Source organism: Terrabacter sp. R4-6, assembly GCF_057529065.1.
In genome coordinates this window covers 1474591-1532261 of sequence record NZ_CP197224.1, presented here as the reverse complement: position 1 = coordinate 1532261, position 57671 = coordinate 1474591, and the positions used below count along the sequence as shown (strand labels likewise).

48 protein-coding genes and 3 tRNA genes (2 of these 51 only partly in view) are annotated in these 57671 nt (G+C 72.4%); 24 read left to right on the top strand and 27 right to left on the bottom strand.

The genetic code is table 11. The features are described 5' to 3' along the window. From ACSSS0_RS07235 to ACSSS0_RS07215, 5 genes are all read left to right on the top strand, one after another. On the top strand, positions 1-455 hold the end of the coding sequence (locus ACSSS0_RS07235) for an acyl-CoA dehydrogenase family protein (RefSeq protein WP_435984675.1). It extends 766 nt beyond the left edge of the window; 455 of the gene's 1221 nt are visible here — the last part of the coding sequence; the start codon falls outside the window, past its left edge; it ends in the stop codon at positions 453-455. After that, the gene (locus tag ACSSS0_RS07230) at positions 442-1701 is read left to right on the top strand and encodes an acyl-CoA dehydrogenase family protein (RefSeq protein WP_487230580.1); all 1260 of its coding nucleotides are present in this window, start codon (positions 442-444) and stop codon (positions 1699-1701) included. Before ACSSS0_RS07235 ends, ACSSS0_RS07230 begins: the two co-directional genes overlap by 14 nt. A gap of 81 nt (positions 1702-1782) precedes the next feature. Then, positions 1783-2196 carry a nitroreductase family deazaflavin-dependent oxidoreductase gene (locus tag ACSSS0_RS07225; RefSeq protein WP_435984677.1) on the top strand — a complete coding sequence of 138 codons (414 nt, stop codon included), beginning with the start codon at positions 1783-1785 and terminating at the stop codon, positions 2194-2196. 166 nt (positions 2197-2362) lie between these two features. Continuing rightward, positions 2363-4837, top strand: coding sequence for a sensor histidine kinase (locus ACSSS0_RS07220; protein ID WP_487230579.1), 2475 nt, complete (start codon positions 2363-2365; stop codon positions 4835-4837). 46 nt (positions 4838-4883) lie between these two features. After that, a complete protein-coding gene (locus tag ACSSS0_RS07215) occupies positions 4884-6692 on the top strand; it encodes an ATP-binding protein (protein ID WP_487230578.1) in 1809 nt (602 codons plus the stop codon). On the opposite strand, the gene ACSSS0_RS07210 is transcribed toward ACSSS0_RS07215, so the two are convergent. From ACSSS0_RS07210 to ACSSS0_RS07195, 4 genes are all read right to left on the bottom strand, one after another. Further along, entirely contained in the window at positions 6667-7899 is a 1233-nt protein-coding gene (locus ACSSS0_RS07210; RefSeq protein WP_487230577.1) for a hypothetical protein, read from the bottom strand. The two genes, ACSSS0_RS07215 and ACSSS0_RS07210, sit on opposite strands and share 26 nt — an antisense overlap. Before the next feature lie 106 nt (positions 7900-8005). Then, entirely contained in the window at positions 8006-8395 is a 390-nt protein-coding gene (locus tag ACSSS0_RS07205) for a hypothetical protein (protein WP_487230576.1), read from the bottom strand. A 95-nt stretch (positions 8396-8490) separates the two neighbouring features. Next, entirely contained in the window at positions 8491-10191 is a 1701-nt protein-coding gene (locus ACSSS0_RS07200) for an alkaline phosphatase family protein (protein WP_487230575.1), read from the bottom strand. After that, positions 10188-10973 carry a CDP-alcohol phosphatidyltransferase family protein gene (locus tag ACSSS0_RS07195; protein WP_487230574.1) on the bottom strand — a complete coding sequence of 262 codons (786 nt, stop codon included), beginning with the start codon at positions 10971-10973 and terminating at the stop codon, positions 10188-10190. Before ACSSS0_RS07195 ends, ACSSS0_RS07200 begins: the two co-directional genes overlap by 4 nt. A gap of 92 nt (positions 10974-11065) precedes the next feature. Here ACSSS0_RS07195 and ACSSS0_RS07190 point away from each other — a divergent pair, with 92 nt between their 5' ends. From ACSSS0_RS07190 to ACSSS0_RS07145, 10 genes are all read left to right on the top strand, one after another. Continuing rightward, a complete protein-coding gene (locus ACSSS0_RS07190; RefSeq protein ID WP_487230573.1) occupies positions 11066-12106 on the top strand; it encodes a zinc-dependent alcohol dehydrogenase in 1041 nt (346 codons plus the stop codon). A 12-nt stretch (positions 12107-12118) separates the two neighbouring features. Continuing rightward, entirely contained in the window at positions 12119-12517 is a 399-nt protein-coding gene (locus ACSSS0_RS07185; protein ID WP_487230572.1) for a 6-pyruvoyl trahydropterin synthase family protein, read from the top strand. Between the two features lie 110 nt (positions 12518-12627). Beyond that, positions 12628-13566 (top strand): glycosyltransferase family 4 protein, encoded by a 939-nt coding sequence (locus ACSSS0_RS07180; RefSeq protein ID WP_487230571.1) that lies wholly within the window; start codon positions 12628-12630, stop codon positions 13564-13566. A gap of 59 nt (positions 13567-13625) precedes the next feature. Further along, positions 13626-14633, top strand: a complete 1008-nt coding sequence (locus tag ACSSS0_RS07175) for a lysylphosphatidylglycerol synthase transmembrane domain-containing protein (RefSeq protein WP_487230570.1) — start codon at positions 13626-13628, stop codon at positions 14631-14633. Further along, positions 14626-15321 carry a RibD family protein gene (locus tag ACSSS0_RS07170; RefSeq protein WP_487230569.1) on the top strand — a complete coding sequence of 232 codons (696 nt, stop codon included), beginning with the start codon at positions 14626-14628 and terminating at the stop codon, positions 15319-15321. The genes ACSSS0_RS07175 and ACSSS0_RS07170 overlap by 8 nt, the downstream gene beginning before the upstream one ends. 68 nt (positions 15322-15389) lie before the next feature. Next, positions 15390-16004, top strand: a complete 615-nt coding sequence (locus ACSSS0_RS07165) for a GTP cyclohydrolase II (RefSeq protein ID WP_435987810.1) — start codon at positions 15390-15392, stop codon at positions 16002-16004. A gap of 55 nt (positions 16005-16059) precedes the next feature. Beyond that, complete coding sequence (locus ACSSS0_RS07160) at positions 16060-17526, top strand: xanthine dehydrogenase small subunit (RefSeq protein ID WP_487231196.1); 1467 nt, start codon at positions 16060-16062, stop codon at positions 17524-17526. Then, positions 17523-19982 (top strand): xanthine dehydrogenase molybdopterin binding subunit, encoded by a 2460-nt coding sequence (gene xdhB / locus ACSSS0_RS07155; RefSeq protein WP_487230568.1) that lies wholly within the window; start codon positions 17523-17525, stop codon positions 19980-19982. Before ACSSS0_RS07160 ends, xdhB begins: the two co-directional genes overlap by 4 nt. Before the next feature lies 1 nt (position 19983). Beyond that, on the top strand, positions 19984-20817 hold the full coding sequence (gene xdhC, locus ACSSS0_RS07150; RefSeq protein ID WP_487230567.1) for a xanthine dehydrogenase accessory protein XdhC: 834 nt from the start codon (positions 19984-19986) through the stop codon (positions 20815-20817). Beyond that, positions 20814-22124 (top strand): guanine deaminase, encoded by a 1311-nt coding sequence (locus ACSSS0_RS07145; protein ID WP_487230566.1) that lies wholly within the window; start codon positions 20814-20816, stop codon positions 22122-22124. The genes xdhC and ACSSS0_RS07145 overlap by 4 nt, the downstream gene beginning before the upstream one ends. 74 nt (positions 22125-22198) lie before the next feature. Here the strand turns inward: ACSSS0_RS07145 and ACSSS0_RS07140 are convergent, their stop codons facing one another. The 3 genes from ACSSS0_RS07140 to ACSSS0_RS07130 all read right to left on the bottom strand — a co-directional run bounded on the left by ACSSS0_RS07140 (position 22199) and on the right by ACSSS0_RS07130 (position 26851). After that, entirely contained in the window at positions 22199-23539 is a 1341-nt protein-coding gene (locus ACSSS0_RS07140) for a nucleotide disphospho-sugar-binding domain-containing protein (protein ID WP_487230565.1), read from the bottom strand. Next, entirely contained in the window at positions 23536-25728 is a 2193-nt protein-coding gene (locus ACSSS0_RS07135) for a glycosyltransferase (RefSeq protein ID WP_487230564.1), read from the bottom strand. The genes ACSSS0_RS07140 and ACSSS0_RS07135 overlap by 4 nt, the downstream gene beginning before the upstream one ends. 136 nt (positions 25729-25864) lie before the next feature. Further along, a complete protein-coding gene (locus ACSSS0_RS07130; protein WP_487230563.1) occupies positions 25865-26851 on the bottom strand; it encodes a helix-turn-helix transcriptional regulator in 987 nt (328 codons plus the stop codon). Positions 26852-27085: 234 nt separating this feature from the next. On the opposite strand from ACSSS0_RS07130, the gene ACSSS0_RS07125 reads away from it, so the two are divergent. The 3 genes from ACSSS0_RS07125 (at position 27086) to ACSSS0_RS07115 (ending at position 33791) form a co-directional block, all read left to right on the top strand. Beyond that, positions 27086-30832: a S8 family peptidase gene (locus tag ACSSS0_RS07125; RefSeq protein ID WP_487230562.1), complete on the top strand. Its 3747-nt coding sequence runs from the start codon at positions 27086-27088 to the stop codon at positions 30830-30832. A gap of 176 nt (positions 30833-31008) precedes the next feature. Continuing rightward, positions 31009-31659 carry a DUF1269 domain-containing protein gene (locus tag ACSSS0_RS07120; protein ID WP_487230561.1) on the top strand — a complete coding sequence of 217 codons (651 nt, stop codon included), beginning with the start codon at positions 31009-31011 and terminating at the stop codon, positions 31657-31659. 545 nt (positions 31660-32204) lie between these two features. Continuing rightward, a complete protein-coding gene (locus ACSSS0_RS07115; protein ID WP_435984696.1) occupies positions 32205-33791 on the top strand; it encodes a ribonuclease J in 1587 nt (528 codons plus the stop codon). 199 nt (positions 33792-33990) lie between these two features. Here the strand turns inward: ACSSS0_RS07115 and ACSSS0_RS07110 are convergent. Next, positions 33991-34067, bottom strand: a tRNA-Phe gene (locus tag ACSSS0_RS07110). Between the two features lie 237 nt (positions 34068-34304). Here ACSSS0_RS07110 and ACSSS0_RS07105 point away from each other — a divergent pair. Beyond that, on the top strand, positions 34305-34871 hold the full coding sequence (locus ACSSS0_RS07105; protein ID WP_435984697.1) for a YceI family protein: 567 nt from the start codon (positions 34305-34307) through the stop codon (positions 34869-34871). Here the strand turns inward: ACSSS0_RS07105 and ACSSS0_RS07100 are convergent, their stop codons facing one another. Together ACSSS0_RS07100 and ACSSS0_RS07095 are read right to left on the bottom strand one after the other, a co-directional pair. Next, complete coding sequence (locus ACSSS0_RS07100; protein WP_435984698.1) at positions 34872-35393, bottom strand: hypothetical protein; 522 nt, start codon at positions 35391-35393, stop codon at positions 34872-34874. Between the two features lie 150 nt (positions 35394-35543). Then, positions 35544-36566, bottom strand: a complete 1023-nt coding sequence (locus ACSSS0_RS07095; protein ID WP_487230560.1) for a M12 family metallopeptidase — start codon at positions 36564-36566, stop codon at positions 35544-35546. 176 nt (positions 36567-36742) lie between these two features. On the opposite strand from ACSSS0_RS07095, the gene ACSSS0_RS07090 reads away from it, so the two are divergent. Next, positions 36743-38179: a GuaB1 family IMP dehydrogenase-related protein gene (locus ACSSS0_RS07090; RefSeq protein WP_487230559.1), complete on the top strand. Its 1437-nt coding sequence runs from the start codon at positions 36743-36745 to the stop codon at positions 38177-38179. Positions 38180-38198: 19 nt separating this feature from the next. On the opposite strand, the gene ACSSS0_RS07085 is transcribed toward ACSSS0_RS07090, so the two are convergent. Further along, positions 38199-38975, bottom strand: a complete 777-nt coding sequence (locus ACSSS0_RS07085) for a DUF4240 domain-containing protein (protein WP_487230558.1) — start codon at positions 38973-38975, stop codon at positions 38199-38201. A gap of 145 nt (positions 38976-39120) precedes the next feature. Here ACSSS0_RS07085 and ACSSS0_RS07080 point away from each other — a divergent pair, with 145 nt between their 5' ends. Continuing rightward, complete coding sequence (locus ACSSS0_RS07080; protein ID WP_487230557.1) at positions 39121-40971, top strand: hypothetical protein; 1851 nt, start codon at positions 39121-39123, stop codon at positions 40969-40971. A gap of 31 nt (positions 40972-41002) precedes the next feature. On the opposite strand, the gene ACSSS0_RS07075 is transcribed toward ACSSS0_RS07080, so the two are convergent. From ACSSS0_RS07075 to ACSSS0_RS07065, 3 genes are read right to left on the bottom strand one after another with little or no spacing between them, the layout of a single operon-like run. After that, complete coding sequence (locus ACSSS0_RS07075) at positions 41003-41695, bottom strand: HAD family hydrolase (RefSeq protein ID WP_487230556.1); 693 nt, start codon at positions 41693-41695, stop codon at positions 41003-41005. Positions 41696-41702: 7 nt separating this feature from the next. Further along, the gene (locus ACSSS0_RS07070; RefSeq protein ID WP_487230555.1) at positions 41703-42989 is read right to left on the bottom strand and encodes a fatty acid desaturase family protein; all 1287 of its coding nucleotides are present in this window, start codon (positions 42987-42989) and stop codon (positions 41703-41705) included. Between the two features lie 13 nt (positions 42990-43002). Further along, positions 43003-44073 (bottom strand): ferredoxin reductase, encoded by a 1071-nt coding sequence (locus ACSSS0_RS07065; RefSeq protein WP_435984705.1) that lies wholly within the window; start codon positions 44071-44073, stop codon positions 43003-43005. 99 nt (positions 44074-44172) lie between these two features. Between ACSSS0_RS07065 and ACSSS0_RS07060 the strand changes: the two genes are divergently transcribed. Further along, the gene (locus ACSSS0_RS07060; RefSeq protein WP_487230554.1) at positions 44173-45363 is read left to right on the top strand and encodes a PucR family transcriptional regulator; all 1191 of its coding nucleotides are present in this window, start codon (positions 44173-44175) and stop codon (positions 45361-45363) included. 119 nt (positions 45364-45482) lie between these two features. Here the strand turns inward: ACSSS0_RS07060 and ACSSS0_RS07055 are convergent, their stop codons facing one another. From ACSSS0_RS07055 to ACSSS0_RS07005, 11 genes are all read right to left on the bottom strand, one after another. Next, a complete protein-coding gene (locus ACSSS0_RS07055; RefSeq protein ID WP_487230553.1) occupies positions 45483-46439 on the bottom strand; it encodes a D-2-hydroxyacid dehydrogenase family protein in 957 nt (318 codons plus the stop codon). Between the two features lie 85 nt (positions 46440-46524). After that, positions 46525-46598 (bottom strand) — tRNA-Asp (locus tag ACSSS0_RS07050). Between the two features lie 32 nt (positions 46599-46630). Then, a tRNA-Glu gene (locus tag ACSSS0_RS07045) sits at positions 46631-46703 on the bottom strand. A 116-nt stretch (positions 46704-46819) separates the two neighbouring features. After that, positions 46820-47866, bottom strand: coding sequence for a PHP domain-containing protein (locus ACSSS0_RS07040; protein ID WP_487230552.1), 1047 nt, complete (start codon positions 47864-47866; stop codon positions 46820-46822). A gap of 39 nt (positions 47867-47905) precedes the next feature. Then, positions 47906-48790, bottom strand: coding sequence for a hypothetical protein (locus ACSSS0_RS07035; RefSeq protein WP_487230551.1), 885 nt, complete (start codon positions 48788-48790; stop codon positions 47906-47908). Next, on the bottom strand, positions 48787-49290 hold the full coding sequence (locus ACSSS0_RS07030; RefSeq protein WP_028785343.1) for a SigE family RNA polymerase sigma factor: 504 nt from the start codon (positions 49288-49290) through the stop codon (positions 48787-48789). The genes ACSSS0_RS07035 and ACSSS0_RS07030 overlap by 4 nt, the downstream gene beginning before the upstream one ends. 171 nt (positions 49291-49461) lie before the next feature. Beyond that, on the bottom strand, positions 49462-50010 hold the full coding sequence (locus tag ACSSS0_RS07025) for an NUDIX domain-containing protein (RefSeq protein ID WP_487230550.1): 549 nt from the start codon (positions 50008-50010) through the stop codon (positions 49462-49464). 96 nt (positions 50011-50106) lie between these two features. Next, entirely contained in the window at positions 50107-50715 is a 609-nt protein-coding gene (locus ACSSS0_RS07020; protein ID WP_487230549.1) for a methylated-DNA--[protein]-cysteine S-methyltransferase, read from the bottom strand. Beyond that, positions 50708-51208 carry an RNA polymerase sigma factor gene (locus tag ACSSS0_RS07015; RefSeq protein WP_435984712.1) on the bottom strand — a complete coding sequence of 167 codons (501 nt, stop codon included), beginning with the start codon at positions 51206-51208 and terminating at the stop codon, positions 50708-50710. The genes ACSSS0_RS07020 and ACSSS0_RS07015 overlap by 8 nt, the downstream gene beginning before the upstream one ends. Before the next feature lie 158 nt (positions 51209-51366). After that, positions 51367-51879, bottom strand: coding sequence for a methylated-DNA--[protein]-cysteine S-methyltransferase (locus ACSSS0_RS07010; RefSeq protein ID WP_487230548.1), 513 nt, complete (start codon positions 51877-51879; stop codon positions 51367-51369). After that, on the bottom strand, positions 51876-52907 hold the full coding sequence (locus tag ACSSS0_RS07005) for a cation diffusion facilitator family transporter (protein ID WP_487230547.1): 1032 nt from the start codon (positions 52905-52907) through the stop codon (positions 51876-51878). Before ACSSS0_RS07005 ends, ACSSS0_RS07010 begins: the two co-directional genes overlap by 4 nt. A gap of 134 nt (positions 52908-53041) precedes the next feature. On the opposite strand from ACSSS0_RS07005, the gene ACSSS0_RS07000 reads away from it, so the two are divergent. Both ACSSS0_RS07000 and ACSSS0_RS06995 read left to right on the top strand, forming a co-directional pair. Continuing rightward, positions 53042-53236 (top strand): CsbD family protein, encoded by a 195-nt coding sequence (locus tag ACSSS0_RS07000; protein WP_435984715.1) that lies wholly within the window; start codon positions 53042-53044, stop codon positions 53234-53236. A gap of 194 nt (positions 53237-53430) precedes the next feature. Further along, on the top strand, positions 53431-55836 hold the full coding sequence (locus ACSSS0_RS06995; protein WP_487230546.1) for a phosphoketolase family protein: 2406 nt from the start codon (positions 53431-53433) through the stop codon (positions 55834-55836). 63 nt (positions 55837-55899) lie between these two features. Here ACSSS0_RS06995 and ACSSS0_RS06990 read toward each other — a convergent pair whose 3' ends face one another. Both ACSSS0_RS06990 and pdxA read right to left on the bottom strand, forming a co-directional pair. Continuing rightward, the gene (locus tag ACSSS0_RS06990; protein ID WP_487230545.1) at positions 55900-56688 is read right to left on the bottom strand and encodes a DeoR/GlpR family DNA-binding transcription regulator; all 789 of its coding nucleotides are present in this window, start codon (positions 56686-56688) and stop codon (positions 55900-55902) included. 10 nt (positions 56689-56698) lie between these two features. Continuing rightward, positions 56699-57671: the 3' portion of a 4-hydroxythreonine-4-phosphate dehydrogenase PdxA gene (pdxA, locus tag ACSSS0_RS06985; protein WP_487230544.1), read on the bottom strand. The gene runs 35 nt beyond the window's last position; the window shows 973 of its 1008 coding nt (coding positions 36-1008); its start codon lies beyond the right edge, outside the window; the stop codon is at positions 56699-56701.

Genomic DNA, 57671 nt, shown 5'->3' with positions numbered 1-57671 from the left:
AGGCTCGTCTCGGGCCCGGTCGCATCCACCACTGCATGCGCTCGATCGGCCTCGCCGAGGTCGCCATCGAGGCGATGTGTCGCCGCGCCTCCGAGCGGGTCGCCTTCGGCCGGCCCATCGCCGAGCAGGGCGTCGTGCGCGACTGGATCGCCGAGTCCCGCGTGCGCATCGAGCAGCTGCGCCTGCTCGTGCTCAAGACCGCCTGGCTCATGGACACCGTCGGCAACAAGGGCGCCCACACCGAGATCCAGGCCATCAAGATCGCGACACCCAAGACGGTCGAGTGGATCCTCGACAAGGCCATCCAGACCCACGGCGCCGCCGGGCTCAGCCAGGACACCGAGCTCGCGGCCGCCTTCGCCGGCATCCGCACGCTGCGTTTCGCCGACGGCCCCGACGAGGTGCACAAGAACGCGCTCGCCAAGGCCGAGCTGCGGAGGTATGCCGCCCGCTGACCTCCGCCGGACGGCATACGCCCGCCGGGCGCCCGACGGCACGACCCACCCCGACCGCACGACGAAGGGACCGACGATGGACTTCGACCTCAGCGCCGAGGAGCGCGAGATCCGCGACTGGGTGCGCACGTTCGTGCGCAAGGAGATCGTGCCGCTCGAGCCGCAGGTGCTCGAGCGCGAGCGACGCAACGAGCGCGGCCTGACTGCCGAGGAGCTGAAAGCGCTGCAGGACAAGGCCCGCGCGTCCGGCTTCTTCGGCATCCAGACGCCCGAGAGCCACGGCGGCATGGGGCAGGGCGCCGTCGTCGCGGCCCTCATCGAGATCGAGCTCGGCCGGTCGTTCGTGCCGTTCCGCTTCGCCGGCGAGGCCGACAACATCCTCTTCTCGGCCACCGAGGAGCAGCAGGAGACCTACCTGCGCCCGACGATCGAGGGCACCCGGAGGTCGTGCTTCGCCATCACCGAGCCCGGCGCCGGCTCCGACGCCCGTGCCATCCGCACGAGCGCGCGCCGCGAGGGCGACGAGTGGGTCATCAACGGCGAGAAGACCTTCATCACGGGCGGCAACGAGGCCGACTTCGTCATGGTCTTCGCCGTCACGGACAAGGAGAAGGGGGCCGACGGGGGCGTCACGTGCTTCCTCGTCGACCGCGACCGCGGCTGGACGAGCACGCCCATCGACACGATGGGGGAGTGGGGGCCTGCCGCGCTCGTCTTCGACGACGTCCGGGTGCCGCACTCGGCGATCCTCGGCGAGGAGGGCAAGGGCTTCGACCTCGCGATGCGGTGGATCGGCAAGGGCCGCTACATGCTGCCCGCGCGCGCCCTCGGCTCGTGCGAGCGGCTCGTCGAGATGGGCATGGAGTGGGCCCGCAACCGCGTCACCTTCGGCCAGCCGATCGCCGAGCGGCAGGCCATCCAGTGGATGGTCGCCGACTCCGCCGTCGAGATCGAGGCGCTGCGCTGGCTCGTGCTCACTGCCGCCTGGCAGGTCGACCGCGGCCTCGACTCGCGCCAGTCGCAGTCGATGGCCAAGCTCTACGGCGGAGTCAAGGCCAACGAGATCGTCGACCGGGTGCTCCAGATGCACGGCGGCATGGGCTACACCCGCGAGCTGCCCGTCGAGCGGTGGTACCGCGAGCTGCGGCTCCTGCGCATCTACGAGGGCACCGACGAGATCCAGCGCCGCACCATCGCGCGCAACCTGCTCAAGGGGCACGCGTCGGTGCGCGGGCACCTGGGCTGACGCGCGGCGGCACCCGGCCCGGCGGCATACGCCCTCGGTGAAGGGAGTCCTGTCGGGGTCGGTGGGGAGGATGCTGAGGGGATGGCAGGACCTCCCGCACGTGCGAAGCAGTTCAACAAGGTCGCCGTCCGGCTCGCCGGGCACCGTGTCTTCCCCCTCTGGGCGGTGCTGCGTCACAGAGGGCGGACGAGCGGCAAGGACTACGCCACCCCGGTCGCCGTCATCCCCACGCCGACGACCTTCGTCATCGCCCTCCCGTGGGGACGCGGCACCGACTGGGTCCGCAACGTCCGCGCCGCAGACGGCTGCACGATCCGGTGGAAGGGCCGCGAGTTCACGTGCACCGAGCCGACCTTCGTCGACAAGAGCGTCGCCCTGGCCGCGGCGAAGGGGATGACGCGGCGGGCGATCGAGCGTCGCGACATGCCCGGGGGTTTCCTCCAGCTGACCCGCACGCCGGCCCCGGAGCACTCCGCGATGCAGTCCGGCTGGTGAGGCCCGGGACCACCGACCGGCGACACGGGGCGTGAAAAGTCCCTTTTGCCGGATTGTCGTGATCTCTGCGACATCATGAGTCAATGAGGTCCGCGGAGAAGGCTGCTCCTGACGCCCCGCGTCGACCGACGAGCCCCGGGACGCTGGCCCCGAACGGGGCGCCCTCGTGACTCGCCCGACCCTGGGCCGCGCCCGCTGGTGGGTGGCGGCGGCGCTGGCGCTCGTCGGCGTCTTCGTGCTCGGGGCGACCGCGGTGCGCTTCGCCCCTCCCGGGTCGACCGTCGCCGTCTGGTGGCCCGCCGCCGGTCTCGCGGTCTCCTTCCTCCTCGCGACCGCACGGGGTCCGCGCGCCTGGGTCTTCGTCCTCGGCGTCCTCGTCTCGAGCGCGGCCGCCAACGCCTACGGTGGCCGCCCGCCGCTCGTGGCGCTGTGCTTCGGGGTGGCCAACGCCGCCGAGGTGGCGGTCGTCTACGGCCTGCTGACCCGGGGTGGGCGACGCCCCGCGCTCGCCTCGATGGAGGACCTCTGGAACCTCCTCGCCGCGACGCTCGCCGGAGCGCTCGTCTTCGGAGTGCTCGCCGGCCTCACCGTGAGACTCGGCCTCGGTGGGCCCTTCCTCGCGACGGCCTCCGCCGTGACGGCCTCGCACGCCGCCGCCGTGCTCGTCTTCGCACCCCTCGGCATCGCGGTCGGCACGCAGCGCACGCGACGTCCCGGCTTCGAGGACCTCGTCCAGTGGGTCGTCGTCGTCGGGCTCACGGCGTGGGTCTTCAACCCCGACCAGGCGCTGCCGCTCGCGTTCCTGCCGATCCCCGTCCTCGTGTGGGGCGCCCTGCGGCTCGGGCTGCGCACCGTCGCGATTCAGCTCCTCGTCGTCGGCGTCCTGGCGGTGACGCTGACGAGCATCGGCGGTGGACCCTTCGCCGCGGCCGCACAGGTCGGGGGCCTGCGCCCCGAGACGGTCGGCGCCCTGACCCAGGCGTTCCTCGTGACGGCGGCCGTCACGGCGCTCTCGCTCGCGGTCGCCTCGACGCAGCGGCGCGCCGCGCTCGGCGACCTGCGCAGCGAGGTCGAGCTGAGCAGCGTCGTCCTCGACACCGCGGCCAGCGCGATCATCGTCGTCGACCGGGCCGGGTCGATCGCCCGTCTCAACTCGACGGCGGCGCGCCTGCTCGGCGCGCCCGAGACCGAGCTGGTCGGGCACCCCGCCGCAGAGGTCTTCCCCGTCGACGACCGCGAGCGCGTCTCCGCGCAGATGGCGGGCATCGCCGAGGGCGCCGTGCCGCTCCAGGAGGAGCAGGACTGGCGCGTCGACGGGCTCGGCGTGCGTCACATCGTGTGGACCAACGCCTACCTCACCGACGACACCGGGCGGCGGACCCACCTCGTCAAGACCGGCGTCGACGTCACCGACGAGCGCGCGGCCCGCACGTTCGTCGAGGCCGTCCTCGAGGCCGCCACGGCCACCGCCATCATCGGCACCGACCTCGACGGCGTCATCACCCTCTTCAACCGCGGCGCCGAGACCGTGCTCGGCTGGCGGGCGTCGGAGGTCGTGAGCCGCAGGGACTGGTCGCTGCTGCACGAGCCCGCCGAGATCGACCGCCGGGCCGAGGAGGTCGGCGTCGAGCCCGGCTTCGACGTGCTCGTGCACCGCGTCCGGGCCGGCGCGGCGACCGAGACCCGTGACTGGACCTACGTCCGCAAGGACGGCACCCGTCGCACCGTGTCCCTGACGATGAGCGGGATCCGCGACGAGGGCGGCCAGCTCACCGGCTACCTCGGCGTCGCCGAGGACGTCACCCGGCGCCGGCAGGTGGAGGTCACCCTGCAGGTCGCGCTCGACCGCGAGCGCGAGGCGGTCGAGGAGCTGACCCAGCTCGACCGGACCAAGTCCGACTTCGTCTCGGCGGTCAGCCACGAGCTGCGCACCCCGCTCGCCAGCGTTCTCGGCTACACCGAGATGCTCGAGGACGGCGCTGCCGGAGCGCTCACCGACCGCCAGCTCGAGCTCGTGGCCCGCGTCGACCGCAACGGTCGTCGGCTGCTCTCGCTCATCGAGGACCTGCTGCTCAACTCCCGCATCGAGGCCGGCCGCCTCGAGCTCGCACCGCGCCGGTGCGACCTGTCCGACGTCGTCGCGAGCGCGTGGACGTCGGTCGAGACGGTGACGGCGCAGCGCGACCTCGTGCGCGAGGTCGAGGTGTCGCCGCGGCCGCTGTGGATCGAGGGCGACCCCGCAGCGCTCGAGCGGATGGTCACCAACCTGCTCTCCAACGCCGTGAAGTTCACGCCCGACGGCGGCCGGGTGGCCCTCGCCGCGTACCCCGACGACCGCCGGCCGGACACGGTCCGCCTCGTCGTCTCCGACTCGGGGATGGGCATCCCGGAGTCGGACCACGAGCGCGTCTTCGCACGGTTCTTCCGCTCGAGCGCGGCCAACGAGCGAGCCATCCAGGGCTCCGGTCTCGGGCTCTCGATCGTGCGCGCCATCGCCGAGGGGCACGGCGGTTCGGTGTCGGTCGACTCGGCCCCCGACAAGGGGTCGACGTTCACGGTGTGTCTTCCCGTCTCAGGTTCTGCCGGTCTGGCCACGCAGGAGGCCTCGCGGACATATCGTGACCATCGGGACGATTCCTAGTGGCGGCGGCCGCGACCCAGGGGTAGGACGCAGACAAGGGGACAGGGTGCGCGACGGCGTGGTGTGGGAGGTGCTGGCGCTCAGCCGGCTCACCGAGCTGATGAACCGCGTCAGTGCCCAGGACGACCTGTCGATCCTCTTCGACATGGTCGTCGACGGCGCCGCCGACGTGGTCGGCTTCAAGGTGGCGGCGATCAGCGTCGTCGTGCCCTCGGGCGACGTCGAGGTCGTGGCCGTCGCCGGCGACGACGACGCGCGCGCCGAGCTGCTCGGCCGGCGGACACCGCGCCATGTCCTCGAGGCCGAGTTCGCCGTGGCCGAGAGGTGGGGGAGCCTGCGTTTCGTCCCCGCCGGTGAGCTGCCCGACGGGTCGGCGGAGGGCTGGGTGTCGTCCGACTGGACGGCGCCGACCCCCGCCGGTGACCCGGACGCGTGGAACCCCGAGGACACCCTCATCGCACCGTTCTTCGACGCCGTCGGGGAGCTGCTCGGCATCCTGTCGGTCGACCTGCCGCTGAGCGGCCGGCGCCCGGACATGACGCAGCGGGCCGTGCTCGAGCTCTTCGCCAACCAGACCGGCATCGCCATCTCGGCGGCCCGGCAGCGGCACGCCCTGTCGGAGCGGGTCCGTCTCGGCGAGGCCGTGCAGACGGTGGCGCGCATCGCCCAGGAGGACCTCGACCCCGCCCGGGTCGTCGACGTCGCGGCAGTGCCGATCGCGGCCGGCCTGGCGTCGGCGGGCCTGTGGCTGCGTGCGTTCGCGGGTGAGGACGACGACGAGCGCGAGAGCGTCTCGGCGCGCAGCGGGGAGCGCGTGCAGACCCCGGTCTCGCTCGTGGCGATCGCCCGGCGGATGGCGGCGCGCTGTTGGAAGGCCGGTGTCGTGGCCGTCGTCGACGTCGGCCACGTCGAGCCGGCGCTCCTGTGGGACGACGACGACGTCGCGCAGGTGCGCGTCTTCCTCGCCGACGCCGGGGCTCGGTCACTCCTCATCGCGCCGATGGGCTCGGGGTCGAGCTGCTTCGGCTACATCGCCTGCACGCGCGGTCCCGAGGACCCCGACTGGACCCAGGCCGAGGCGCAGGCCGCCCTCGAGATGGGCCGTGACCTCGGGCGGGCCATCCGCAACGCCCGGTTGTATGCCGTCGAGCGGCGGGTCGCGGCCGAGCTGCGTGAGGCGGACCGCAGCAAGACCCAGCTCTTCTCGACCGTGTCGCACGAGCTGAAGAACCCGCTCGCCTCGATCGTCGGGCACGTCGAGCTGATGCGGCAGGAGCCGGAGGCCAACGGCGACTGGTCGCTCGGGGTCATCGAGCGCAACACCGAGCGGCTGCAGAGCCTCGTCGACGACCTGCTGACGCTCTCGCGGGTCAGCGACCCCGACCGGGACGTGCCCGAGGCCGAGGTCGACCTCGGAGAGGTCTCACGCGACGTCGTCGACATGTTCCGCCCGCGGGCCGACACCCAGCAGGTCAGCCTCACCTTCGACCTCGAGGAGCGCCTGCCGCTCGTCCGGGGCAGCGCCGGGGACCTCGAGCGGGTCGTGCAGAACCTCGTGAGCAACGCCGTGAAGTTCACGCCGCCCGGCGGGAAGGTGGCGGTCTCCGTCGCGAGCCGTCGCGACCGGGTCGTGCTCGAGTGCATCGACGACGGCCTCGGCATCTCGCCGGAGGACCAGGAGAGCCTCTTCACGGAGTTCTTCCGTGGCACCAACCCCGAGACCCTCCAGGTGCCGGGGACGGGCCTGGGGCTCAGCATCGCTCAGCGCGTCGTCACGAGGCACGGCGGACGGATCGACGTCGAGTCCGAGCTCGGTCGGGGGACGAGCATCACGCTCCTGCTGCCGGCTCTCTGACGGGGGGTGGCGGCTCGGTGACCTCGGTGACCTCGGTGACCTCGGGGGCGGATGTCCGGCCCGCGATCAGGGCGACGACGAGCGCGAGCGCTGCTACGGCCGCCAGCAGGATCGTCCAGCCGGTACCGAGGTCGCCGGCGAAGACGACGACGAGCACGCAGACGACGGCGACCCCGATGGCGACCGGGATCGCGAGGGGCGTGCCGGCGGCGTGGTCCATCCCGCTCCGGGCACTGTTCCACCCGGCGACGGCCAGGGACCGCACCCGGCGGGCTCCGCGTGACGGGCCGACGACGAGCGCGACGAGCACCACCAGGAGGAAGAACGCGACGACGACGCGCACCATCTGGCGCAGGCCCTCGGTCAGGGTGTCGATGACGGAGACCGCGGCGGCGGAGGCCCCGGACGGCAGGCTGCCCGCCACGTGCGACCGGGCGAACGACAGCCCGAGCACGAGCACGACGCAGGCGACGGCGGCACCGAGCCCCACGCGTACCAACGCTCGTCGGCGGTCGCGGGCCATCGCGACCCCGCCGGCGATGAACGCGAGCGCCAGCAGCGGCAGGGCCACCCCGCCGACACGCAGGGCGTTGTAGGCCGTGCGCGCGGTGTCGAGGTCGCTGCTCGGCAGCAGGGGTACCGAGACGGTGATGGGCGGCAGCTTGTCGACGAGCGGGACCCCGGCGGCGACCAGGCGTTGCTCGATGGGCTCGACGAGGTTGCCGATGTCGATGTTGACGTTCGTCCCGTTGTCGACGAGGGCGCCGTCCGGCGAGCGCGAGAGCACGGCGACGAGCTGGGCGTGAGCGATCCGGTTCGCGGCGACCCAGGCAGTGGCGAACTGGTCGCTCTCGACGACCGCCGTGACGGCCCGGCGGACGACCTGCTCGACCTGCGCGGCGAGCGGCGCTGCGAGCAGTCCGAGCGCCCGGGTGGCCCCCGCAGGCAGTCCGCGGCTCTCCAACGCGTCGAGGGCCCGTTCGACGAGGTGCTGGTCGCTGATCGCGACCATGACGCGTGCGGTGGCACGGTCCTCGACGAAGGACGTGACGGCCGGGTCGGTGGCGAGCGGCGTGATCGTCGCGACGTAGGTGTCGGTGTCGGTGACCGTCGTGCGCAGCCACGTCGCCGTGACGCCGACGGGAACGAGCACGACCCCGACGACGAGGAGGACGGTTGCGAGCACCGAGCGCAACCGTGCGGGCATGTCGACCTCCGGGACTCGTGGGCACTGACGCGGTGCAGGCGTCCGGCCTGCTCGTCGAGCGTCCCGCGGTGCCGGGGCCGCACGCATCCCCCGATGCGGGTGAGCCTCAGGCTGGGTGCCGCTCGGTGGGGCGTGCCGGCTGCGGTGTCACCGACCGCCCGCGCAGCAGCAGCAGACCGCCGACGACGATGCAGACCACCTCGGCGACGGCTGCCGTCCAGACCGACCCGCCCGCCCAGACGGTGTGCACGCCGAGCAGCCCGACGGTCGAGGCGATGACGAACGCCCCCAGCGTCGCGGCCCCGAAGCCGGCCGTCAGGAACGCGGGGACCCAGTGCTCCCAGCGCAGCAGCAGGATCGCGATGACCACGCCGGCCACGACGTTCATGAGGAACATCGGCCCCACGCTCTGGTCCCTCACCCCGTCGAACCACAGGTAGAGGTGCACGCCGGCGGAGACGAGCAACGCCACCGCCCCCACGACTCGGAGTCTCATGATGCGCTCCTCACGTCCGGGTCGCGCCGCGCCGTCCCGTCGGCGTCGCGGTGTCGGGCCCCTCTCCCTGAAGACGCTCCGTCGCTGCAGGCGGTTCAGCCGCCCGCGGTGGGGCCGTAGGCGGTGAGGAAGCGGTCGCGGAAGCGGTCCATCGGCCAGAGCGGCGCCGTGGGCCCGGGCCGCAGCCCGTCGTCCCAGCCCCACGAGGAGATGTGGTCGAGCACGGCCGGGTCTCGGGCGACGATGCTGACGGGGACGTCGTGCCCCGCGTGGTCGCCGGAGACGACGCTGACCGGCTGGTGGTCGCCGAGCACGACGACGACGAGGTCGTCGTCGCGGGTCGCGCGCAGGAACGACACGACGCTGTCGAGGGAGTACGCGACGGACTGGCCGTATGCCGTCCGCACCCTCTCGGGGCTGCTCCACACGACCTCGCGTGGCGTCGCCCGCCCCGCCTGGGCCAGGTAGGCGGAGCCGTCGCCGATCGCGGACCAGTCGAGCAGCCGCGGCAGCGGCGCCCAGGGGACGTGGCTCGTCACGAGGTCGATCTCCGCCATGACCGGCTGTCGCCCACCGGGTGGGCGGCGCTGCAGCTCGAGCCGGTCGAAGGCCGAGAGCGTGTACTGGTCGGGCATCGGCGCGTAGCCGAAGCCGGGTCCGGCGTAGCCCAGGGTGCGCGCGTCGTGGACGAAGTCGTAGCCGTAGAAGGCCCGGCCCTCGGGCCAGTCGTGGCGGTTGGCCGGGATGACGTCGACGGTGCGCCAGCCGGCGCGCGCGAAGGCCCCGGCGAGGGTGAGGCGCGGTGTGCCCGTCGAGGCGGTGTCGAGCAGCTGGTCGTAGCGCTGCTGGCTGCTCACCCAGAGCCCGGACTGGAGGGTCGAGTGGGCGAGCCAGCTGATCCCGCCGAAGGTCGGGGAGGTCAGCCATGCGCTCCGTGTCGCGTAGCCGGCGGCCTGCAGCCCGCTCGTCCCGTCCGTGAGCGCCCTTGCGACGTCAGGACTCTCGTCGACCGCGACCCTGCCGTAGCTCTCGACGAAGACGACGACGACGTCCTTGCCCCGCAGGGCGGTCAGCAGGTCGCCGGGCGCCGTGTCGCGGAAGGGGTCGACGGCGACCTGCGCGGCGAAGACGTCCAGGTCGTGCAGGCCGTCTCGCACGGTCGTGACCTCACGCGTGGCCAGAGCCGCGGTGGTCGACGACGCCGTCGGTAGCTCGGCCCGGACGCCGAGCCCGAGCGAGGCGCAGACGACCCAGACGACCGTTCCCGCGACGAGGGCGCGGGTCGCACCGGTGCGGTGCCGGTCGACGACCCGCCCGACCCGCCGCACGGCCAGAGGGGTCAGCACGATGATGCCGAGCAGGAGCAGCCCCGCCGCGACGACGGCCAGCACCGCCGTCACCGGACCGGTCGAGTCGCCGAGGAGGTCGGTGGCCGACCCTGCGTAGCGCCAGTCCGTGAGCGGGTTGAACGTCCGGTAGAGCGTCGCGAGGAAGGCCGCGTCGAGGACCCGGACGACGAGCAGCACCCCGAGGACGAGCCCCATGGCGACGGTGAACGACCGTGCGGCCACGCCGCACAGGAGCAGGAGCCCCGCGACGAGGACGAGGGCCTCGACGGGGATCCGGAGCAGCGCGAGCGGTGACGGCGTCCAGCCGACCCCCGGGTTCGGGGCGACGAGCGCGACCCAGACGAGCAGGACGGCGAGGGCGGTCAGGACGTGGCCCGTGACGAGTCGGCGCGTCGACCGCCGTGACGTCGACCGCTGTGACGTCGACCGCCGTGGCGCCGACGTCACGGCAGCACTCGCGCGTCGACGGCCGTCGGCGCGACGCCCGGCCATGGGTCGGGGACCTCGAGCTCGAGGCCCCCGGGCTGCGAGAGCCGCCGCAGCGTCACGACCTCGGTGCCGAACGAGACGACGAGCAGGCCGAGCCCGGCGGCGACGGCGACCGCGGCGGCGGGCAGGACGCCGGCAGCGGCCACCGTGAGGACGACGCCCTGGTAGGCCGCGACCGCCTTGCGCCACCAGCGTGCCGGGACCTGCCCGTGCAGCCACGGCGCCCAGCGGGCCGCGAGCGCGACGAGCAGCAGGAGGTAGCGGGCGGCCCCGACGCCGAGCACCCACCACCCGAGGTCGCGGGCGACGTGGACGCTGAGGACGAGGATGAGGAACGCATCGGCCTCCATGTCGAAGCGGGCGCCGAGCGGGTGGACGGTTCCGGTGCGGCGTGCGACCCGGCCGTCGACCGCGTCGAGCACGAGGGCGACCGACGCGAGGGCCACGAGGACGCCGGTGGTGGGCGTGGCGTCGCCGGTGCCGTCGGGGCCCGCGAGGGCGTCGGCGACGAGGGCCGCGACGCCGCAGCCGAGCACCGCTCTCGTCAGGGTGACCCGGTCGGCGGGCAGCAGGAGACGGCGCGAGGCACGGGCGAGGCCGGAGGTGAGGAGCGCGCAGAGAGCCACGCCACACGCCAGACCGACGACCCAGCCGGCGACGCCGAGGCCGGTCGTCCAGCCCAGGACGGCGAGCAGGGTCAGCACGCCGACGAGCCCGACGAACGGGCCGTGAGGGGTCACGTGACGCACGGCGCCTCCACCGGGCTCGAGAGGTTTCACCCAAGGACGCCGTCGTCGCCGCCGGAGTTCACGGGCAGTCCTAGTCTGGTCGCGTGTCCACCGATGCGCGGGCGTTCTGGGTGGTCGAGCCCGGCAGGGGCGAGATCCGCCCGGTCACCGTGCCCGCACCAGGGTCGGACGAGGTGCTCGTCCGGGCGCTGCAATCGGGCGTGAGTCGCGGCACCGAGACGATCGTCTTCCGCGGGGCGGTCCCCGAGGACCAGTACGCCGTCATGCGCGCGCCGCACCAGGAGGGAGACTTCCCCGGCCCGGTGAAGTACGGCTACCTCGGGGTCGGCGTCGTCGAGGAGGGCCCGACGGACCTCGTCGGGCGCACGGTCTTCTCCCTGCACCCGCACCAGACGGCATACGTCGTCCCCGTCGGGTCGGTCGTCGTCGTCCCCGACGGGGTGCCGGCGCGGCGGGCCGTGCTCGCGGGCACGGTCGAGACGGCCGTCAACGGACTGTGGGACGCCGCGCCCCGGGTCGGTGACCGGGTCGCGGTCGTGGGCGCGGGGATGGTCGGGTGCTGCGTCGCGCGCCTCCTCGCCGGGATCCCCGGGTGCCGGGTGACCCTCGTCGACGTGGACCCGTCGCGGGAGGCGGTGGCCGGCTCGCTCGGCGTCGGCTTCGCGCGGCCCGACGACCTGTCCGACGCGCGGGGCGACCACGACCTCGTCGTCCACACGAGCGCGACCGGTGCCGGGCTCCAGCTGTCGCTCGACCTCCTCGCACCGGAGGCGACGGTGCTCGACCTCAGCTGGTACGGCGACGCGCGGGTCGAGCTGGCGCTCGGCGGCTCGTTCCACTCGTCGCGACTGCGCATCCGGGCGAGCCAGGTGGGTTCCGTTGCGGCAGCGAGGCGCTCGCGCTACACGTTCGCGCAGCGGCTGGCGCTCGCACTCGACCTCCTGCGCGACCCGGCCTTCGACGCCCTGCTGACGGGCGACTCGCCGTTCGAGGAGCTGCCCCGGATCATGCCGCGTCTCGCGGACGGCTCCCTGCCCGCCATCTGCCACACCATCACCTACCGACCCACCTACCGACCCACCTATCGACCCACCAACCGACCCACCAACCGACCCACCCACTGAAACGGGGAGCCGATGTTCAGCGTGACCGTCCGGGACCACATGATGATCGCGCACAGCTTCCGGGGGGAGGTGTTCGGACCGGCCCAGCAGCTGCACGGGGCGACGTTCGTCGTCGACGTGACCTTCCGGGGGCCCGAGCTCGACGACGACGACATCCTCGTCGACATCGGTCTCGCGACCCGGCACGTCCACGAGGTCGTCGGGGCGCTCAGCTACCGCAACCTCGACGACGAGCCGGACTTCGCGGGGGTCAACACCTCCACCGAGGTGCTGGCCCGCACCGTCGCCGAGCGGGTCGCGGCCCTCGTGCACGCCGGGGACCTCGGCGCCGCGACCGACCGGGTCACCGGGCTGGCCGTGACGCTCCACGAGTCGCACGTCGCGTGGGCGAGCTACGAGTGCGAGCTCTGAGCGAGGTCCATGCCGTCGTCCCGGCCGGGATCGACGACCCCGCGCTCCCCAGCGGGGGCAACGCCTATGACCGGAGGGTGCTCGACGGGCTGCACGAACTCGGATGGTCCGTGACCGAGCACCCCGTGCCCGGGCCGTGGCCGCGCCCGGACGCGGCTGCGACGGCATGCCTGGCCGACCTCGTCGCGGCGCTCCCGAGGGAGTCGGTGCTGCTCGTCGACGGGATCGTCGCGTCGGCCGCCGACGGGGTGCTCGTGCCGGCGGCGCAGCGGCTGCGTCTCGTCGCCCTCGTCCACCTGCCTCTCGGCGTCACCACCCCGGAGGCGACCGCCGCGGAGGGGAGGGTCCTCGCCGCGGCCACGGCCGTCGTGACGACGAGTGCGTGGACCCGGGACGTGCTGCTCGACGCGTACGCCCTCACCCCCGAGGCCGTGCACGTCGCCCGCCCGGGCGCCGACCGGGCGCCGGTGGCCTCGGGAAGCCCGGACGGCGGACGGCTGCTCTGCGTCGGCGCGGTGACGGCGCACAAGGGGCAGGCGGACCTCGTGGCGGCGCTCGCGCTCGTGCCTGACCTCGCGTGGTCGTGCGCCCTCGCCGGGCCGCTGACGCGTGATCCGGACGTCGTCGACGGGGTGCGCAGGCAGCTCGCGTCGTGCGGGCTCTCCGACCGCGTGCACCTCGTGGGCCCGCGCGTCGGCGCGGGCCTCGAGCGGGCGTATGCCGCCGCCGACCTCCTCGTCCTGCCCTCCCACGTCGAGACGTACGGGATGGTCGTGACCGAGGCCCTGGCCCACGGTGTGCCCGTGCTCGTGACGGACGTCGGGGGCGTCCGCGAGGCGCTCGGGGAGGTGGGTGGCGGGCTGCCCGGCGTGCTCGTCCCGCCGAGCAACCCCGCGGCGCTGGCGGTCGCCCTCCGGTCCTGGCTGACCGACCCGGGACTGCGGGAGCGGCTTCGTCGGAACGCGCTGGCACGACGCGACACCCTGTCATCGTGGTCGGAGACCGCAGGACACGTCTCGGCCGTGCTCGAGCGGGTAGGGGGTCGCTGAACCCGATGGTCGCACCGGACGTCGTCACCATCAGGGGTCGCGCAGAGAGGTCGGAGGAGATGCCAACGGACCGGTCGTGGCTGCGCCCCCTCGCGGGGCTCGCGGTCCTCGCCGTCCTCGTGTGGCGCATCGGTGGTGACGCCTTCGTCGACGGCCTGCGCCACGTCGACCTCCGCTCGGTCGCCGCGGCTGCCGCGATCGCCGTCGTCACGACCGTGTGCGGCGCGTGGCGCTGGGTCCTCGTGGCCCGGGGCCTCGGGTCCGAGCTCCCGCTGCGGTCGGCCGTCGCCGCGTGCTACCGGTCGCAGTTCCTCAACGTGACGCTGCCCGGCGGTGTGCTCGGCGACGTGCACCGAGGCGTCCGTCACGGGCGCGACGACGGCGACGTCGGCCGCGGCCTGCGGTCGGTCGTGTGGGAGCGCTCGGCCGGGCAGGTCGTCCTGCTCGGGCTGACCGTGGGCGCGGTGCTGCTCCTGCCGTCCCCGCTGCCGTCACTCCTGTCCGTGCTGCCGTCGGACGGATCAGTCGTGGCCCCAGTGCATCCCGTCGCCGTCGCCGGCATCGTCGCCATCGCCGTCGCTGCGACCTGCGTGGCGTGGAGGCGTCGGTCCGGCCGCATGCGGTCCGGGCGCTGCGGACCGCTGCGACGTGTCTCGTGGGTCGTGGTGGCCGACGTTCGTCACGGACTGCTGGGACGGCATACGTGGCCGGGAGTCGTCGTGGTCTCGGCGATCGTCATCGTCGGGCACGTGACGACGTTCGTCCTGGCCGCCCGCAGCGCCGGGGTCGAGGCGCCGGTGGCCGACCTCGTGCCGCTCGCGCTCGTCGTCCTCGTGGCGATGGCCGTGCCGCTCAACGTCGCCGGCTGGGGACCCCGCGAAGGGGCGGCCGCCTGGGTGTTCGGGGTGGCCGGCCTCGGAGCCGCCGGGGGCGTGGCGACCGCCGTCGTCTACGGGGTCATGTCGTTCGTCGCCGCCCTGCCGGGCGCGGCGCTGCTCGTCGCGTCGCGGCGCGGGAGCCCCGGTGCCCCAACCGTGCTCGCACCGGAAGGAGCCGTCGGTGGCTGACCGTCCCTACACCCTGCTCAGCTGTGGCATGTCGATCGACGGCTACCTCAGCGCGGGCACCGCGACGCGTCTCATGCTCTCCAACGACGCCGACTTCGACCGGGTCGACGGCGAGCGGGCCGCGAGCGACGCGATCCTCGTGGGCGCCAGCACGATCCGCAACGACAACCCGCGCCTGCTCGTCCGCTCGCCCGAGCGTCGGGCCGCGCGGGTGGCACGCGGTCTGCCCCCATCGCCGACCAAGGTGACGGTGACGAGGCATGCCGAGCTCGACTGCGCCGCAAGCTTCTTCGCGGCCGACGGTGCGGACAAGCTCGTCTACTGCCCGACCGATGTCGTGCCCGAGGCGCGCGGGCGGCTCGGCGCCGCCGCTGCCGTCGTCGACGCCGGGCAACCGGCGACGATGCGCCGCGTCTGCGAGGACCTCGGCGACCGCGGGGTGCAGCGGCTCATGGTCGAGGGTGGGGGCACGGTGCACACGCAGCTGCTCACCGACGACCTCGCCGACGAGCTCCAGCTCGTCGTCGCCCCCTTCTTCGTCGGTGACTCGGCGGCGTGCCGGTTCGTCGGGGACGGGCGCTACCCGTGGAACGCCGGTCGCCGCGCGACGCTCGCCGAGGTGCGCCAGATCGGAGACGTGGTGCTGCTGAGGTATGCGTTGTCGCCGCGTTTCCGGGAGCGCGCGTGATCGCCGGGACGCCGGGTCGCGAGCCGGCGCCTTCCCCGGGACCCCCGCCGGCCCGCATCCGCACCCACGTGCTCGTGCCGGTCGCCTTCGCCGACGGCTTCGGGACGACGGCTCGCGTCTTCACCTTCGACGGTCTCGCCGACGGGCGCGAGCACCTCGCGCTGGGTCTCGGGGACCGTTCGGCCGCCCCCCGTCCAGGGGCCTGTGACCGTGACCCGACGCCGACCCGGCTGCACAGCGAGTGCCTGACCGGTGACGTGTTCGGCAGCGGGCGGTGCGACTGCGGCGCCCAGCTGCGCGAGTCGGTCGAGCGTCTCGACGCGAGCGGCGGCTTCCTGCTCTACCTGCGGCAGGAGGGTCGCGGCATCGGCCTCTACCCCAAGCTCGACGCGTACGTCCTCCAGGACGCGGGCCTCGACACCTACGAGGCGAACGTCGCGCTCGGCTACGGCGAGGACGAGCGGGACTACACCGTCGCGGCGCAGATGCTCGGGGCACTCGGCGTGAGCCGCGTCGAGCTGCTGAGCAACAACCCCGACAAGGCGGCGCAGCTGCGGGCGCTCGGGATCACGGTGGCCCGTCGCGTCCCGACCGGCGTCCACCTGTCCGACGCGAACGCCCACTACCTCGCGACGAAGGTCGTGCGCGGCGCGCACACCCTCGACCTGCACGTCCAGCCCTGATTGACCGCGGCTCCCGGCGGTGCATCATGGGTCCGTGGACGACGGGACTTTTCGGATGAGGCCGGGGCAGCGACTCTCGGTGACGGTCAACGGCACCGAGCGCGACCTGGCGGGCACCGACCCCGCGACCAACGCCCTCGACTGGCTGCGGGGGCAGGGCCTCACCGGGGCCAAGGAGGGGTGCGCCGAGGGGGAGTGCGGCGCCTGCGCGGTCCTCGTGGCCCGCCCCGACGGCGCGTCGGGCACCGAGTGGACGGCCGTCAACGCCTGCCTCGTGCCGGCCGCCTCGTTGGACGGCCAGGAGGTCGTCACCGCCGAGGGGCTGGGGACGCCGGAGCACCTGCACCCCGTGCAGCACGAGATGGCGGTGCGGGGCGGGTCGCAGTGCGGCTACTGCACGCCCGGCTTCGTCTGCTCCATGGCCGCCGAGTACTACCGCGCCGACCGGCAGGACGACGCGGCCCGTGTGGACAACGACGCGGACGCGCACGAGTCGGGGCCCAACGGCTTCCGGCTCGGGGCGCTCTCGGGCAACCTGTGCCGGTGCACCGGCTACCGGCCCATCCGGGACGCAGCCTTCGCGCTGGAGGCGCCCGCCGCGGACGACGTGCTCGCCTCGCGGCGCTCGGACGCACCGCCACCTCCGGTCGGGACCCGGCTCTCGGGGGCGACCGGCACGTATGCCCGTGCAGCCGACCTCGACGAGGCGCTCGACCTGCTCGCGGCCCATCCCGGCGCCGCGGTCGTCGCGGGCTCGACCGACTGGGGTGTCGACGTGAACCTCCGCGGCACCAGGGCGCCGTTCGTCATCGGCATCGACCGCCTGCCCGAGCTGCGCCGCCTGGAGGTCGGTGACGAGGCCGTCGAGATCGGCGCCGCCTTGACCCTCACCGAGGTGGAGCGCGAGCTGGCGAGGCGGATCCCCCTGCTCGACCAGGTGTTCCCCCAGTTCGCCTCCCCACTCATCCGCAACGGTGCGACCCTCGGCGGCAACCTCGGCACGGGCTCGCCGATCGGTGACCTGCCGCCGGCGCTGCTCGCGCTCGAGGCCGTCGTCGTGCTCGCGAGCCCCGACGGCGACCGACAGGTGCCGCTCGCCGACTACTACACCGGCTACCGGCAGAGCGTGCGCCGGCCCGACGAGCTCATCCGTGCGGTGCGGATCCCCTTGCCGCTCAGCCCGACCACGGCCTTCCACAAGATCGCCAAGCGCCGCTACGACGACATCTCCAGCGTCGCCGTCGCCGTGGCCCTCGACGTCGTCGACGGCTCTGTCCGGCGGGCGCGCATCGGTCTCGGCGGCGTGGCAGCCACCCCCGTCAGGGCGCTCGCCACCGAGGCAGCCCTGGAGGGCCGGGCCTGGACCGCGGCGACGGTGCAGGCCGCCGCAGAGGTGATGCGGGGCGAGGGCACCCCGCTCGACGACCATCGGGCGAGCGCGGCCTACCGCAGCGCGGTGCTGGGCACCTCGCTCCTTCGCCTCCATGCGGACGAGCAGCCCGAGGACGGGGTGGGTGCATGACGTCTTTGTCCCGCCGGCCCGCCGATCCCGTTGTCGGACAGTCGATCCCGCATGAGTCCGCTGCCCTTCACGTCACGGGAACTGCGCTCTACACCGACGACCTCACGACGCGCACGCACGGTCTGCTCCACGCCCACCCCGTCCAGGCACCGCACGCGCACGCCCGCGTGACGCGGCTGGACCCCGTCCCCGCGCTCGCCGTCCCGGGCGTCGTGCGGGTCCTCACCGCCGCCGACGTGCCCGGCGTCAACGATGCCGGCGTCAAGCACGACGAGCCGCTCTTCCCGTCGGAGGTGATGTTCTTCGGGCACGCCGTGTGCTGGGTCCTGGCCGACACCCTCGAGGCGGCCCGGCTCGGGGCGCTGGCCGTCGAGGTGGACTACGAGCCGCTGCCCTCGGTCGTCACCGTCCGCGAGGCGATCGAGGCAGGCAGCTTCCAGGGCGGCCAGCCCAGGCTCGAGCGCGGTGAGGTCGACGAGGCCTTCGTCGCAGCCGAGCACGTGTTCAGCGGTGAGCTCGACCTCGCGGGCCAGGAGCACTTCTACCTCGAGACGCACTGCTCGCTCGCGCACGTCGACGAGGGCGGGCAGGTCTTCGTCCAGAGCAGCACGCAGCACCCGACGGAGACCCAGCAGATCGTGGCGCACGTGCTGGGCCTGGCGAGCCACGCCGTCACGGTCCAGTGCCTGCGGATGGGAGGAGGCTTCGGCGGCAAGGAGATGCAGCCGCACGGCTACGCAGCCGTGGCCGCGCTGGGAGCCGTCCTGACGGGGCGCCCCGTGCGCCTGCGCCTCACCCGGACCCAGGACCTGACGATGACGGGCAAGCGACACGGCTTCCACGCGCAGTGGCGCGCCGCGTTCGACGGCGACGGTCGCATCCAGGCGCTCGACGCCACCCTGACCTCCGACGGCGGCTGGAGCCTCGACCTCTCCGAGCCCGTGCTGGCGCGGGCGCTCTGTCACGTCGACAACGCGTACTGGATCCCCCACCTCCGGGTCGACGGGCGGATCGCCCGGACCCACAAGACGTCCCAGACGGCCTTCCGCGGCTTCGGCGGACCCCAGGGGATGCTCGTCATCGAGGACGTCCTCGGCCGCTGCGCACCGCTGCTCGGGATCGACCCCGTGGAGCTGCGCCGCCGCAACTTCTACGCGGAGGGCCAGGCCACGCCGTACGGCCAGGTCGTCCGTCACCCCGAGCGGGCGGTCGCCTGCTGGGAGCAGGTGCTGACGACCGGCGAGCTCGCGGAGCGCGCGGCGGCGATCGCCGCCTACAACGCGTCCCACGAACACACGAAGCGGGCCCTCGCCGTCACGCCGGTGAAGTTCGGGATCTCCTTCAACTTCACCGCCTTCAACCAGGCCGGGGCCCTCGTGCACGTCTACAAGGACGGCTCGGTCCTCATCACGCACGGTGGGACCGAGATGGGTCAGGGCCTGCACACGAAGATGCTGCAGGTCGCCGCCACGTCGCTCGCCGTCCCCCTGTCGCTCGTCCGGCTGGCGCCGACGCGCACCGACAAGGTGCCCAACACGTCCGCGACCGCGGCGAGCTCGGGGGCCGACCTCAACGGCGCGGCGGTCAAGGACGCCTGCGAGCAGATCCTGGACCGGCTCCGCGCCGTGGCCGCTGCCCGGCTGGGCGTCCCCGCCGAGGACGTGCGGTTCGAGGACGGGTGCGCGCGAGCGGCGTCGGGTGGGGCCGAGGTGGCTTGGGCCGACCTCGTGGGCGAGGCCTACTACCAACGGGTCCAGCTCTGGGCGGCCGGCTTCTACCGCACCGAGGGACTGCACTGGGACTCGACGACGATGCAGGGCTCGCCGTTCAAGTACTTCTCCTACGGCGCCGCGGCGACGGAGGTCGAGGTCGACGGCTTCACCGGTGCCTACCGGCTGCGCAGGGTCGACATCGTGCACGACGTGGGTGACTCGCTCTCGCCGCTCGTCGACCTCGGCCAGGTCGAGGGAGGCTTCGTGCAGGGTGCGGGCTGGCTCACCCTCGAGGACCTCCGGTGGGACGAGTCCTCCGGTCCGTCACGGGGCCGGCTCGCCACGGCATCGGCCAGCACCTACAAGCTGCCGAGCTTCTCCGAGATGCCCGAGGTCTTCAACGTCGCACTGCTCGAGCGCGCCACCGAGGACGGTGTCGTCTACGGGTCCAAGGCCGTCGGGGAGCCGCCGCTCATGCTCGCCATCTCCGTCCGCGAGGCCCTGCGTCAGGCGGCCGCCGCGTTCGGGCCCGCCGGCACGCAGGTCGACCTCGCGTCGCCGGCCACGCCCGAGGCGGTCTTCTGGGCCGTCCAGCAGGCGCGCGGAGCCGGCCAGCCGCCGCACACGGTGCCGGTCGTGCGGGGCGGGCCCCGCGGCGTGGGCGTCGCGCCCGAGCGTCCGGACCCCGAGGGCCACCCGCTGCGCCCGCACTCGGAGCAGGTCGCCGCCGGGAGGAGTGACTGACGTGCACTGGCTCTCGGCAGTCCAGCGGCTGCGTGCGGACCGGGTCCCCGGGGTGCTCGTGACGGTCGCGGCCGTCCGCGGCCACGCCCCGCGCGAGCCCGGCGCCAAGATGGTCGTCTCGCCCGACGACATGTGGGGCAGCATCGGCGGCGGCAACCTCGAGGCGACGGCCGTCGAGCGGGCCCGCGCGATGCTCGGGCAGGGGCAGGCCGACCCCGAGCAGCTCGACCTCGCGCTCAACGAGCGAGCACCCGTCGAGCACGGCCAGCAGTGCTGCGGCGGTGAGGTGTCGGTGCTGCTCGAGCCACTGCCCGTCGTGCCCTCCGTGGCGATCTTCGGCATGGGTCACGTCGGCGCCGAGCTGGCGCGCATCCTGAGCCGTCACGACCTCGAGCTGCACCTCGTCGACGGCCGCGCCGACCGCCTCGCCCCGCCTCGCCTCGCCGCGCTGGACGACGCCGTGGCCGGCGTCCACGTCCACCACGCCCCCGTGCCGGAGCTCGTGCTCGGGCAGGTCCCGCGCGGCACGCACGTGCTCGTGATGACCCATGACCACGCCGAGGACGTCGCGCTGTGCGACGCCGCCCTGAGGTGCTCGCACCTGGGGTCGATCGGCCTCATCGGGTCGTCAGCGAAGTGGCGCCGGTTCGAGCAACGCCTTGCCGCAGAGGGTCATTCGGCGCAGGCGCTGAGTAGGATCACGACGCCGATCGGGGCGCCAGGGCTCACCGGCAAGAGCCCGGCGACCATCGCCGTGGCCGTCGCGGCCGACCTCCTCGCCGTCTTCGAGCGGGAGCGGCAGCTCGAGCGTCCGACACCGGGCCGGCGTCCGTGACGATCTTCCGGGCACGCGTGCTCGACACGCCGACGAGCCCCTTCGCCGGCGGCACGCTCCGGTCTGACGACGACTGCGGCCTCCTCGTCGGGGACGGCGTCATCACGGCGCGCGGCCCCTTCGACGTGGTGCGCGCGGACCACCCGGACGACCCGGTCCTCGACCTGCGCGAGGGTCTGCTCCTGCCCGGGCTCGTCGACACGCACGTGCACTTCCCCCAGGTGCGCGTCATCGGTGGGCTCGGCCTGCCCCTGCTCGACTGGCTGGACCGCTACGCCCTGCCGGAGGAGATGCGGCTCGCCGACGTCGACCACGCCCGGGGCGTGGCCCGTGACTTCGTGGCGGGGCTCGTCGACGCCGGGACGACGTCCGCGCTCGTCTTCGGGGCCCACCAGGCCCCGGCCGTCGACGCGATGTTCGAGGCCGCCGACCATTGGGGCCTGCGCGTCACGACCGGCCTCGTGACCTCGGACCGGCTGCTGCCCGAGCCACTGCTCACGACCGCCGAACGGGCCAACGCCGAGTCGCGCGACCTCGCGGCCCGTTGGCACGGCAAGGGCAGGTTGCGCTACGCCGTCACCCCGCGCTTCTCCCTCTCGGCGAGCGAGGCGATCCTCGAGGCCTGTGCCGCCACCTTCGCCGAGGTGCCCGGCGCGCTCTTCACCTCGCACCTCAACGAGAACCTCCACGAGATCCGTGAGGTCGCCGCGCTCTTCGGCGGAGCCTCCTACGTCGACACCTACGACCGCTTCGGCCTCGTCACGCCGAGGTCCGTGCTCGCGCACGACGTCCACCCGACCGATGCCGAGCTGAGGACGCTGGCCGAGCGCGGCGCCGCCGTGGCGCACTGCCCCACGAGCAACGCGGCGCTGGGCAGCGGGCTCTTCCCGCTCCGTCGGCACGTCGAGGCGGGGGTGCGCGTCGCCCTCGGCTCGGACGTCGGCGCCGGCACCGGCTTCTCGCTGTTCAAGGAGGGACTGCAGGCGTACTTCGTCCAGCAGCTCCTCGGCCCGGACGGGATGCTGCTGACCTCGGCGCACCTGCTCTGGCTGAGCACCGGGGCGGGCGCCGACGCGCTGGGTCTCGGTGACGAGGTGGGTGACCTCTCGGTCGGCAAGCAGTTCGATGCCGTCTGGGTGCTGCCCGAGCCCGGCGACCCGCTCGCCGTGGGCCTCGACAACGCGTCGTCCCCCGACGACGCGCTGTCCAAGGTCTTCGCGCTGGGGACGACCTCCGACGTCGGCGGCGTGTGGGTCGGGGGCGAGCAGATCGCCGCCGGCCGGTGGCGGAGCCCACGCCCCCGCTGACGTGGTCCCGCCCCACCGAGGGCGTATGCCGCCGCCCCACCGTCCGGGTCGAGGTCCCCCCGCTGGGGCGAGGCTCAGACCGTCGCGGGACCGCTGCCGTCGGCGGGGGCCGTCTGCCGCGTCAGTGCGTCTCGGGCCCGTCGGGGTCCCGGGTGCTCGCGCAGCGACGCGCCCAGCCGGTGCAGCCCAGCGCGGTCCACGGAGTCCGCGTGACCCATCAGGCGCTCGGCGGCCGAGCGGATCGCAGCGGCGTCGGTGCGGTTGGGGTCGAGCACCTCGCCCAGCCGCTGCTGCTCGACGGCGGCGGCGCCGGCGAACTGGTCGGTGGAGAGGGGGAGCAGCAGCAGGGGGACACCGGCCGTCAGCGACTCGGTGACGCTGTTGTTGCCGCCGTGCGAGACGGCCACGCACGCGTGACCGAGCAGGGTCACCTGCGGGAGCATCTCGCGTACGAGCCACGACTCGGGGAGTGCACCCAGCAGGGCACGCGGCGTCGACCCGTGGGCCAGGGCGACGCGGACGTCGAGCGGGCGCAGCGCCTCGACGATCGTCGCGAGCAGGTCCGACCGGGCGGAGAGGAAGCTGCCGAGGCTGACGTAGACGACCGGCTCGTCGCTGCGGCCGAGCCACTCCTCGACCTGCTCGTCCGGGGCCTCGGCCCGCACCGCGGAGCCGAGGAAGGTGTGGCGCGGGAGCAGCGAGGTGCGGTGGCGGTCGTGCAGCGCCGCGGGGTAGTTGAGCATCAGGACGTCGCCGGTCTCGGCGAAGGCGTCCACGCTCGACGGGGCCCCGGGCGACAGCTGCGCCAGCGCGCTGTTCCACTGCGCCGTGAAGTCGTCGCGCACCTGCTCCGAGAGCCGCCGCAGCTCGGCGAGGGCGTCCGACCCGGGCGTGAAGGCACGGGGCCACGCCGGTGGGTAGCCGTACACCTCGTCGCCGACGGTGAGGGCGGACGGGTGTCCCAGCACGACGTCGGCGTGGCTGGTTCCCCTGCTGGCGAGACCCAGTCGGGCACCGAAGGCGAGGTGGTCGACGATGATCGTGTCGGGGCGCACCCGGTCGACGACGTCGTGCACGGCCCGGGCCACGCCCACGGCGTTCCAGAGGAGGTCGTCTCCGCGCGCCCGCGCCTGGTAGGCGAGCGTCTCGACGGCGCCGAGCCTCGTCGCCTCGAAGAACCCACGGAGCGAGTCGTCCTCACCGGCCGGCTGCTCCTCGGCCCGGATGACGCCAGGGTTCGAGCCGCGCCCCAGCTGCAGGTGCTCGCGCTCGTAGCCGAAGGCGGTGACGAGGGCGTCGGTGGCCGTGCCGGTGGCGACGACGACGCGCTCACCCGCGTCACGCCAGGCCGTCGCCAGGGTGGCGAGCGGGTAGAGGTGGGACGCGTAGTCGGGGCTGATGACGAGGAGCGTCACGAGGCTCCCTCCACGGCGTCGGACAGGCGCGGCCCGCCCGCTCGCTGTGGCGCCACCTGACGGTAGACCGCGGCGAGCGACGCGGCCATCGTGTCGATGCCGAACCTCGTGCGCACCATGTCCCGGGCCTGCTCCATCCGGGCGTCGGCGTCCGGTGCCGCGGCGAGGTCGAGTGCGGCGTGGGTCGCGCTCGCGAGGGCGGCGGTGGTGGACGTGTCGGCGAGGATGCCCGTCTCCCCGTGGGCGACGTAGGTCGCCGGGCCCCCGCCGGCGGGCGCGACGACGACGAGCCCGACGGCCATCGCCTCGAGGATCGCGATGCCGAACTCCTCCTTGAGGCTCGCGCTCACGTAGACCCCGGGCGTCGCCGTGTCGCCCGGTCGTCCGCGCAGTCGTGCGAGCCACGCGATGGTCGTCGCGTTGGGGCGGTGCCCCGCCACGAGCAGCCCCTGGTCGGCCGCCTCGCCCGCAGGCACGAGGGCGTCGATGCGGGCCAGCTCGGCGGCCTCCTCGTCGCTGGGCTGGTCGAGGTCGCCGCCCACGACGAGCAGGTTGCAGCGCTCGCGCAGCCGGGCGTCGTCACGCCAGGCCTGCACGAGGGTCGCCATGCCCTTGACGGGGTTGAGCCGACCGACCGACACGATGGTCGGCAGGGCCCGGCGGTCCTCGGGGAGCGTGTCGAGGAGGGAGTCGAGCTCGTCGAGGGCCGCGGCGACGCCGGACCCGTGGCGGCGTCCGGACCCGTCCAGGGTCTCGCCGACGATGCGGTCGACACCGGCCACGTCGATGCCCTCACCGACGACGCCGAGCCGCTCTCGCTGCACGTCGATGTCGATCCCGAGGTAGCGCCGCAGGTCGTCGCCGACCTGTGGGCGCGGGAAGAGCACGAGGTGGGAGGCGCGCGCAGCGAGGTCGCGGAGCAGCTGGTCGCGGAACCACAGGTGCTCCACGAGATCGGCCTCACCGAACCCGGCACGGGTCAGCGTCCCGGCGCGGTCCCGGGCGTCGATGAGGGCCTGGGGGTCGGGCGCGACGGTCAGCACCATGGGGATGCCGAGCTCGTCCGCCGCCTCGGCGGCTGCCATGGACCCGACGTCGGCCATCCGCAGGTGGATCGCGTCGACACGACCGGCGGCCCGGAGGACCCGGCGGATCCCGCGGCGCGCCGCGACCCGCGCCGGCCACGCCCGGGCCACCCCGAGAGGCCCTGACAGCGGCACCCTGGCGTAGTGGTGGCCCGTCGCGAGCAGCGAGGAGCCGACGTGGCCTCCGGGTGCCGCCGACGGACGCCCCAAGGGGAACTGGGCCGGGTCGGGGCTGCCGCCCGACATCGTGATGACCCGAGCCACCGCGGGGTCGCCTCGCAGCAGGGCGTCCCCGAGGTGCACGAGCAGCGTGGCGATGCCACCGGTGTCGCCCCGGCCGGAGTGGTGCAGCTGCCCGTCGATGTCGGAGTGCAGGAAGAGCTGCACGACGGTCAGCCCGTCGGGCACGGGTGGTGCCGGGGCCGGACGCAGGTCGAAGAGGGCGAGCCGGGCGGTCTGGGCCAGCGGGCCGACGGTGCGGGCCAACGCCACGAGGAGCGCCTCGGCGCTCTTGTCGGCCGCGGGTCCGTCGCCGAGGGCTGCCGTCGCGGCCGCACGCACGGGGAGCGCCTCGGTGTCGTCGGCCCCGAGAGCCATGAGGGCCGTCGTGGTCGCTGCGCCGGGCACCAGCCCCAGCGTCTCGGCCAGTCGGGCGCGGCCGTCGTCGTCGGCCGTGGCCGCCAGACCGGTCAGCAGGGCGTCACGCACCCGGTCCGGCTGTTGCGCCGCCCAGCTCTCGAGGGTGCGCTGGGCCAGCATCCCGGTGAAGCCGCCGTCGCGGGTCGCACCGACGAGGTGGGGCAGGGCGTCGTCGACGGGAGCCGTGCGCCGCAGCGCGTCGAGCGCGTGCTCCGCCACGTGGGGCTGCCCATCAGCCACCAGGCGTGCGAGCACCGATGCCGAGGTGGGGTCGTCGCAGACGCCGAGTGCGTGGACGGCAGCGAGGACGGTCAGGGGATCGTCGGAGAGCGTGGCCGAGGTCAGGTCACGGATGGCGTCACCGTCCTCCTGCGCGGTGACGTCGGCGAGCGTCGACGCTGCTCGCATGGCTTCGAGGAGGGTGGGAGCGGTCCGGACCGCCTCGAGCGCGGAGCGGGGGTCCATGATGCCGACCCTAGGCGTCGGACCACAAGAATGTACAAACCTTGTCCAACGTTGGGCGAGCGAGCCGGGCACCGGCGATCGCCCGAGGGTCGGAGCGGGTCGTCGCCGGTCGTCATCAGGCGCGCCTTCCGTGGCCCTACGGTCGCCGGAGCCAGCCCTTCTCGTGTGCCGCCCAGCCCAGCTGGATGCGGCTGTTGGCACCGGTCGCATCCATGAGCGAACGGACGCGGCGCTGGACGGTGCGCAGCCCGACGTCGAGCTGCCGCGCGACCAGGACGTCGGACGCGCCAGCGATGAGGAGGGAGAGCACCTGGAGGTCGGTCTCGTCCGGGCCCGGGGCGGTCTCCACGAGCTCGTCGCTCTCCGGTGAGGCGAAGTTGAGCGGCCAGGCGTCGCGCCAGACGAAGTCGAAGAGCGACAGGAGGGACTGGACGAGCCCCGTCGAGTGGATGACGAGGGCGGCCGGCTCCGGGGAGTCGGCATCGAGGGGCACCATCGCAGTGCGTCGGTCGGCGATGACGAGCTTGGTCGGGACGCGGTCGCTGATGCGGACCTCCTCGTCGCGGCGTATCACCGCCACGAGCTCGGTCTGCGACGTCTGCTCCAGCACGTCGCGCTCGAGCACGACCCGGTACCGCACGCCGCGGGCGGCTGCGATGTCCTCGGCCTGGTTCTCCGACGCCGTCACGGCCGTGGGGTTGTCGGTGACGAGGACACAGACCTCCTCGACGGCGCCCAGCTGCAGCTGGTGGAACCGCTGACCGACCGCGCCGGCCCCGACGACGACCTCGACGAGGTCGTGGACGCTCCCCGCAGCATCGGTACGGTGCGCCTCCGCCAGCCGCGCGGCCAGGAGCTCGGCCTGGTCGAGCTCGTGACGGCGGTCGTTGAGGAGGGCACGCAGCGCGATCCCCGGTGGTGCCGCCACCCAGCGGCCGGGCGTGGCGGCCGCCTGTGCGACGAGTCCCATGCGCTCCAGCCCGACGAGACCCTCCTCGACCTCCGCGCCCGCGAGCTGGCAGCGGTGGGTCAGGTCGTCGACGCTCGTGCCGCCCAGCCCCACCAGCGTGCGGTACAGCGTCGACTCGGCCGGGCCGAGACCCAGCGCTGCAAGGGCGTCCACGCCGGCTCCTTCCCGTAGGTCTCACCTCGTCCGGGCGGGTGGCGCACCTGCGCCATGACACATAACCGCCGCACGCACATTCTTCCGGACAAACCCGCTCCTCCGGCACTGTGGCTCGCGACGCCGGAGTCCCACTCCCCTGCGTCACCCTCACGCAGCGTGACCCGAACAGCGGGCTCGCGCCCCATCCCCCGGAGGACCAGCATGCGCCCCATCTGGCGTCACACCCTAGGGGTGGCAACGGTAGCCATCGTTGCCGCCACCGCGGCCGCCCCCACCTCGGCCTTCGGCCAGGACTCGGGTGCCACACCGCGTCCGATCGTCGGATCGTCCGCTGCCCACGCGGCGAGCGGCTCCCCCAAGACCGTCACCCTGATCACGGGCGACAAGGTCCTCGTCACCGGGGCAGGCACCGACGCCCCGATCGCCACCGTGCTGCCGCGCGAGGACGGCACCGTGCCTTCCGTCGAGACGCGCCGGGTCGGCAAGGACGTCTACGTCTATCCCGCTGACGCCGTGGACGCCCTGGCCTCGGGCAAGGTGGACGAGGAGCTCTTCAACGTGACCGGGCTCGTCGCCATGGGCTACGACGACGCCAGCACCGACAGCGTGCCGGTCATCGCGCGCTACACCACCGACCTCAGCCGGGCACGCTCGGCACCGGTCACCCCGAAGGGCGCGGCCAAGGGCCAGACGCTGCACTCGATCGACGGCATCGCGCTCAAGGCCGGCAAGGCGCAGGCCGCCCGCTTCTTCGCCGACGCGACGGACCCGTCCACCGCGGCGGGTGCCAAGATCGAGAAGATCTGGCTCGACGCCAAGGCGTACGCCACCCTCGACCAGTCGACCAAGCAGGTCCACGCCGACCTGGCCTGGGCCGAAGGCCTCAAGGGGGCCGGCACGAAGGTCGCCGTCCTCGACACCGGCGCCGATGCGGAGCACCCCGACCTGCAGGGCCGGATCGTGGCCTCCCAGGACTTCACCGGCTCAGCGGGTGGAGCACTGTCGGACGTGCACGGCCACGGTACGCACACCGCCTCCACGGTCGGCGGCTCCGGTGCGGCGAGCGACGGCGCCAAGAAGGGTGTGGCCCCCGAGACGCAGCTGCTCATCGGCAAGGTGCTTGGTGACAACGGCGGTGGCTCCGACTCGATGATCATCGGCGGCATGGAGTGGGCGGTCGCGCAGGGCGCCGACGTCGTCTCCATGAGCCTGGGCAGCAACGGGGCTCCCGCGGCCTGCGACGACCCGATGTCGGCCGCTGCTCAGGAGCTCGCCTCCACCAGCTCGAGCCTCTTCGTCATCGCTGCAGGCAACACCGGCTCGGCGAACAACACGGTCTCTGCTCCGGGTTGCGCTCCCGCCGTGCTGACCGTTGGGGCGGTCGACCGCCAGGACGTGCCGGCGTGGTTCTCCAGTCGCGGCCCCACCGCGGTCGACCACACCCTCAAGCCGGAGATCTCGGCACCCGGCGTCGGCATCTCCGCCGCACGCTCGGGCGGCCGCGGCGACAACGCGTACGTCGCCATGTCGGGCACGTCCATGGCGACGCCGCACGTCGCCGGTGCTGCGGCCATCGTCAAGCAGGCGCACCCGACGTGGACCGGCCAGCAGCTCAAGGCGGCGCTCGTGTCGTCGGCGAAGTCCGATGTTCCCGGTGACGTCCGCGCGCAGGGTGCGGGTCGCCTGGATGTCTTCGCCGCCGTGAAGGCACCGGTCGCCACCATGCCGGTGCAGGCTGGCACCTTCGCGTGGCCGCACACGAGCGCCCAGGTCACGACCATCGGCGTCCCCTACGCCAACGTCACGGACCACCCGGTGACGCTCCAGCTGTCCGTTGCCGGTGTCACCGGTGACGACGGTTCCACCGTCAAGTCGGCGCCGGCGGTCCTCGGGGCCTCGTCGGTGACCATCCCAGCGGGTGTGACGGTCACCGTCCCGCTGAAGGTCGACCCGACCGCCAAGCTCGCGGCCGCACAGTACGGCGACGTCACGGGTCGCATCGTCGCCACCGGCGACGCCACGGTGTCGACGCCCTTCTCGCTCTACGTCGCTCCGGAGACGGTCCAGCTCACGGTGCGCGCGAAGGACCGCCTCGGCAACCCGGCCAACGCCGGTTCGAGCATCGACGTCATCAACATCGACTCGTTCAAGGGCCAGCGTGCCTTCAACAACGGTGCGGCGGAGCAGACGTTCCAGGTGCGTCCCGGTACCTACTTCCTGTCGAGCTTCGTCAGGACCCCGGACCCGACGTACCTGACCCCGGGCACGGTCGGCTCCATCGCGTACTTCGGTCGCCCGGAGATGACGATCACTGCCGACACGACGGTCGACTTCGACGCGACGAAGGCGCACCTGCTGTCGGTCAAGACGGACCGGCCCAGTGTGGCCAAGGCATCCGTCCTCTCGTTCTCCCGCACATGGGACGACACGTGGATCCACTCGGGTTCACTCAGCGCGGGCCTCACCGCGACCGCCGTGTATGCCGACGTGCAGGGCACCGCGAAGGAGGGCACCTGGGAGTTCGGTGACTGGTCGCGTCGCTACGCGCCCGTGGTGGAGTCCATGTCGGTCATCGGCGGCCCCGTGCTGCACCCGATCGCGGCGCCGAACGCGGCACCGGGCCTCGACGGTGTCGGCACCGCCGGCCTCGTCGACGGCGGCACCGGCTCGTTCTTCGACCCGGCCCGCGTGAGTGGCAAGGTCGTGCTCGTCAAGGTCAGCACGGGCGGTATCTCCCCGTCGATGGTCAACCGGGCCCGCGCGGCCGGTGTCAAGGCCCTGCTGGCGTATGCCCCGGCTCCCGGGAAGTGGCTGCCGGTCACCGGCTTCACGCCGCTCAGCGTGGGCACCTACTCCCTGCCGATGGCAGAGGGCGACCAGCTCCAGGCGCTCCTTGCCACCGCCCCCGGCGGTGAGCAGACGCTCTCCTGGAAGGCGACGGCCAGCAGCCCGTACGTCTACAACCTCGGCTTCACCCAGTCGACCCCGCTGACCGACGACAAGACCTTCGTCGTGCAGGACCAAAAGCTGGGCCGAACCGATGCCGACTACAAGGGCGTGGGCGTCGACACCCCGCTCCTGGACTACGTCTACGCCGGCCGCGACAACGGGGTCGCCTTCGGTGTCTCCGCCTACGAGGCCGTCAACGTGGCGACCAGGCGCACGGAGTTCTACACGGACGGCGGCACGAAGTGGTTCCACTTCCTCACGTCGAGCTTCCCCTTTGGAGAGGCGATGGCCGACGCCTGGCGCAGCTACCCGGCCGGGAGCGTCCGCAGCGACAGCTGGTACGGCGGCATCATCGCCCCGGCAGCCATCAAGAACGACCAGGGCGTCGAGCAGCTGACCGCCGAGCGTCAGGGTGGCCTCATGGGCTTCGCCCCGCAGATGTGGGGCGACGACTTCGGGCACGTGGCCAACCCGGGCAGCTTCGGTGACGAGGGCAACCTCACGCTGCGCCGCAACGGCGTGGAGATCGGCTACAGCTACTACCCGAACGGCGTCTTCGAGGTCCCGGCCGAGGACTCGGCGTACGAGCTGGAGCTGAACACCGGCAAGTTCGGGGGTCCGGCGCGTCAGTGGGCTCGCTCGACCGAGGTCAAGACGACGTGGGGCTTCCGCTCCGCGCTCGACCCGGACACCTTCTCGGTCGGTCTCCCGCTGCTCTTCCCGCGGGTCGGTCTGCCCGAGGGAGGCAGCAAGACCCTCGCAGCCTCGGCCGGGCAGGTGCTCCCGATCCGGGTCACCGGTCACGGTGGCTACGCCCCCGGTGACATCGTCTCGGCGAAGCTCGCCTTCTCGTACGACGGTGGCACGACGTGGACGAACGCCACGGTGTCCAGCAACGCCGGGGCGTGGAGTGCGGTCGTCGACCACACAGGTGCCGGCGGCAAGACGGTCACCACGCGGGTCGAGGTGACCGACAGCAAGGGCGCCACCGTGACGCAGGTCGTCAAGGCCGCCTACGTCGTGCGCTGAACGGAGCACGACAGAGCTGCCAGGCGCGCAGGCCGCCCATCTCCCCGGAGGTGGGCGGCCTGCCTCTTGTCAGCGAGCCGCTGCCCGTGGCTTCTCAGGAGTAGGGTCCGAAAACACACTGGCGCGACCGGTGCTCGTCAGGCCGGCGGCGTCCACCCCTGACCCAGGAGGCGTCGATGTCCGAAGTCCCGAACACACCCGATGAGGCCGATGTCACGATGTCCGGCGGGGCGGTGTACGACGGTGCATACACCCTGCTGATCGCTGAGTTCTCGGACACCGGAACGGCGCAGGACGCCTACGAGGCGCTCAAGGAGGTTGAGGACGGCCGGCACGTCCAGATCGAGGGTGTCATCGTCGTCAAGCGGACGGCCGACGGGCAGCTGGAGATCCAGAAGGCCACCGACCACACCACCCGACGTGGCCTGACGTGGGGCGTCGTCGGCGGAGCCGTCCTCGGCCTCATCTTTCCGCCGACGATTCTCGCCAGCGCCGCGGTTCTCGGCGCTGCGGGGGCCGCCGCCGGCAAGGTGGGCCAGCTTCACCACCGCAGCGAACTGTCGCATGAGCTCGAAAATGCCGTCGAGCCCGGCCACTCTGCCATCGTCGCCCTGGTCTCCGACCCCGCGGTCGTCGAGTTGCGGCGGGCGCTCGCGACGGCCGACGCCATCGTGGAGTCCGCCGTCGACCACGTCGTCGCGCAGGACGTCAAGGCTGCGGCCAAGGAGGCCAAGGAGGCCGAGGAGGCCGAGGAGGCGGGGGCAGTAGCGGGAGCGAGTGCGGACGGGTCCGAGAAGCAGGGTGAGCCGGAGCGGACCGACACGTAGTCGAATCGGCGGTCACCCGAGCCTCCCGACAGGACACCCGGGCACGGCAGCACTGAGCCGCCCGCCGATCGCCACGTACGGCGGCAACTACGACACTGCTCGTTCGGCATCCTGACGCCGATACAGTTCGACGTGCGAACGCCGATCACCGTGGCCTGAGAATCCGCACCAGCGACTCCACGAGACGCGGAACGGGACACGCTGTGACCTGCCTCCCGTGACATCCGCGCGTCTGCCGGTGTGAGCACCTGACACCTCGGTCTCGTCGCCATCCCGCCGTTGCTCAGCACGAGAAGGATCACCATGACACCGCATCTGTTCACCGCAACCACCCGGCTGGCGTCCGGGCAGGCCCCAGCAGGCTCGGACCGCCAGGCCGTGAGCGCCCGTCCCGGGAGTGGCCTGTGAGCGCGGGTGGCGGTCGCCGCCCTCAGTCTCGTGGGCGGGGACGCGGCTCCCGGCGATCGCCCCAGGACCTCCCCACGCTGCCGCGTGACGGCCTTCGGATCGTTCCCCTTGGTGGACTGGGCGAGATCGGCCGCAACATGACGGTCTTCGAGCACGCCGGGCGGCTGCTCGTCGTCGACTGCGGCGTCCTCTTCCCCGAGGAGCACCAGCCGGGCGTCGACGTGATCCTGCCGGACTTCTCCTGGATCCGGGACCGTCTCGACAAGGTCGACGCGATCGTGCTCACGCACGGCCATGAGGACCACATCGGCGGCGTGCCCTACCTGCTGCGCGAGCGACCGGACATTCCCGTTGTCGGCTCACGCCTCACGCTCGCGTTCCTCGAGGCGAAGCTCCAGGAGCATCGCATCACCCCGGTCACCGTGCAGGTGAGCGAGGACGACCGGCGCACCTTCGGCCCCTTCGACTGCGAGTTCGTTGCCGTCAACCACTCGATCCCCGACGGGCTCGCCGTCGCGATCCGCACGTCAGCGGGCCTCGTCCTGCACACCGGCGACTTCAAGATGGACCAGTTCCCGCTCGACGGTCGGGTGACCGACCTGCGCGCTTTCGCCCGCCTCGGGGAAGAGGGCGTCGACCTCTTCCTCGTCGACTCGACGAACGCGGAGGTCCCGGGCTTCACGGTGTCGGAGGGCGAGCTGTCCCCCGCGATCGAAGCGGTGTTCCGGACGACACCGGGACGGGTCATCGTGTCTAGCTTCGCCAGTCACGTGCACCGCATCCAGCAGGTGCTCAACGCGGCCCGCGACCATGGACGGAAGGTGTCCTTCGTCGGTCGGTCGATGGTGCGCAACATGGGCATCGCCGCCGACCTCGGCTACCTGGACATCCCCCCGGGCCTGGTCGTCGACCTCAAGCAGCTCGAGCGCCGGCCCGCGAACGAGATCGCCCTGATCTGCACCGGGTCGCAGGGCGAGCCCCTGGCCGCCCTGTCGAGGATGGCCAGGCGAGACCATCCCATCCGCGTCGCCGAAGGTGACACCGTGCTGCTCGCCAGCTCCCTCATCCCGGGCAACGAGAACGCCATCTACCGCGTCATCAACGAGCTCACCCGCTGGGGCGCCAACGTCGTTCACAAGGGCAACGCCAAGGTGCACGTCTCCGGCCACGCCAGCGCCGGCGAGCTCGCCTACTGCTACAACATCGTCCAGCCCTCCAGCGTGCTCCCTGTCCATGGGGAGTGGCGCCACCTGCGCGCCAACGCCGACATCGCGGTCCGCACCGGCGTCGACCCCAAGCGCGCCCTCATCGCCCACGACGGCGCCGTCATCGACCTCGTCGACGGCCGGGCGACGATCGCCGGCACAGTCCCCGCCGGCCTGGTCTACGTGGACGCCATGACGGTCGGCGGAGCGACCGAGGAGTCGCTCCACGTCCGCCGCACCCTCGCCGAGGAAGGGGTCATCACGATCGTCTGCATCGTCGATCCCGACACCGGCAAGCTCACCGAGGAGCCCGACTACCTCGCCCACGGGTTCGAGCACGAGCCCGGCGACTTCGCCCAGGCCACCCCGGCCATCCAGAAGGCGCTCACCACCGCCACCAAGGAGGGCATCGAGGACATCGAGCAGGTCGAGGAGCTCGTCCGCCAAGCCATGTCCACCTGGGTCCACCGACAGGCCCGCCGCAGCCCCCTCATCATCCCCGTCATCGTCGACGCCTGAGCCTCCCTCAGGCAGAGCGCGGGACCGATCACTCCTGCACGCACGGGAGCCAGGGGAGGGAACCCACGACCTCACGGGCCGCAACAGGACAGCATGCGCCCGTCCCGAGGGCAGCAACGTGCGCCTGCCCATTGCTCTTGCCGCTCGGCGGCCACGACGAAGCCACAGGTCAGAGGGATCTGAACCTGCGGCTTCGGGGTGGTGGCCAGGGGCGGGGTCGAACCGCCGACCTTCCGATTTTCAGTCGGACGCTCGTACCAACTGAGCTACCTGGCCGGGACAACGAGTGGAACTATAGCCGACCCCTCAGGGCATCTCGCAAACCGCCCGCGGGTGGCGCCCGCGGGGCGCGTGCGGGATGGTCAGCGGGTATGGACAGGTCGGCCGTTCGGGGGCCCGAGGCCGGGTCCGCCCTCCGCACTTGCCAACGAACGAGGCGATAGTGAAAGATTCAAGCACCCTGGGTCGTGAGAGGATGCCGCGACTCATCCATCGACCCGCAGGGGAGAGACCATGACCGACCACGGATCCGCCTTGAGCGGGGACTGGGACTTCGACCCGGCCCACACCCGTATCGGCTTCTCGGCCCGGCACGCGATGGTGACGACGGTCCGCGGCTCCTTCAACGACGTGACCGGTCGCCTCTACGCCGACCTCGACGACATGGCCAAGTCCTACGCGGAGGTCGTCCTCAAGGCCGCCAGCGTCGACACGCGCAACCAGCAGCGCGACGACCACCTGCGCAGCGCCGACTTCTTCGACGTCGAGAAGTGGCCCGACATCCGCTTCGAGAGCACGCAGATCGAGGAGGTCGAGGAGAACGCCTACATGGTCTCCGGCAACCTGACGATCCGCGACGTCACCAAGCCCGTCACGATCCCGATCGAGCTCATCGGCGTGCAGACCGACGCCTTCGGCGCGCTCCGTGCCGGCTTCGAGGGCTCGCGCCGGATCAACCGTCGCGACTTCGGCCTCGAGTGGAACATGCCGCTCGACGCCGGCGGCGTGCTCGTCTCGGAGAAGATCTCGCTCGAGTTCGAGATCTCCGCCATCAAGCGCGGCAGCGACCAGCAGGGCTGATCAGGCCGCGGGACCCTTGGTGCGCACGTCCGCGACGTGCGACATCGCCTCCCGCAGCTCGCCGAGCCAGTCGCTCTCGTGCTGGCCGACGAGCTTGACGCACCAGGCCAGGGCCTCGGCCCGTGACCGGGCGACGCCGGCGTCGACGAGCGTGTCGAGGACGAGCCGCTCGGGCTGGCGCAGGCGAGTCATCGCCGGGGCGGCGACGTGCGTGAACAGCTCGGTGCGGTCGCCGACGCGCACGGCCCACGACACCTTCCGCTCGAAGCGGTGCTCGGCCTCGCGGGCGATCTCGATGCGGCGGCCGCGGGTGTCCTCGCGGAACGCCTTGGTGCGGCCGGCACGCGCCTCGTCGCGCTCGGCGTCGCTCGACCCGTCGGGCAGGTCGACGTCGGCGACGGTGAGGACGACGGTGATCTCCTCGCGGTCGACCGTGATCTCGGGTGGCGTGCTGCGCCACTCCTCGGGCAGGCGGCCGACGAACCAGCCGCGCACCCGCTCCAGTGCTTCATTCGTAATCATGTAATCAGGATTACTCCATTACGGGCGAGCGTCAACGGCTTACGCCGGAGGCGAAGCGCGAGGACGTATGCCGTCGGGTGGCGTGCGGACGGCATACGTCCTCGGTGGAGGGGCCGTGGAGGGGCTGTGGGTGCGAGCGGTCCGAGCCGGTCAGCGCCGGCGCGCTCGGATCGAGTAGGAGCCGGTCCCGCTCGGCCGGTAGTGGCGCACCTGGGCCACGTAGCGACCGGGGGTCAGTCCGGCGCGCACGCGCGCGTTGACGCCGTAGCCGCTGTCGTCGTCCTCGCCGACGAGGTCGGTCTCGCTGTCCGGACCGAAGAGCGAGAGGTAGACGTCGGTCGAGCCGCGGGTCGTCACCTCGTAGAGCCCGTCGCTCGCGACGTCGAAGGCGTAGAGGTCCTCCTCGCCGGCGGCGCCGATCGAGCCCTCGACCTTCGGGCCGTCGACCGTCAGGGTCGTCGCGTCGGTGACGACAGGAGCACCCTTGGGATACATGGCTGCTCCCGCGACGAACGCCTTGTCGAGCGACGACAGGTCGTCGTTGGCGTGCGTCGCGACGCCGTTGAGGGTCCACGTCGCCGGGAACGCGTAGAGCATGATCGAGTCGGGGTCGAACTGCGTCCCCTTGATCTGGTCGAGCGCGTACTTCATGAAGACGTTGTGGCGCACCTTCGCCTCGTCCCAGCGGTTCGGGGGTCCGGCGAGGGCCGCGATGACGACTGGCTCGTTCCACTGGATGCCGCCCTGCGGGTTCGAGTGCTCGTGGGCGAGGCCGATGGCGTGACCGAACTCGTGCCCCGCGGTGCCGCCGTCGAGGAAGCCGAGGTTCATCGTCGCCTCGTCGCTCGGGATGCTCTTGTTGTCGGTGCCGACGTAGGACCAGGCGCCGTCGCTCGGGTCGAAGGAGATCCGGAGGTCGGCGTTGAGGTGGTCGCCGAAGTCGAAGGAGATGTTGCACGCGGCCTGCCACCACGCGGCCTGCTCACGCGCCTTGGCCTGCTGCGCGGGCGTGCCCTCGAGGAAGCGGACCTTGAGCGTCGTGCCGTTCATCCACGCCTTGCCGATGGGCGATATCGCGCGGTCCGCGCCGTCCGGGCCGCGCTCGCGCCGGTGAGGGCGCATCAGGTCCTTGGGAAGGATCCGGTCGAAGCACACGTGCGGTGCATCCGTCATGGCGTTCCCCCAATCGATCCGGGGCGCAGTCGCGTCCACCGTCCATCGTCCTCCTGCGCGGGCGCCCGCACAGGAGAACGGGCGTATGCCATCCGGCCGCGTGCCGGGGGCCGGTGCCGTGGGCGTGGGGTCGTCCGGTGCGGTCTGCCCGGCTCGGGCGCCTAGAGTTGGTGATCGTGCAGTTCCTCAACGGCCTCCAGCCCCAGCTCGACCTCACCTACGACGACGTCTTCATGGTCCCGAGCCGCTCGTCGGTCACGAGCCGCCTCGACGTCGACCTGTCGACCGTCGACGGCTCCGGCACGACGATCCCGCTCGTCGTCGCGAACATGACCGCGATCGCGGGTCGCCGCATGGCCGAGACGGTGGCCCGCCGCGGCGGCATCGCCGTCATCCCGCAGGACATCCCCGTCGAGGTCGTGCGCGACGTCGTCGGCTGGGTCAAGGGGCGCGACCTCGTCCACGACACGGCGATCACGCTCGAGCGGCACATGACCGCCGGCGAGGCGCTCATCCTCATCGGCAAGCGCGCCCACGGCGCCGCAGTCGTCGTCGACGGTCCCAAGCCCGTCGGCATCGTCACCGAGAAGGACCTCACCGGGGTCGACCGCTACACGCAGGTGCACGACGTCATGCACGAGGACATGGTCGTGCTGCCCGACTCCATCGACCCGCAGGAGGCCTTCGAGCGACTGTCGGCGGCCCGGCGCAAGGTCGCGCCCGTCGTGTCCGAGCACGGGGAGCTCGTCGGCATCCTCACCCGCGGCGGCGCCATCCGGGCCGGGCTCTACCAGCCTGCCGTCGACGACGCACAGCGCCTGCGCGTGGCCGCCGCGGTCGGCATCAACGGCGACGTCGCGGCCAAGGCCGCCGAGGTGCTCGACACCGGCGCCGACGTCCTCGTCATCGACACGGCCCACGGACACCAGGACAAGATGCTCGACGCGCTGCGTGCGGTCCGGGCCCTCGACCCGCGCGTGCCGGTCGTCGCCGGCAACGTCGTGTCGGCTGCCGGCACGCGAGAGCTCATCGAGGCCGGTGCCGACGTCGTCAAGGTCGGGGTCGGCCCCGGCGCGATGTGCACGACCCGCATGATGACGGCGGTCGGTCGGCCGCAGTTCTCCGCGGTCCTCGAATGTGCCACGGCGGCAAGGGAGCTCGGCAAGCACGTGTGGGCCGACGGCGGAGTCCGCCACCCCCGCGACGTGGCCCTCGCGCTCGCCGCCGGCGCCTCCAACGTCATGATCGGCTCGTGGTTCGCCGGCACGCTCGAGTCGCCCGGCGACCTCTACACCGACAACGACGGCCGCCAGTACAAGGAGTCCTTCGGCATGGCGAGCAGCCGCGCGGTGCGCAACCGCACGGCCACCGACACCGAGTACGACCGCGCCCGCAAGGCCCTCTTCGAGGAGGGCATCAGCACGGCCCGGATGTACATCGACCCCGCGCGCCCGTCGGTCGAGGACGTCATCGACCAGATCGTGGCAGGGCTGCGCAGCAGCTGCACGTATGCCGGTGCGCGCACGCTCGAGGAGTTCCACGAGCGGGCTGTCGTCGGGCTCCAGAGCACGGCGGGCTTCGCTGAGGGACGTCCCCTCCACACCTCCTGGTGACGCGGGTGCCCCGGTGGCCTCAGCGTCGGACGATCGGCGCCGGACCGTCGGCGGGCGAGCCGCCCACGTAGGCCGCCGCGAGGCGCGGGAAGCGGGCGAGCCGCTGGGCGTCGTCGAGCCGGGTGCCTGACGGCTCGTCGTAGACCGAGTCGCCGACGGGCACGCCCGACCCCTCGGCGTACGGGTCGCGCCCGGTCTGCGCCGACCAGGCGTCGAGGGCGACGCCCTCGAACGACTCTGCGGCGCCGACCTGCTCGTCGTCGTCCGGTCCGTGCGAGGCAAGGGAGTCCGGGTCGGCGACGAAGGCGTCGTAGACCTCTCGACCCTGGGCCAGCACCCACGTGCGGAAGCTGACGAAGACGTCCTGGCTCGTGGAGCCCATCACCGTCTCGGCGGCTGCGTGGTGCAGGAAGGTGTTGGACCGACCCATCTGCCGCACGAGCTCGCGCTCGAAGGTGAGGACCTCCTCCGGGGGCAGCGCCGACAGGGCGTCGTAGAGCGACTCGGCTGCGGCGGCGGGATCCGCGGAGGCGGCCCGGTCCACGAGCTGCCAGAACCGGTCCGTGTCCATGGCGCGTCCCTTGTCGTCGGTCGAGGGTGTCGCACGCCCGGAGGGTGCGTCGGTGGCGACGGCAGTCTCCGACGCCGGGGCGTAGGAGAACCACCCGCCGCCGTCCATCGTGGTCGGTGCGACCGGCGTGGCGGACCCGCCGGCACCCGCGGGTGTCCCACAGGATGCGATGCCCGCGGCCGTCACCGCCATCAGCAGCGGGAGGGCTCGTCGCATCGTCGGCATGTCGCGAAGTGTGCCACGCGCGGGCACCCCGGCGATGGCACGGCGTCGACGGCCCTGATGAGCGTGGGGTCTTGCCCACTGAGGCCCGCGGTCCCTAGCATCGGCCCGCGCGGCTGTCGCGTGCACGAGCACACAGGGGTGAGACATGCGCGCGAGCCGCGTACTGGGCCAGGTCGTCGCTGCGCTGGCGGTCCTCGTCGCGACGGTCACGTCGCCGCCGGTCGAGTCGGCGCAGGCCAGCCCGCCCTCCGGGGTGGCGCCGCGCAGCGTCCCGACGGTGACCGCCGCCGCCGACCCCGTCTGGAGCGCGCCGGTCACGGCGATCCCGGACCGCGGCCGGCCGAGCGACGTCTCGTGCCCGACGACGACGTGGTGCATGGCGGTCGACCTCTCCGGCCGGGCCATGACCTTCAACGGCAGCACCTGGACCGCCCCCAAAGTCGTCTTCCCCCGCGTCGACGGCCAGAACCCCGACGTCCGCGCCGTCTCGTGTCCGACGACGTCCTTCTGCCTCGCGGTGTCGGCATTCGGCTACGGCGTCTACCGCTCGGGCGCCTGGACGGTCGTGCCGTCGGCGCTCGCCCCGTTCCGGACCGTCAGCTGCTACAGCTCGAGCCGCTGCGCGGTGGTCGCCGGCAACGACCAGTCCGCTCGCCGCATCGGCTACTGGAACGGCTCGACGATCACTGGCGTCGTCACCGCCCCGTGGGCCTCGCGGGTCGATGCCGTGGTCTGTCCGTCGGCGGCCGTCTGTCACGGGATCGGTGTCGCCAGCACGGGTGCCGCGATCGCTCTGAGGTCCTCGGGTGCGCAGTGGGTTGCCTCCTTCCTCAACCAGACGAGCGTCGACTCCACGTTCGACCTCTCGTGCACGTCGGCGACCTTCTGCCTCGCGACGAGTGGCACGTCGTACCGCACGTGGCGGTGGAACGGGGCCTCGTGGCGCTATGCGGGACAGGCCCAGAACGGCATGCTGCTCGAGGCCAACTCGCTGTCGTGCACCTCGGCGACGTCGTGCCAGGCCGTCGGCGACGAGCGGGTCGGTCGCTGGAACGGCTCGTCCTGGACGATCCGGAGCATCGCGTCGGTCTACGGCGCGACCTACGCCGTCGACTGCCCGTCCTCGTCCACGTGCGTCGTCGTCGACAACCGCGGCCACTTCTGGCGCGGAGGCGGCTCCACGTGGACCGCCGCACGGACGTTCGACCTCTCGTCGCAGTGGGTCGCAGACCTGTCCTGCCCGACGACCACGTTCTGCATGGCCACCGACTACCTCGGCAGCGCGGTTCGCTGGAACGGCAGCGCGTGGACGGGGACGGTGCGGCTCGGGACGTATCCGTCATCCGTCGACTGCCTCTCGGCGACGTGGTGCATGACGGTCGACCAGCAGCAGGGCACGTCGCGGCTGTGGACGGGTGCCTGGGCTCCGGCGGTCACGTTCGACACCGTCAACCCGTGGACGGACGTCGCGTGCGCCTCGACCACGGCGTGTTTCGTCTTCCAGTCTGGAGACGTGCGTCGCTGGAACGGCAGGACGTGGTCGGCGCCCTCGACGCTGTTCCCGACCTCAGCCGTCAGCGAGTCGACCTGCGCAGGTCCGCGCTTCTGCATGGCCATGACCTGGGACGGTGACTACCGCACCTGGAACGGCTCGAAATGGTCGTCCCTACGGCGCTCGGGCCTGAACTCCCCGATTCGCCTCACGTGCGCCTCGAGCACCTTCTGCATGGACGACTCTGACTCCGGCCGCTACTACTCGACGTTCAACGGGACCACGTGGTCGGTGCGTCGGACGCTTCCCGACCATCTCGACACCCTGTCCTGCCCGAGCGCGACGCGTTGCCTCGGCAGCTCCTACGACGGGAGCGTCCACGTCTGGAACGGGTCGTCCTGGTCGCGGTCGTCGAGAACCCTGCCTTTCCAGGCGATCAGGCTCGACTGCGTCAGCACCTGGTGCATGGCCGTCGGCTACGAGAAGTCGAGCTGGACCCTCTGACCGGGCCGAAGGGCATACGACCTCGGGCTGGTCAGTGGCGCTTGCGGCCGACCTCGACGATGCGCCAGCCCCGCTCGCGCGCGAGCTCGCGCAGCTCACGGTCGGGGTTGACCGCGACGGCCTCCCCGACGCGCTCCATCATCGGCAGGTCGCTGACCGAGTCGCTGAAGGCGGCGCACCGCTCGAGGTCGTAGCCGCGCTCGGCTGCGAGCTTCTCGATCTCGATGACCTTGCCTGCGCCGTAGCAGAACTCACCCGTGAGGTGCCCCGTGTAGCGGCCCTCCTCGTCGAGCTCGCTGCGCGTGGCGACGGCCCCCTCGAGCCCGAGCGCCGTCGCGATGCGGCTGACGAGCTCGATGGGGGAGGCCGACACGACGATGCGGTCGTGGCCGACGGCGCGTGCCTCGGCGAGCAGGCCCATCGAGGCCGGGATGGCCTTGCGCACGATGCCCGGGACGATCGCGTCGGTCAGGTGGATGATGTCGGACTGCGGGATGCCGGCGACCGCCCTGAGGATGCGCTCGCGCAGCGCCTCGGAGCCCTCGTCGGTGGATCCCTTGCGGTGGAAGGAGATCGCGTTGACGGTGTCCTTGACGAGGTCCTTCCACGGCACGTGACCGCCGCGGAAGGCAGCGATCGCGAGCGGGTAGTTGGCGGATCCTCTGATCAGGGTGCGGTCGAGGTCGAAGAAGGCGGCCGTCGGCACCGGTCGTGCTGACGACATGGCCGCCTCAGCCGACACTGGCCACCATCGGCAGTGCGGAGCGCCGCGGCGGGACCGGGGCGTTGACGGCGTGGGCGGCGTTCTTCGGCAGGGGGCGCGGCCGGTTCGGCAGGGCGAGGCGGAAGACCTTGGCCCACGCCTGGTAGACCTGCTTGGGCAGCGGGCCGGTCGTGTACGGCAGGCCGTAGCGCTCGCAGATCTCGCGCATCTCGACGGCGACCTCGTGGTAGCGGTTGCTCGGCAGGTCGGGGAAGCAGTGGTGCTCGATCTGGTGGCTGAGGTTGCCGGTCATGATGTGCATGAGCTTGCTGCCCGAGATGTTGGCCGAGCCGAGCATCTGGCGGATGTACCAGTCGCCGCGGGTCTCGCCCTCGATCTCCTCCTCGGTGAAGGTGTCGACGCCGTCGGGGAAGTGGCCGCAGAAGATGACCGAGTGCGCCCAGACGTTGCGGATCGCGTTGGCCGTGAAGGTGCCGATGAGGGCCTGCTTGCCCGACCCGAAGGGGACGGCGGCGAGCGGGGTCGCGGCGTAGTCCTTGGTGAACTGGCGAACGACCTTGCGGCCCATGGCCTTGAGGTCCTTCTTGAGGTCGTCCTTGGACTTCTCGCCGTCCTTGACGGCCTCGAGCTCGAGGTCGTAGATCGCGATGCCCCACTCGAAGAAGGGCGCGAGGATCATGTTGTAGAGCGGGTTGCCGAGGTTGCCCGGGTGCCAGGGCTGGCCCTCGTCCATGCGCAGGATGGAGTAGCCGACGTCCTTGTCCTTGCCCAGCACGTTGGTCCACGTGTGGTGCAGGTCGTTGTGCGTGTGCTTCCAGGCAGCCGCCGGGGTGACGAAGTCCCACTCCCACGTCGTGGAGTGGATGTCGGGGTCGCGCATCCAGTCCCACTGGCCGTGCAGGACGTTGTGGCCGATCTCCATGTTCTCGAGGATCTTCGCGACGCTGAGCATCGCGGTACCGGCGACGAACGCCGACTTCTTCTTCGACAGGAGAAGCGTCGCGCGCCCGGCCACCTCGAGGGTGCGCTGGATGCGGATGACGCGGCGGATGTAGGCCGCGTCGGAGGCGCCGCGCGTCGCGATGACGCGGTCGCGCAGGGCGTCGAGCTCCTTGCCGAGCTGCTCGACGTCGGCGTCGGAGAGGTGCGCGGCGGCGCTCGGGCGCTTGGCGGGGCCGCCGGACGCCGCGAGGACCGGCTTGCGCGTCCGGGTCGTCGGGGCGGTGCCCTCGGCGACATCGGTGGCCTCGGCCTCGAGGGGCGTCGTGGTCGGTCGGTTCGTGGTGGCAGTCATGGTGGTTCCCTTCTCAGATGTCCAGGTGGACGGGTCCGGCGGCTGCGTTGACACAGGTCTGGATGAGCTCGCCCTCGTCGCCGTGGACCTCACCGGTGCGCAGGTCGCGGACCTTGCCGGCGACGAGCGGGACGAGGCAGCTGCGGCAGATGCCCATGCGGCACCCGCTCGGCATGACGACGCCGCAGTCCTCGCCGGCCTCGAGGAGGGGGACGTCGCCGCCCGCCTCGACCTCCTTGTCGGACTTCTCGAAGGTCAGCAGCCCGCCCTCGCCGCCGGATCCCTCCAGCAGGACGGGCGCGAAGCGCTCGATGGTGAGGTTCGTGTGCGTGGCGTCGTCGCCGTCGCGCAGCCACAGCTCGGTGGCCGCGTCGAGGAAGTCGGTCGGACCGCAGGCGTATGCCGCCCGCTCGCGCCAGTCGGGACAGAGCGTCTCGAGGTCGGTGACGTCCGAGAGGTCGAGCCGCCGCGAGCCCTCCTCGCGCGTGAACCAGTGGCGGACCGTGAGGCCGGGGAACTGGTCGGCGAGCTCGAGCAGCTCGTCGTGGAAGAGGGCGTCGTCGCGGGTGCGCGCCGAGTGGACGAGCACGACGTCGGCGTCGGGTCGTCGCGGCACGAGCGTGCGGATCATCGACATGACCGGCGTCAGCCCGCTGCCCGCCGTCAGCATGAGGAGGGGACGGGGGTGCTCGGGGAGCACGAAGTCGCCCTGCGGGGTGTCGAGGAAGAGGATGTCGCCGACCTTGGTGCTGCGAGCGAGCGCCGTCGACACGAAGCCGATCGCGGTGACGGTGATGGCGGGGTCGTGGCCGACGGCGGCCGACAGCGAGTAGCTGCGCCACTGGCGCACGCCGTCGATCTCGACGCCGATGCGGGCCCACTGGCCGGCGGCGTGGGGGTTCCAGCCGCGGCCGGGCCGGAAGTGGATCGTCGTCGAGTCGGGGGTCTCGCGGACCACCTTCGTGACGACCCCGCGCAGCTGTCGCGCCGACGCGAGCGGGTTGACCAGATTGATGATGTCCTCGGGCGCGAGAGGGGTCGTCAGGATCGACGCCACACGCCGGAGAGCTCTGATCTGGGTCATCCTCCTATGGTCGTCGCCGAAGCCCCTCGGGATCTTGGGGCGGCGCGTACTCTTTGAGAAAGGAAACTATCGCGTGACGACAAAAGGTGGGAGGTCGAAGTGGCGCAGGACACGTCAGACCCGCCGTGGTTGTCTCTGCCAGCCGAAGTCACGACCGTGCTTCGCCCCGTCGTCGGCGACATCGTCGAGGCCATCATCGAGGGCATACCCCGTGACGTGCCGGTCTATGCGATGCCGATGGAGGGTCGTTTCGGGCAGGGCGTCCGTCGGGGCGTGACGGTGGCGCTCAACCGCTTCCTCGACCTGCCGGGGACGCGCCTCACGGCCTTGTCCGACGACGGGAAGTGGGTCTACGAGAACCTCGGTCGCGGGGAGGTGCGTTCCGGCCGGAGCCTCGAGTCCCTCCTCGCCGCCTACCGCTACGGCGCGCGCGTCACCTTCCGCGCGATCTCGCGCACCGTCGACGTGTCGCAGCTGCCGCCCGACGTGCTGCTCTCCCTCGGCGAGTCGCTCTTCGCCTACATCGACGAGCTGTCCGCGGCGAGCGCGCAGGGCTACGCCCAGGAGCAGTCCGAGCGCGCCGGTGAGCAGCTGCGGCTGCGCGGTGAGCTGCTCGAGATGATCCTGCGCGGCGACTCGAGCGACGGCGGCGTGGCGCGGCTGGCCGCAGCCGTGGGCTGGACCCTGCCCGAGGTCGTCGTCGTCGCCCTCGTGCCCTTCCCGCACGTCGACGGGCTGCGCGGGTCGCTGGGCCCCGACGGCCTCGTCGCCGAGCGAGGCGCGGACGTCGTCGTCGTCTTCCCGTTCGTCAGCCGCAAGGCGCGTCGGCGCGACCTGGAGCGGGCCCTGCGTGGGCGGCGCGCCATCGTCGGCCCGGCCCGCCCGTGGCAGCAGGCGGGCGAGTCGCTGCACCTCGCGACGTCGGCGGGGGCGCACGGGGTCGCGCCCGGCTCGGACCGGCCGCACGGCGACGCCGCCCCCGTCTGGGTCGAGGACCACCTCGCCGAGCTCGTCGTCCTCGCCGAGCCGCTCGCCACCGATGACCTCGCGCGCACCCGGCTCGCACCGCTCGACGGGCTGAGGCCGGCCGTGCGGGAGCGCCTCACCGAGACCCTCCTGTCGTGGCTGCGCCACCAGGGACAGCGCGCCCCGATCGCCGCCGAGCTCTTCGTCCACCAGCAGACCGTGGGCTACCGCGTCGCCCAGCTCAAGGAGCTCTTCGGCGACGCGCTCGACGACCCCGAGGTCCGGTTCGAGCTCGAGCTGGTGCTGCGCGCCGGCCACCGCTGAGGTCGCGGACCCGCGGGAGCCGGCCGGACGGCATACGCCCTCGGAATGGTCCTGCGCGAGATCTCGCGGTGCGGGTCGCCGGGACGCAGCCGTGGCGCGGTCCCGCGCCCGACGAGCGGTCAGAGCGTTCGGATCGGGGCACCGTCGAGGTATGCCGTCACGTCCTCGACGACGCCGGCCCAGAACGTCGCGTAGGCGTCACGCGTCACGTAGCCGAGGTGGGGTGTCAGCAGCGTGCGCGGCGCGGTGCGCAGCGGGTGGTCGGCGGGGAGGGGCTCCTCGTCGAAGACGTCGAGCCCCACGCCACCGAGATGACCTCGCCGGAGGGCCGAGAGGAGGGCGTGCTCGTCGACGATGGGGCCACGGGAGGTGTTGACGAGCAGCGCGTCGGGGCGCATGAGCGCCAGCTCGCGCTCACCGACGAGACCGCAGGTGCCCTCGGCGAGGACGAGGTGGACCGAGACGACGTCGGAGCCCGACAGCACGTCGTCGAGCGGGGCCGCCCGGACGCCCGCCTGCGCGGCCCGCTCCGGGGTGAGGCTGCGGCTCCACGCGACGACGTCCATCCCGAAGGCCCGGCCCACCGCGGCGACCTGCGTGCCGATGCGGCCGAGCCCGAGCAGGCCGAGCGTGTGGCCGGAGAGGTCGCGACCGACCGTCGTCTGCCAGCCGCCGTCGTGCACGGCCGTGGCCTCGGGGACGAGCTGCCGGGCCAGCCCGAGGACGAGCGCCCACGTCAGCTCGGCGGGGGCGGTGGCGAGGCTCTCGGTGCCGCAGACGGTGACGCCGGCGGCGGTGGCCGCGGCGACGTCGATGCTCGGGTTGCGGCGGCCGGTCGTCACGACGAGCCGCAGGCGGGGGAGGGCGGCGAGGACGGCCGCCGGCAGCGGGGTGCGCTCGCGCATGACGACGACGGCGTCGTAGGGCGCGAGGCGCTCGGTGAGGGCCGCGGCGTCGGAGAGGTGGTCGCGGAAGACGTCGACGGTGCACGGCGAGGTCGGGTGGGCGGTGACCGGCGACCAGTCGGCGCTGGACAGGGCGACGCCCTGGTAGTCGTCGAGCACCGCGATCCGCACCCGCCCACCCTACGAGGCCGGACACGCAAGGCCGGACATGCGAGAAGCGCCGCTCTCTGTGGAGAGCGGCGCTTCTGCTGTCTTGCGACCCCGACCGGGCTCGAACCGGCGACCTCCGCCGTGACAGGGCGGCGCGCTAACCAACTGCGCTACGGGGCCTTACTGGGTGGTGCGTGTCGAACTGTACTGCGTATCCCCAACGGGATTCGAACCCGTGCTGCCGCCGTGAAAGGGCGGAGTCCTAGGCCGCTAGACGATGGGGACCTGCCCGACCTATCCGTTGGGACGTCGAAACTATATGGGAGATTCCAGCACCGTCCAAATCGGCTCCGGATGCCCGTCCGGGACCCCTCCGATCGCCTCCGAAACGGCACTCAGGATCACCCCTTGGCCCACGCCCGGACCTCGTCGACGGGCCACGTCGTGACGATGCGCTCGGCGGGGATGCCGAGGCGCTCGGCGCGCTCGCAGCCGAGGGACTTCATGTCGAGCTGGCCCGGCGCGTGGGCGTCGGAGTCGATGGTGAAGAGGCAGCCGAGGTCGCGGGCGAGCTCGATGAGCTCGTCGGGCGGGTCGCACCGCTCGGGCCGCGAGTTGATCTCGACGGCGACGTCGTGCTCGAGGCAGGCGCGGAAGACCTTCTCGGCGTCGAACTGCGACGGCGGGCGCTTGCCGCGGCCGCCCGTCACGAGCTGACCGGTGCAGTGCGCGAGGACGTTGGTGTGCGGGTTGCGCACGGCGGCCACCATGCGTGGTGTCATCTCGAACGACGGTTGGCGCAGCTTCGAGTGGATCGAGGCCGTGACGACGTCGAGCTGGTCGAGCATGTCGTCGTCCTGGTCGAGGGAGCCGTCGAGGTGGATGTCGACCTCGATGCCCCGCAGGAGCGTGAAGGCCTCGCCGAGGCTCGCGTTGATGGCGTCGACGCGCTTCAGCTGGTCGGTGAGGCGGTCCCGGCTCAGGCCGTTGGCGACGGTGAGGCGCGGTGAGTGGTCGGTCAGCGCCATCCACTCCTGCCCGAGCTCGACGGCGGCGAGGACCATCTCCTCGATGGGGCTCCCGCCGTCGCTCCAGTTCGAGTGCGCGTGCAGGTCTCCGCGGAGCGCGGCGTAGAGCTCAGCGCCTCCGGCCGTCAGCGGTGCGCCGTGCTTCTCCTCGGCGGAGACGAGGTAGGCCGGCAGGACGCCGCGCACGGCCTGACCGATGATCGCGGCGCTCGAGTCGCCGATTCCCTTGATCTGCTTGAGGGTTCCGGCCTCGACGCGCTCGTGCAGCTCCTCCTCGGAGATGAGGGTGATGGCCTCGATGGTCTTGCGGAACGCGTCGACGCGGTAGCTGCTCTCGCGGCCGCGCTCGAGCAGGAAGCAGATGCGTCGGAGCGCGTCGAGCGGGCTGATCGGTGCCTGCGGAGGGGTCGGCTGCTCCATGTCGAGCAGCCTAATCGCGGCGGCCGACGACGCGCCCTCCTACTGCTGCAGGGTCGGCAGCGTGCTCCCGTCCGGGAACTTGCCCGGAGCCGTCGGGGTCGACGGGACGACCCTCACGATGTCGCCGTACTGCTGCGCGATGAGACCGGGCGACGAGCCCTCGTCGGCCATGACGACGACCTGGTCTGCGCGTCCGTCCTGGGTCACGGCGATGATCTCGATCCCCTTGGAACGCCAGAGCATTCGCTGGTCGATGATCTCCTTCGCCACCTTCTGCTTCTCGGCCAGGGAATGGCTCATGACGACGAACTCCACATCGGTCGGTGCCGGCATCGCGGCGGCCACGAAGGCCTCGAGGTCGGGGTCGTGCCGGGTGACGACGACGGCCACGCGGGCGCCTGCGGCATCGGCGGCGTACGCCCCCGAGAAGACGTCGGGCCAGCGCGCGGCCACGGTGGGCTCGACGGCGTCGAACGCGTTCGTCTGCAGGGTCGAGAGGGTGCCGAACCAGCGCGTGCTGTCACGGGCGGGCGGCGCCGACGGGACGAGGTCGACGCCCGTCGGGGTCTCGCTGCCACTGAGGGTCGCGGGGCCGCGGGCGCCGTTGTCGGCGCCCGCGCTCCCGGTCGCGTCCTTCATGACCTCGGGGGCCGAGCCCGCGCTCGCACTGCTCGCCGACCCGCCGCCCTGGCTGAGTGCCATCCACGAGCCGCCGACGGCGCCGACCACGACGAGCGCGGCCGCGGCGCCGAGCAGCGTGGAGCGGCGGCGTGAGGTGCGGGCCCGCCCGCGCATCAGGGCGCGCTGGGCGAAGAGGTCGTCCCGGGGTGGTTCGAGGTCGTTCATGGTGGACAGCGCCTTTCGCAGCTGCAGCTCGCCCTCCTCCGGCGCGGTGCCGGGTCCGCTCGTCGTGTCGTCGCTCATGGGAAGGCTCCCGCCCCGGTCAGTGGTGGTTCGGCGAGCCGGTCTCGCAGGGCGGCGAGCCCGCGCGAGATCTGGCTCTTGATGGTGCCCTCGGCCACGCCCGTGCACTCGGCGATCTGGGGCACCGTGAGGTCCTCCCAGAAGCGGAGGACGAGGACGGCGCGCTGCTTCTCGGGAAGGTCGCGCAGCAGGTCGGTCAGGGTCATCGCGAGCTCGCGGTCGTGGTCGGTCGTGGCCGGCTCGGGGGCCTCGTCGGTGAGGACCTCGCGGCGCCGTTTGCGCTGGTCGTTGAGGTAGAGGTTCATCATCGTGCGTCTCGTGTAGGCCGTCTCGGCGCCGGTGGCGATGCGCGGCCAGGCGACGTAGACGCGCGCCAGGGCCTCCTGGACGAGCTCGTCGCCGTCGGCCCAGTTGCCGCAGAGCAGGTAGGCGCGTCGGCGCAGCATCGTCTGCCGCTCCTCCACGAAGCTGCGGAACGCCGCCTCGTCCCTGCGTCTCATGTGCTCCCGCCGGTCCCGGTCGTCATCGGTGGTGCCGATCGTCTGGCTGTCAGTGTCGTACACCCACCTAGACACAGGGGCACGGCGAACCGTTGCACTCGGCTCCGATCTCACCCGATGGCGTATGCCGGGTGGCGCGGTCGTCGCGGCGCCGCGGGCTCCCGAGAGGGCTCAGGAGACCCTCCCGAGGGCGACGAGCGCGAGCATGAGCGCGGCGACCGTCTCGCCGTCGGTGATCGTGCCGTCACCGACCAGGTCGATGACCTCGCGGACCGGGACCCGGCGGACGTCCCGGATGCCCTCCTCGGCGCGGGCCGCGCTGTCGTGGACGCCCGGTGCCGACTCGAGCCCGGTGGCGAGGAAGACGACCTCCGGTGCCCGGCACACGCCGTTGAGGGCGTTCATCGTGCCGACCTGTCGCCAGTCCCGAGCCACGAGGCCGGTCTCCTCGGCGAGCTCTCGCCGGGCGGCCTCGAGAGGGTCCTCGCCGTCGGTGCCGCCGGCAGGGACCTCGACGGAGCTGCCGACGGTGTGCCGGTCGAGGGTCACGAGGACGACCTCGTCGTCGTCGGTCAGGGCCACGACGAACACGGCGGGGCGCTGCATCTCGACGACCCCGAAGATGCCGTCGGTGCCGTCGGGTCGGGTCACGGCGTCCTCACGGACCCGGATCCACGGGTTCTCGTAGACGACCTTCGTCGCTCGCACGGGCCAGCTCACGACGGGTCTCCGAGGCGCATGCCCCCGATCGTCCCACCCCACTCGAGTGAGCGCCCCGTCCCACTCGAGTGAGCGCCCGGTCACGGCAGGTGGAGGTCAGGCGGCGCGCTCGAGGGCGAGGAGCCGCTCCTTGGCGGGCAGGCCACCGAGGTAGCCGCCGAGCGAGCCGTCCGAGCGGACGACGCGGTGGCACGGCACGACGATCGGCAGCGGGTTCGTCGCGCACGCCGACCCGACCGCGCGGACGGCGCGCGGGCTGCCCGACGCCACGGCGACCTCCCCGTAGCTCTCGGTCGATCCGTAGGGGATCTCGCCGAGGTGCCGGAGCACCGTGAGCCGGAAACCGCGCGCCAGGCGCAGGTCGAGCGGGATGTCGAAGCCCTGCCGCCGGCCGGCGAAGTAGTCGTCGAGCTCGCGGGCCAGCGGGTCGAGGCGGTCGCCGCCGCGCAGGATCCGCGAGCCGACGGACGACCCGAGCGACTCGAGGACCCGGTCGTGGCCCTCGGTCTCGAAGGCCACGCGTACGACCCCGAGCTCGGTGGCGGCGAGCAGGAGCGACCCGACGGGCGAGTCCACGAGGCGGTAGGTCACGTCGACGGCGGACTCTGCGGAGGCACGGTCGACGAGAGCTGCATGGAGGGCGGCGAGGCGTGCGTCCTCGCCGGTCAGGGGCTCGGTGAGGAGCTGGGTCGTGTGGTCAGACATGGGTGCTCACCCTTCCGTCGGTGGCGTACGTGGACCGGAGCCGCGCGATCCCGTCGGCCGCCGCGCGGCGTGCTGCCGCCGGTGTGCCGCCGACGATGCGGGCGACCTCGGGGTGGGGCAGCCCCGCCACGTGGTGGTAGGCCACGCAGAGGCGCTGCTTCTCGGGGAGTGCGGCGACGGCCGTCCAGAGGTCCCCGTCGGGCAGGGCCTCCTCCGGCTGGTCGGCGCGTGGGGCGGTGGCGTCGGGCACCACCGCGACCGGGACGGCGTGACGGGCGCCCGCTCGGGCGACGTCGACGGCCTTGCGGTGCGCGATGGTGACGAGCCACGCCCGGACGTTCGCGTCGTCGGGCAGGTCGGGCCAGGCACGCAGGGCCGAGAGGAAGGTCTCGGACCATGCGTCGTCGGCCTCGGTCGGGCCGAGCACGGCACGGCAGACGCGCAGCACGACGGCCCCGTGCTCGGTGACGGCCTGCTCGAACGGTCGCTTCATGCCCTGTAGACGCTCCGGCCCGCGGAAGTGTGAGGTCCCAGTGTGGCGGACGGGGCGGGACGCTCACTCGAGTGGGACGGGGGCTCACTCGACGGTGGCCGGGCTCTCACTCGAGTGGTGGGTGAGTGCGTCGTCGCACGGGTGTCGGGTGGCCGCTGTCAGAAGAGGCGACCGGAGTCGGCGGCGGGAGGCTCCTCGAGCGCGAGGAGGAAGCGCTTGCGACCCAGCCCTCCGGCATACCCCACGAGTGAGCCGTCGGCCCCGATGACGCGGTGGCACGGCACGACGACGGCGATGGGGTTGCGGCCGTTGGCCGTGCCGACGGCCTGGGCGAGGTTGCGGTCGCCGAGCGCCCGCGCGAGGTCGCCGTAGCTGCGCGTCTGGCCGTAGGGGATCTCGCGCAGCAGCGCCCACACCTTCTGGTGGAAGACGTCGCCGCGGGGCGCGAGCGGCAGGTCGAACTCGGTCAGGGCGCCGGTGAAGTACGCGGCGAGCTGCACCGCGGCCGCCGCGAAGGGCTCGTCGGACGGGTCACCGGCATCGCCGAGCACGTCGGGGTCGTCAGGACGGTACTTCGCGGCGTCCATGAGCAGGTGCGAGATGGCGCCGTCCTCGGCGACGACGGTCAGCTCGCCGACGGGCGAGGGGAGGACGACGTGCGCGCGGCTCATGCCTGGTCGTCGCCCCGCGGTGTCGACCCGTGCGCGGCGACGATGTCGTCGTGGGTCGGGATGGGGAACTCGGCCGTGTAGTCGCCGTAGGCGCGAGGGTCCTCGGAGGGCTCGAGGTGGCACGTCAGGGCGATCTCGCCGAACCCGCGGTGCACGGCCTCCTCGACCTCCTCGACGAGGTCGTGCCCCTGCTGGACCGTCCACGCCCCGGGCACGAGCACGTGCACCTCGGCGAACCGGTGGTGGCCCGAGACCCGGGTGCGCAGCGCGTGGAAGTGGACCTCGCGCGTGACGAAGCGGGCGAGGATCTCGGCGATCGCGCTGTTGTCCTCCTTGGGCATCGAGATGTCCATCAGGCCCTCGGTGGACTCGCGGATGAGCTTCCACCCGGTCCAGACGATGTTGATGCCGACGAGGAAGGCGATGACGGGGTCGAGACGCGCGATCCCGGTCAGGGCGACGAGCACGACGCCGACGACGACCCCGGCGGACGTCCACACGTCGGTCATGAGGTGCTTGCCGTCGGCGGTGAGCGTCAGCGAGCGGTAGCGACGCCCGGCGCGCAGCAGCACGATCGCCACGCCGCCGTTGACGGCCGACGCGACGACCGAGATGGCGAGGCCGAGGCCGACGTTCTCGATGGGCTGCGGGTGCAGGAACCGCTCGACCGCGGTGTACATGATGACGAGGGCGGCGACGAAGATCATCATCCCCTCGACGGCCGCCGAGAAGTACTCGGCCTTGGTGTGGCCGAAGTGGTGGTTCTTGTCGGCGGGCATCGCGGCGACCTTGAGCGCGATGAGCACGGCGATCGCGGCGACGAGGTTGACGACCGACTCGGCCGCGTCGGAGAGCAGGCCCACCGAGCCGGTGATGCGCCACGCGATGACCTTGAGCGTGATGGTGACGACCGCGGCCGCGATGGAGAGGTAGGCGAACCGGCTCAGGTCACGGGTCTGGGGCGCGCGACCGGACGGCGCGGACGCTTCGGGCTGGTCCGACGCGGGACCCGGGTTCGCTGACACCACCCCAGTGTCGCAAAAGGCACCGACGCCCTGTGACGTCCGACGCCCCGGTGGACGTCGTCGTCCCGGTGTGGTGGCGATCGAGGGTGACCGGGTAGGGGGAGTGGTATCCGATCGAAGGCGAAAGGAGCCCTGACATGGGTACCGAAGACAAGGCCAAGAACATGGGTGAAGACCTCAAGGGCAAGGCCAAGGAAGCCGCCGGAAAGGTCACCGACAACGAGCGACTCGAGGCCGAGGGCGAGCGTGACCAGGCCTCGGCAGACCTCAAGCAGCGGGGCGAGCAGCTCAAGGACGCGGGCGACGACGTCAAGGACGCCTTCAACCGCTGACCTTCCGGAGTGGGGTGGGTCGGTCCCGACGGGGACCGGCCCACTGCTCTGTCCGGGTGCGGCGGTCCACCCGAGGGCGTATGCCGTGTGGTCAGGTCCGAGGGCTCCGGGGGCTTCGTCCCCTTGTCAGCAGGGCCCCGGTCGGTGAGGCTCGACGGGACGCACGATCGCCGACCCCTCGAGAGGCCCCCGCCGTGACGACGACCCAGACCCCGACGACCGCCACCGTACCGGCCCCGACCGCCGACGAGATCGCGTCGATGGACGCGTGGTGGCGGGCCGACAACTACCTGACGATCGGGCAGATCTACCTGCAGGACAACGCGCTCCTGCGCCGGCCACTCGTGCCGGACGACGTCAAGCCGCGGCTGCTCGGACACTGGGGCACGAGCCCCGGGCTGTCCTTCGTCTACACCCACATGTCGCGGGTCATCCGGCACACCGGTCAGGAGACGATCTACCTCACCGGTCCCGGTCACGGTGGTCCCGCGCTCGTCGCGGCCGGCTACCTCGAGGGCACGTACTCCGAGATCTACCCGAAGGTGACGTGCGACGAGGACGGCGTGCGCCGTCTCTTCCGCCAGTTCTCGGCGCCCGGTGGCATCCCGAGCCACGTCTCCGTCACGACGCCCGGCTCGATCCACGAGGGAGGCGAGCTCGGCTACGTCCTCGTCCACGCGTTCGGCGCCGTCATGGACAACCCTGACCTGCTCGCGCTCGCCGTCGTCGGTGACGGGGAGGCCGAGACCGGGCCGCTCGAGGGCTCGTGGAAGGGCATCTCGTTCCTCAACCCGCGTCGCGACGGCGCGGTCCTGCCGATCCTGCACCTCAACGGCTACAAGATCGCCGGCCCCACGGTGCTCGGCCGCAAGGACCCGGCCGAGGTGCGCAAGCTGCTCGAGGGGCACGGCTACGACGTGCTCGAGGTCGAGGGTGACGACGTGCCGGGCATGCACGAGCGCTTCGCGGAGACGCTGGCGACGGCATACGGCCGGATCCGCGCCATCCAGCAGGAGGCGCGGGCCGACGGCTGGACGATGGGGGAGCGACCGCGGTGGCCGCTCATCGTGCTGCGCACGCCGAAGGGGTGGACCGGCCCGGAGGAGGTCGACGGCATCCCCGTCACGGGCTCGTGGCGCTCGCACCAGGTGCCCCTCTCGGGCGTCAAGGACAACCCGGAGCACCTCGCGGTCCTCGAGACCTGGCTGCGCTCGTACCGGCCCGAGGAGCTCTTCGACGAGTCCGGCAGGCCGACCGACCTGGTGCTGCAGGCGAACCCGGAGGGCGACCTGCGGATGAGCGCCTCCCCGCACGCGAACGGTGGCGTCCTCAGCACCGAGCTCGACATCCCCGACTTCCGCGACTTCGCGCGGGACGTGCCGTCGCCGGCGGCGACCCGGGAGGAGTCGACGCGCGCCCTCGGCGAGCTGATGCGCGAGCTCTACGTGCGCAACCCGACGACCTTCCGGCTCTTCAGCCCCGACGAGACCAACAGCAACAGGGTCGGCGCCGTCTTCGACGTCTCAGACCGGATGACGGCCGAGCGGGTGCTCGAGCAGGACGAGAAGCTCTCGCACGACGGGCGCGTCATGGAGGTGCTCTCGGAGCACTCGTGCCACGGCTGGCTCGAGGGCTACACGCTGACCGGCCGCCACGGCCTCTTCGCGACGTACGAGGCGTTCGCGATGGTGAGCGCGTCGATGACGGTGCAGCACAGCAAGTGGCTTCAGGAGGCCAACAAGCTCGACTGGCGCGCGGACGTGCCGAGCCTCAACATCCTCCTGACGTCCACCGCGTGGCGCAACGACCACAACGGCTTCTCGCACCAGGGTCCCGGGCTCATCCAGACGGTGCTCAACGCGCGCGGCGAGGTGTCGCGGATCTACCTGCCGCCGGACGCGAACTGCCTTCTCTCCGTTGCCGACCACTGCTTCCGGTCGAAGAACTACGTCAACCTCGTCGTCATCGACAAGCAGCCGCAGCCGCAGTGGCTGACGATGGACGAGGCCGTCGCGCACTGTGCGGCCGGCGCCGGGATCTGGGACTGGGCCGGCACCGACGACGGCGACCGCGACCCCGACCTCGTGCTCGCCTGCGCGGGCGACGTCGTGACGATGGAGGTCGTCGCCGCCGCGCAGATCCTCAAGGAGAAGCTGCCCCAGCTGCGCGTCCGCGTCGTCAACGTCGTCGACCTCATGACGCTGCCCCGAGCCCGCAGCCACCCGCACGGCATGGACGACGTGCGGTTCGGCGAGCTCTTCACCGACCACGTCGACGTCGTCTTCGCCTTCCACGGCTACCACGGCGCCATCCACCAGCTCGTCCACGGACGGCCCGACGCCGACCGCTTCCACGTGCGCGGCTTCAGCGAGGAGGGCACGACGACGACACCGTTCGACATGGTGGTGCGCAACGGCGTCGACCGCTACTCCCTCGTCATGGACGCGATCAACAACGCCGGCCGCCAGGTGCGCGGGTCGAGCGAGGTCAAGGCCTGGTGCGAGGCGCAGCTCGCGAAGCACCAGGCCTACATCGTCGAGCACCTCGAGGACATGCCGCAGGTGCGCGACTGGGTCATGACGACCGTCGTCGAGGACTGAGCGCCCGCCACGACGACAGATGGCGTATGCCGCCCACCCGGCTGGGCGGCATACCTGACCTCGTCAGTCGCGCCGGGGGGCGATGACGACCTCGATGCCGTTGTCGCGGAAGGCTTGCAGACGGGCGGGATCGGCGGACTCGTCGGTGACGAGGGTCCACGTGCGGGGCATGACGGCCCAGGCGTGGAACGGTGACTGGCCGAGCTTGTCCGCGTGCGCGAGGACGTAGGTGTGCTCGGCCCGGCTCATCATCAGCTCCTTGAGCCGCGTCTGCTCCAGGTCGGCCTCGCAGATGCCGCGCTCGGCGTGCACGCTGTCGGCGCCCATGAACGCCCGGTCGAAGGACAGCCGCTGCACGGCGGCCTCGGCGAGCGGTCCGACGAAGGCCTGGCTGAGCGGGCGCAGCCGGCCGCCGAGCGCGATGACGTCGATGCCGATGCTGTCGGCGAGGGTGCCCATGGCGCTGATGCCGGCCGTGACGACGGTGAGCTCGGTCAGCTCGGGCGTCTTCGTGATCGCGTCGGCGAGCGCGCCCATCGTCGAGCCGGCGTCGAGGAGCACGGTCTCGCCGGGCTCGATCTGGTCGGCGGCCCAGCGGGCGATGTCGCGCTTGGCGGCGTGCGCCTCGCCGAGGCGCTGGCGCAGCGAGGCCTCGGGGTGGTGCGCGAGGCTCATCACCCCGCCGTAGGTGCGGGCGAGCTTGCCCTGGGCGGTCAGCTTGGCGAGGTCACGCCGGATCGTCGACGCGGTCACGCCGAGCTGGTCGGAGAGCTCCTCCACGCTCGCGAGCCCACTGGTGGTGGCGAGGCGGACGATCTCTCCCCGACGCGTCTGTGCGGTGTGCTTCGCCACGCTGGGCACCTTAGGCGTCCACGGGCCGGGGCGCCATCTCCGCGCCGAGGCGCAGCGCCTCGATCATCGAGCGGTGGTCGGCGACACCGGTGCCGGCGATGTCGAAGGCCGTGCCGTGGTCGACGGACGTGCGGATGACGGGCAGGCCGATCGTGACGTTGACGCCGGCCTCGAGGCCGAGCACCTTGACGGGCCCGTGCCCCTGGTCGTGGTACATGGCGACGACGAGGTCGTAGTCGCCGCGGCCAGCGAGGAAGAAGAGCGTGTCGGCCGGCAGGGCCCCGTGCACGTCGATGCCGTCGGCGCGGCAGACCTCGACGGCCGGGTCGATCTTCTCGGCCTCCTCGCCGTAGCCGAAGAGGCCGTTCTCACCGGCGTGCGGGTTGATGCCGCACACGCCGATCCTGGGGGTCGGGTTGCCGGCGTCGACGAGGGCCTGGTGGCCACGGCGGATGACGCGCTCGACGAGGCCGGGCTCGATGCGGTTGACCGCGTCGATGAGGCCGATGTGGGTCGTGACGTGGATGACCTTGACCTTCTCGGTCGAGAGCATCATCGACACCTCGGGCGTGCCGGTGAGGTGGGCGAGCAGCTCGGTGTGGCCGGGGAAGACGTGGCCGCCGGCGTGCAGCGCCTCCTTGTTGAGCGGCGCCGTGCAGATGGCCTGCACCTTGCCGGCCATCGCGAGCTCGGAGGCGACGCGGATGTAGTGGTAGGCGGCGTCGCCGGCAACGGCGGACAGCTGCCCGAACGGGAGGTCCTCGGGCAGCAGCGCCAGGTCGATGACGTTGATGCGACCGGGGATCTCGCTCGCCTCCTCGACGTCGTCGATGGTGACGATGTCGACGGCCACGCTCGCGATGGCAGCGGCCTGCTTGAGGCGCAGCGCGTCACCGACGACGACGACGCGCGCCATCGTGGCGACGTGCGGGTCGGCGAGTGCCTTGACGATGATCTCGGGGCCGATGCCGGCGCCGTCTCCC

Coding starts and splice junctions, on each gene's coding strand:
- ACSSS0_RS07205 (WP_487230576.1), bottom strand. CDS start 8,395: ATGAGACTCCGAGTCGTGGGGGCGGTGGCGTTGCTCGTCTCCGCCGGC.
- ACSSS0_RS07080 (WP_487230557.1), top strand. CDS start 39,121: ATGCGCGCGAGCCGCGTACTGGGCCAGGTCGTCGCTGCGCTGGCGGTC.
- ACSSS0_RS07115 (WP_435984696.1), top strand. CDS start 32,205: ATGACGGTCTTCGAGCACGCCGGGCGGCTGCTCGTCGTCGACTGCGGC.
- ACSSS0_RS07000 (WP_435984715.1), top strand. CDS start 53,042: ATGGGTACCGAAGACAAGGCCAAGAACATGGGTGAAGACCTCAAGGGC.
- ACSSS0_RS07185 (WP_487230572.1), top strand. CDS start 12,119: ATGTTCAGCGTGACCGTCCGGGACCACATGATGATCGCGCACAGCTTC.
- ACSSS0_RS07120 (WP_487230561.1), top strand. CDS start 31,009: ATGTCCGAAGTCCCGAACACACCCGATGAGGCCGATGTCACGATGTCC.
- ACSSS0_RS07035 (WP_487230551.1), bottom strand. CDS start 48,790: ATGAGCGACGACACGACGAGCGGACCCGGCACCGCGCCGGAGGAGGGC.
- ACSSS0_RS07230 (WP_487230580.1), top strand. CDS start 442: ATGCCGCCCGCTGACCTCCGCCGGACGGCATACGCCCGCCGGGCGCCC.
- ACSSS0_RS07160 (WP_487231196.1), top strand. CDS start 16,060: ATGAGGCCGGGGCAGCGACTCTCGGTGACGGTCAACGGCACCGAGCGC.
- ACSSS0_RS07135 (WP_487230564.1), bottom strand. CDS start 25,728: ATGGACCCCCGCTCCGCGCTCGAGGCGGTCCGGACCGCTCCCACCCTC.
- ACSSS0_RS07070 (WP_487230555.1), bottom strand. CDS start 42,989: ATGACTGCCACCACGAACCGACCGACCACGACGCCCCTCGAGGCCGAG.
- ACSSS0_RS07015 (WP_435984712.1), bottom strand. CDS start 51,208: ATGAAGCGACCGTTCGAGCAGGCCGTCACCGAGCACGGGGCCGTCGTG.
- ACSSS0_RS07085 (WP_487230558.1), bottom strand. CDS start 38,975: ATGCCGACGATGCGACGAGCCCTCCCGCTGCTGATGGCGGTGACGGCC.
- ACSSS0_RS07175 (WP_487230570.1), top strand. CDS start 13,626: ATGCCAACGGACCGGTCGTGGCTGCGCCCCCTCGCGGGGCTCGCGGTC.
- ACSSS0_RS07040 (WP_487230552.1), bottom strand. CDS start 47,866: ATGGAGCAGCCGACCCCTCCGCAGGCACCGATCAGCCCGCTCGACGCG.
- ACSSS0_RS07100 (WP_435984698.1), bottom strand. CDS start 35,393: ATGATTACGAATGAAGCACTGGAGCGGGTGCGCGGCTGGTTCGTCGGC.
- ACSSS0_RS07010 (WP_487230548.1), bottom strand. CDS start 51,879: ATGAGCCGCGCGCACGTCGTCCTCCCCTCGCCCGTCGGCGAGCTGACC.
- ACSSS0_RS07210 (WP_487230577.1), bottom strand. CDS start 7,899: ATGCCCGCACGGTTGCGCTCGGTGCTCGCAACCGTCCTCCTCGTCGTC.
- ACSSS0_RS07095 (WP_487230560.1), bottom strand. CDS start 36,566: ATGACGGATGCACCGCACGTGTGCTTCGACCGGATCCTTCCCAAGGAC.
- ACSSS0_RS07105 (WP_435984697.1), top strand. CDS start 34,305: ATGACCGACCACGGATCCGCCTTGAGCGGGGACTGGGACTTCGACCCG.
- ACSSS0_RS07225 (WP_435984677.1), top strand. CDS start 1,783: ATGGCAGGACCTCCCGCACGTGCGAAGCAGTTCAACAAGGTCGCCGTC.
- ACSSS0_RS07030 (WP_028785343.1), bottom strand. CDS start 49,290: ATGAGACGCAGGGACGAGGCGGCGTTCCGCAGCTTCGTGGAGGAGCGG.
- ACSSS0_RS07075 (WP_487230556.1), bottom strand. CDS start 41,695: ATGTCGTCAGCACGACCGGTGCCGACGGCCGCCTTCTTCGACCTCGAC.
- ACSSS0_RS07065 (WP_435984705.1), bottom strand. CDS start 44,073: ATGACCCAGATCAGAGCTCTCCGGCGTGTGGCGTCGATCCTGACGACC.
- ACSSS0_RS07020 (WP_487230549.1), bottom strand. CDS start 50,715: ATGTCTGACCACACGACCCAGCTCCTCACCGAGCCCCTGACCGGCGAG.
- xdhB (WP_487230568.1), top strand. CDS start 17,523: ATGACGTCTTTGTCCCGCCGGCCCGCCGATCCCGTTGTCGGACAGTCG.